Here is a 55,372-nt window from a genome sequence, read left to right on the forward strand (position 1 = left end):
GTTGGTGCCGAGCACAGGGCCGGGCACGACAGGATGATCTGAGTGTTCGGCGCGGGGACCAGCTGACGTGGGACCGGTCGGATGCGGCCGCTCGCGGGCGACCGCGTCGCACGGACCCCCACCGGATACGCCGAGACCGAGCACGGCCACGGCGGCGGCCACTCCGGGCCTTCCGGGCCTACGCCTGATCGCGACCTGGCACGTGCGGCCGGCCGACCGGCACGAAGACCGGCCGCGGACCCACGGGCCGCCCCACCGCCAGGTCCTGATCACGAACCAGAACCTGTCGCCGTGAGCTGGGCCTACGGCCACCGACCATCGACCGCGGTATCAGTCATCTAGGGCCAGAGCCGTTCGCTGGCCAGCCGCGCGCCCTCCGACAGGGCCCGGAACTTCTCCCACACCACCGTCGGGTGCACCTCGGGATGGAACGAGGCGCGCGAGGAGAAACCGCAGTCGGCGCCCGCGATCACGTTCTCCCGGCCGACGATCCCGGCGTAGAGCTCGATGGTGTCGGCGATCAGCTCCGGGTGCTCCACGTAGTTGCTCGCGTGGCCGAGCAGCCCGGGAATGAGGATCTTGCCCTCGGGCAGGCGCACGTCACGCCAGATCTTCCACTCGTGCTGGTGGCGGGGGTTGGCCACCTCGAACGAGTACGCGCCTGCGTTGATCTTCAGCATGTAGGGGGCGATGTCGCGGAACTCGAGGTCGTGGATACGCGGCCCGTGGTTGAGGCCGTAGCAGGTGTGCAGCCGGATCCGCTCGGCCGGGATGCCGCGCAGGGCGTGGTTGAGGATCTCGATGTGCTGCTCGGCGTCGGCGACGCGCTGCTCCGGGGTGGTGGCCGGGTTCTCCGAGAGGTACTCGATCAGCCACGGGTCGTCGATCTGCAGCAGGAACCCGGCCTCGACGATCGCCAGGTACTCCTCACGCAGCGCCTCGGCCGTCGCGGCGAGGTAGTCGTGGTAGTTCGCGTAGTACTCGTTGCGGCCGAACCCGCTCGGGCTGGTGGAGGGCAGGAACGCCTCGGTGACGCGGTCCTGGCCGGCCAGCGCCGCGCGCAGGTTGTCGATGTCGATCTGCAGCTGCGCCTGGCCGACGTAGCTGATCGGACCGGTGCACACCATCGTCATCATGGGGCTGACCTGGTCCTTGTACTTGCCCAGGTAGCCCGCGTAGTAGTCGGGGAACGCGTCGATCTCCACCTGCCACGACGGGGGCATGAGCTTCTCGCCCTGCGTCGCGTCGAAGCCGGCGAGGCGGTCCTTCACGTAGGTCAGGAAGCTGACCTTGCTCATCTCACCGTCGGTCACCACGTCGAGGCCGCAGCGCACCTGCTCGGACACGACGTCGGCGACGGCGGTGGTCACGCGCTTGGCGTAGCCGTCGGCGTCGTAGGGGCGGCCGTGCTCCTTCTCGCGGATCACCTCCAGCAGGTCGTGGGGCCGTCCGAGGCTGCCGACGTGGGTGGTGAGGATCCGCTCCGAGCTGCGCTGCATGGTTCCGGGACGCTAGGAGCGGGGTGGCCGGCGCGATACCCCCACGTTCGGCTGGGGCGAACGCGGGTGCAGTAACGGTGATCGGGAGCCGTCGTTTGATCACATGTGATCCGCTCCCGGGCCCTCGCGCTCGTCCTCCCGGCCGCCGCCCTCCTCGTCACCGTCCTCCCGGCCACCGCCTCCGCCGACACCCCGTACACGAGCTACGTGGCCCTGGGCGACTCCTACGCCGCCGGGCCGCTGATCCCGACGCAGATCGGCCTGCCGCCGGGCTGCCTGCGCTCGGACCACGACTACCCGGCGCTGGTCGCGCGCACGCTGGACATCACCGACTTCCGCGATGTCACCTGCAGCGGCGCCACCACCGACGACCTGACCGCACCGCAGAGCGTCGCGCTCGGCGTCAACCCGCCCCAGCTCGACGCGCTGGGCCCGGACACCGAGCTGGTGTCGATGACCATGGGCGGCAACGACATCGGCTTCGCCTCGATCATCGGGGAGTGCGCCACGCGGTCGCCGCTGGCGCCGCTGGGCGCCGCGTGCAAGGACTACTTCACCGCGGGCGGCACCGACCAGCTCGCGGCGCGGATCGGCGAGACCGCGCCGAAGATCGAGGCCGCCCTGGAGGCGATCGGGAAGCGGTCGCCCGACGCGAAGATCGTGCTGGTCGGCTACCCGGCGATCCTGCCCGACAAGGGCCCCGGCTGTTTCCCGGTCGTGCCGTTCAGCGCCGGCGACGTGGCGTACCTGCGCGGGGTGGAGAAGGAGCTCGACGCGATGCTCGCCGAGCAGGCGGAGAAGGCGGGCGCGGAGTACGTCGACACCTACACCCCGACGATCGGGCACGACATCTGCCGACTGCCCGGCACGAAGTGGATCGAGGGACTGGTCCCCACGGCCCCGGCGGCCCCGGTGCACCCCAACGCGCTGGGCGAGGCGGCGATGGCGAAGGCGACGGTCGCAGCCCTGTACTGACTCCCCCCACCCCGCGAGTTCGCCACCTCGCCCGGGCCGATCGGCGAACTCGCGGATCAGTGTTCGTCGTAGCCGTCGACGATGCGGGGCTGCATCGGGAAGCTCACCGGGGTGGGACCGAACAGGCGGCGGCCCGCCGTCGACGCCGCGGTCAGGACCGCCGCCGCCGTGTCCGCCGCGGCGTCGACGGGGACGTGCAGCACCACCTCGTCGTGCTGGAAGAACACCAGGCGGGCCGGGTTGCCGGTGGTGCGCAGGGACGAGCGCAGCTCCGCCAGCAGGATCAGGGCCCACTCGGCCGCCGTGGCCTGGACGACGAAGTTGCGGGTGAAGCGCCCGCGGGCCCGCGCCGCGGCCGGTTCCTCCTGGCCCGGGCGCGCGGGAGGGCAGGTGCGGCCCAGGTGCGAGCGCACCAGCCGGCCCTCCTCGCCGGCGCGGGCCGCGTCGTCGACGTAGGCCATCGCCGCGGGGAAGCGCTTCCGCAGCCGGCCCATCAGCTGCGCGGCCCGCCCGGCCCCGGCCCCGTACATGGCCGAGAGGAGGGCGAGCTTCGCGGTGGCGCGGTCGCCGTCGAACTCGCGGGCCGCCAGCGCGGCGTAGAGGTCGTCGTCGCCCGGGGCCAGGGCGTGGTCACCCGAGAGCGCGGCGAGCACCCGTGGCTCGAGCTGTGACGCGTCGGCCACCACGAGCTTCCAGCCCGGGTCCGCGCGTACCGCCGCCCGCACGGGCTTCGGGATCTGCAGCGCCCCACCGCCGCGGGTGGCCCAGCGCCCCGACACGACGCCGCCCACGACGTACTCCGGATGGAAGCGGCCGTCCCGCACCCAGGTGCGCAGCCAGGCCCAGCCGTGGGCGGTGTGCAGCCGGGCCAGCTCCTTGTAGGCGAGCAGCGGGGCGACCGCGGGATGGTCGACGTTCTTCAGCTCCCACGAGCGCGTGGTCTCCAGCTCGACGCCGACGCGGCCGAAGGCGCGCAGCACCTCCGCCGGGGAGTCGACGTTGACGTGCCGCCCGAACGCCGCGTCGACCTCCGCGGCCAGCGCGGCGAGCGTCGGCGGGCGGCCACCGAGCACCGGGCGGGCGCCGAGCGCCTCGGTGAGCAGCGCGTCGTGGACGTCGGTGCGCCAGGGCAGGCCGTCGGCCCGCATCTCCTCCGCCACGAGCCCGCCGGCCGACTCGGCGGCGACGAGCAGCCGCATCCGCGGGTCGGTGGTCCGGCGCAGCTGCGCGGCGTGGACCCGGACGACGTCGGCGAGCTCGTCACCCACCCGCCCGCTCGGGAACAGCGTCGGCGGCCCGTCGTCGTCGAGGGGCGGGTCGGGCTCCGGGACCCGGCCCTCGAGCCTCGCCACGGCGGCGGCGAGGCCGTGGGGCTCCCCGAAGTGCCCGTCCGCGCCCACCAGCAGTCCCTCGGTGAGCTCGACGTCGTGCGCGCGGGCGACCGACACCCCGGCGTCGATCAGGCGGCGGTAGGCGCGGGGCCGGGCGAGCACCCACCGCGGAGAGCCGTCCCGCTCCAGGTCCGCGACGTGGCCCAGGGACGGCAGGACCTCGGGTGGCACGACGACGGAGCCGTCGTCCCGCAGCCGCTGCACCCGCGGCGGGCGGTCGGCGGAGCCGGGATCGAGCGCGATGCGCACCACGCCCCCTCCTGACGAGCGGCACTCCCGTCGGAACCTAGGCGACGAGAGTGCCGCTCGTCGCAGGGGGATCAGGTCCGGCGGGGGAGCAGGCCCGCGAGCAGGCCCCGCTGCGGGACCCCGTCGATCCTCTCCGGCGCCGACCCCACCTCCGCCAGCACGTCGTTCGCCGCCAGCACCCCCGTCATCGACGCGCGCTCCATCAGGCCGGACAGGAACGGCGGGTCCACGTGGTCGCCCGCGATCCGGACGCCGCGGGCGTCGCCGGTGACCGAGGGGCGGGTGCCGGCGCTGCCCGGCGGGAACGTCGGAGCGGTGGCCTCCATGCGCTGCTGCAGGTGGACGACCTGTGCGGCGGCCGTCTCGGGCCACAGCGCGGCGAGCTCGGCGCGCATCCGGGCCGTGGCCTCGTCGACGTCGGAGGCCGTGCAGGCGTAGGAGTGCAGCTCCACGACCGAGCCGCCGGTGCGCGCCGCCCACTCCGCCGACGGGCGCTCCAGCCGCGAGTACACCGTGATCGAGTCGAGGGTGGGCTCGCGGCTCACCGCGTTGAACGTCGGGCGGTCCGGTGCGACGTCGCGGTCGAACCACAGCCGCGTGACCGCGAACGGCGGCGCCACCTGCACGGCGGCGGCCTTGCGGGCCAGCCGCGGCGCGACGGCGGCCAGGTCCGGGGAGGCGGCCACCAGCGAGCGCAGGGCCCCGGGCTCGGTCGCGAGCACGAGGTGCCGGGTGGAGAGCGGGGGGCCCGCGGGGACCGTCACGCGCCACCCGTGGCTCTCCGGTGCGAGCGCCAATGCCGGGGTGGACGTGCGCACCTGCGCCCCGTGCTTCTCCAGGTACGCCTGGAACGGCGCCCAGATGCACGTCAGGTAGTCGGTGTCGGGGGCGTCGAAGCCGATGCCCTCGGGGTTGCCCAGGAAGTAGTAGTGGAACATCGCGACGAGCTCGCCGGCCGACAGCGACCCGGGAGAGGCGAAGAACGAGCGGGCGAACGCCTCGAACAGCATCGCCTGCGCACGGTCGGACATGCCCAGCTGCTTCAGGAAGTCGGCCGCCGGCATCGCGTCGAAGGCCGCCGTCGTGGTGTCGCGGTCGTAGGCCAGCAGCTGGGCGGCGAGCGCCTGGTCGGAGGTCAGCAGGTCGCGGATCCCGAGGCTGGGGGAGCGCGCGAACAGCGCCAGCAGGTTGAGCGGCGGCGCGCCGGGCAGGCCCGTCAGGTCCTCCGGCGGCCAGTCGCGGGAGATCACCGGGTACCCGCCGACGGGGCGCAGGAACGACAGCTCCGGATCGATGCGGCGCAGGACCGACCGCCACGTGTAGTAGTGCCGGAAGAACGCGTGGAAACCGTGCTCGACCACCTGCTCGGTGCCGTCGGGCAGCGTGTGCGGCCACGCGCCGAGCCGGCCGCCGAGCGTCGGCGCGGCCTCCAGCAGCGTGACGGCGACGCCCCGCTCGGCCAGCACCACCGCGGCGCTGACGCCGGCGATGCCCCCGCCCACCACGACGGCCTCGGTGCCGGCGGGCACGTCGCGGGGCAGGCGCGGATCGGCGGGCACCAGCACCCGGGGCCGCATCCGCCCCGGGGCGGCACGGCTGGTCAGTTCACGGCTCACCCCTCCGACACTAGGGAATGCGCCGCGGGGCCGCCTGGTTGCCTCGATCATGACTGTCGAACTCGGCAAGTACGGCATCTGGCGGCACGAGACCGGGCTCTCGCCGGAGCTCGCTCAGCAGATCGAGGCGCTCGGCTACGGCACGGTCTGGATAGGCGGGTCACCCGCCGGGCACCTCCAGCTGGCCGAGTCGCTGCTCGCCGCCACCGACCACATCGCCGTCGGCACGAGCATCGTGAACATGTGGAGCACCCCCGCCGAGGAGGTCGCCCCCTCCTACCACCGCCTCGAGAAGGCCTACCCGGGCCGGTTCCTGCTCGGCGTCGGCATCGGGCACCCCGAGGCGACCAAGGAGTACAAGACCCCGCTGGCCACGATCGTCGACTACTTCGACGCGCTCGACGCCGCGGGCGTGCCGAAGGACGGCATGATCCTGGCCGCCCTGGGCCCCAAGGCGCTGGCGCTCTCGGCCGAGCGCAGCGCCGGCACCATCCCCTACCTGACCACGCCGGAGCACACCCGCCAGGCGCGCGAGCTCGTCGGTCCGGGCGTGCTGGTCGTGCCGGAGCAGAAGGTGGTGCTGGAGAGCGACCCCGAGAAGGCGCGCGCCATCGGCCGCCCGCCGGTGGACCGGCCCTACCTGCACCTGCGCAACTACGTGTCCAACCTCAAGCGCCTGGGCTACACCGACGAGGACGTCGCCGACGGCGGCAGCGACCGTCTGATCGACGCCCTGGCCGTGCACGGCACCCCGGAGGCGGTGGCGGCCGGCGTCACGGCGCACCTGGACGCGGGCGCCGACCACGTCTGCGCGCAGATCCTGACGGAGAAGGGCGGCGACCCGCTGCCCGCGATGCGCGCGCTCGCCGGGGCGCTGAAGCTCTCCTGACCCGCGGGTCAGTGGGGGTGGACCTGCGGGGCCGTCACGCCGCAGTGGGGGCACTCCTCCACCTTGATCCGGTTCTCGTGCACCTGCACGGGACGCCGGACGAACACGAACGACACCAGTGCGGCCGCCACCAGCAGGCCCGCGCTGGTGACCATCGCGAGATGGAAGCCCGCGGCGAACGTCGCGGGCTGCGTGTAGTCGGCGCCGCCGATCCCGGCGATGCCCGGGATGACCGCCACGGACAGCAGTCCCGCGGCCCGGGCCACGGCGTTGTTGACGCCCGACGCGGAGCCGGCGAACCGGTCGGGGGCGGCGTCGAGCACGGTGGCCGTGAGCGGGGAGACGGTCAGCGTGAGGCCGGAGCCGAACACCAGCACGGCCGGCAGGACGTCGGTGACCCAGGTGGCGTCCGCCCCGATCCGCAGCATCAGCAGCAGCCCGCACGCGCTGACCAGCGGGCCGACCGTCATCGGCAGCCGCGGGCCGATCCGTCCGGCCAGCGCGCCGGCCCGGGCGGAGAACAGCAGCATGATCGCGGTCAGCGGCAGCAGCGAGGTGCCGGCGGCGAGCGGGCTGAACCCGGACACGGTCTGTAGCTGCAGGACCAGCAGGAAGAACACCACCCCGAGCGCACCGTAGATGAGCAGCGTGGCCCCGTTGGCGGCGCCGAACACCGCATTGCGGAACAGGGCGGGCGGCACGAGCGGGTGCGGTGAACGCCGCTCCACCGCCACGAAGGCGACGAGCGCCAGCACTCCGACGGCGAGTGTCACCAGCAGTGCCGGGTCGGCGCCGCGCGAGCCCAGGCCCGTCAGGGAGTAGGTCAGCGCGCCGAGGCCCAGCGCGGCCAGGACCGTCCCGGTGACGTCGAGGCCGGGCGCGGACCCGGTGTCGCGGCTCTCCGGCACGTGCTCGAGCGCGACGACGATGACGAGCGCGGCGATCGGGAGGTTGATGAGGAACACCGCCCGCCACGTCCATTCCACGAGGAACCCGCCCAGGAACGGCCCGATCGCCCCGGCGATCCCGCCCAGCCCCGACCAGGCCCCGACGGCGGCGCCGCGGTCGGCCCCGTGGAACGACGCCGAGATCAGCGCGAGGCTGCCCGGGGTGAGCAGCGCCCCACCGACACCCTGGAGGGCCCGGGCGGCGATGAGCGTCCCGATGTCCGGCGCGAGCCCGCACGCGAGCGACGCCACGGCGAACCACACGACGCCGACCAGGAAGATCCGGCGGCGGCCCAGGCGGTCGCCCAGCGACCCGCCCAGCAGGATCAGCGACGCGAGGGCGAGCGTGTAGGCGTTGACGGTCCACTGCAGGCCGCCGAACCCGGCGTGGAAGTCGTCGCCGATGCGTTCCAGGGCGACGTTCACCACCGTGCCGTCGATCATGACCATGCCGGACCCCAGCACCGTGGTGAGCAGGACCCACCGCCCGGCCGGGGTGCCCGTGCGCAGCCCACCGGCCTGCGACACGGCCCCACCTCCTCGCTGCCCGAACGGGCGTGACGAGCGCACCGTACGCGGGCAGAATCACCGCGGTGCGGAGGTGGGCGGCGAGGACGCGGGCGGGCGCGGCGGCCCTGCTCGTCGCGGTCGGCGGCTGCGCCGCGGCGCCCGCTGCTGGTCCCGCCACTCCCGCCTTCCCGCCGCTGCCCGATCCCGTCACCGCGTGCACCAGCCAGCTCGTCCACTGGGCGGGGGAGGAGCTGCGCGACGCCGACCGCGGCTACGACTACCAGGAGATGGGCCTGGACTCGCAGCAGAACGACGCCCTGGCGGCCATCGTCGCCGCGGCGCGGAAGCAGGGACCGTCCGTGGTCGACGGGATGGCCCGCGACGCGTGCGCGCGTCTCGCCGCCCAGCCGCCGTCCTCCCCGTGGGGCTACTGACCGGGCCCGTAACCTCGGTGCCCATGGACGAGCAGTTGATCAACGTGTCGGTCGCCGACGGCGTCGGGGTGCTGGAACTCAACCGGCCCGAGCGGCGCAACGCGCTGAACGTGGCCCTGTGCCGCGCGATCGTCGACGCGGTCGGGTCGGTGCTCGCCGACGGCGCCCGGGCGATCGTGGTCACGGGTGCGGGCAGCAGCTTCTGCGCCGGGGCCGACTTCGGCGAGGTCTACACCGACGGCTTCCGCGACGCCCTGTACGCGGCCCTGCACGTCGTGACGGACGCGCCGGTACCTGTCGTCGCGGCCGTCAACGGGCCGGCGATCGGCGGGGGCACCCAGCTCGCCATCGCCTGCGACCTGCGGGTGGCGGCACCGGAGGCGGTGTTCGGGGTGCCCACCGCCCGCATCGGGCTGGCCGTCGACCCGTGGACGGTGCACCGCCTCGCCCAGCTCGCCGGTGGCGGCACCGCGCGGTCGCTGCTGATCGCGTGCGCGCAGATGGACGCCGGGCTGGCCCACGCGCGCGGCCTCGTCGACCGGCTGGGTGGCACCGCCGACGCGCTCGCGCTGGCCGCCGAGCTCGCCACCCTGGCCCCGATGACGCTGGCCTACAACAAGCTCACCGCCGACCGCACCGACCTCCCGGTGGACGACCCGATGCTTCTCCGCGCGTTCGAGGCCTGCTGGAGCAGCGCCGACCTCGTCGAGGGACAGCGGGCGCGCACGGAGCGACGCAGCCCACAGTTCCACGGACGGTGATGGATCACTGACCCGTCGTCACCTCGGCCGGGGCTGCTCGTTGGCGCACGCGGGGGCTCGCAGAAGGAGAGACGAACGTGGGAGTACACGCCCGGGCCGGGGCACGACGCCGGCCGCGTGCAGCTCTGGCCGGTGCCGCGCTGGCCGTCGTGGCCACGACGCTGATCGTCGGCGTCGGGAACGCGGCTCAACCCGCCTCGCCCGCGGCTCCCGCCGCCGCGGTGGGGGACAAGCCCGCCGCCACGCTCGTCGCGGGCACTCCCTGCACCACCACGGCGAAGGCCTGCGTCGACCTCGCCCGGCAGGTGGCCTGGCTGATCGACAACGGCGCGGTGACGCGCGGGCCGGTCGGCGTCTCCACCGGCGACCCGGACGACCCCACGCCCCGCGGGACCTTCACGGTCCAGTGGAAGGCCGAGCAGTACACGAGCCGCGAGTACCTCACGCAGATGCCGTACTCGGTGTTCTTCGCTCCCGGCGGCATCGCCTTCCACGAGGGCCGGCAGGACACCTACTCCGGTGGCTGCGTGAAGCTCGTGCACGACGACGCCGTGGCCTGGTTCGGCTACCTCCAGGTCGGCGACCAGGTGCAGGTCCATTGATTGACCAGAGTGGTGGCCATCACCGTTCTACTCCATGTAGAATCGCCATGTGCCAACCCTGGGTGAGCTCGAGCGTGCCGTCATGGAAACCCTGTGGTCGGCCACCGCGCCGGTCACGGCCCGAGACGTCCAGGACGCCCTCGCCGGCCGGGACCTGGCCACCACCACCGTGCTCACCGTGCTCGGTCGCCTGGAGCGCAAGGGACTGGTCAGCCGCGAGCGGGAGGGCCGGGCGCACCGCTACCGCCCCACCGCCAGCCGCGAGGACCACGTCGCCGAGCTGATGCGCGACGCCCTCGACGCCGCTCCCGACCGGGGGGCCGCGCTCGCGCGTTTCCTGGGCTCCATCCCCCCTGACGAGCGGGAGTCCCTGCGCGACATGCTCGACTGAGACACTCTGGCGTCATGGAACTGACGGCGCTGGGCCTGCTCGTGCTCGGCGTCGCCCTCGCCGAGCCGATCAGCCGCATGCTCGCACGCGCCCGCTGGCCCGCCCGCGACCCCGTCGGCGGGCTGCTGGTCTGGCAGGCCGTCGGCCTCTCCGGCGGGCTCGCCCTGCTGGGGGCCGGGGTGGTCTACGGGGTGGCGCCGCTCGGGTCGTCGCTCACCGAGGCGGTACCGGTGCTGGTGCGGGCGCTCGCCGCCGGCCGGCTGCCCGCCGGGCTCGGGGTGGCCCACGTCATCGCGCTCCTGCTCGCCCTCGCCCTGGCCCTGCGCCTGGTGGGGGTGCTCGTGGCCGTGTCGCTGCGGACGGTGAGGATGCGGGCCCGCCACCGCGACCTGCTCGACCTGCTCGGCACGCCCTGGCCCGCCGTCCCCGGCGCCCACGTGCTCGACCATCCCGTGCCCGTCGCCTACTGCCTGCCCGGGCTGCGGTCGCGGCTCGTGCTCTCGGCGGGGGTGCTCGACCAGCTCGACGCCGACGGTGTGTGGGCGGTGCTCGCCCACGAGCGCGCCCACCTGCGGGAGCGCCACGACCTGGTGGTGCTGCCGTTCGTCGCGTGGGGTGCGACGGCGCCGTTCGTGCGCGGGATGGTGTGCGCCCAGGTGGCCGTGGCGGCGCTGATCGAGATGCGCGCCGACGACGTCGCGGCCTGCCGGGTGGCTCCCGCCCAGCTCACGGGGGCGCTGCGCTCGATGGGCAGCGCGGCGCCGGCCGCGGCCCTGAGCTCGTTCACCGCGGCGCTCGACCACCGCCTCGAGCGCATCAGCACGCCACCGACGCCGCTGCCGCTCGCGCTCACCGTGCTCGTCCGGCTCGTCGCGTTCGGGCTGGTGGCGCTGCCCACGGCGCTGCTGGTCATCGTCTGACGCCGAGCGCGTCGAGGTGTCGCGGCGCCTCCGCCCAGGACCGCACCAGCCTCGTCCCGTGGTACGCCGTGCCGGCCGTCGAGGCACCGACGGGGGCGAAGCGGACCGCGTAGCAGCCCGGTCGGCGGTCCGTCTGCCCGGCTGCGGCGATCCGCCGGGACAGGCCGGCGACGTCGCCGGGTGGGGCCGGCCCGTCCTCAGCGCAGCCACGGGATGCCCAGGATGTTTCAGCGTCGTCACAGCGAGCGCGACGCATCCTCGGTACCGGAACCTCCACGACCGTCTGCGAGGCACTGCCGATGACGACACCACTGCTGCACACGGGACCCCGGGCCGCCACCGTCGGCCTCGACTGGACGGCGTGGGGCATCTGCGGCCGGCTCGTCGTCACCGACCCGGCGGCGGAGCAGCTCGCCCGGGCCGTGCTGGGCCAGGAGCTCGCCGCGCTCGGCCGCAACTTCCGCACCCAGCGGGCCACGCGCCGGGCCCTGCGCGACGGCGGATGGACGCCCCGCATGCCCGACGGCCAGGCGATCGGCCCGTTCCCGTACGGGATCACCGGGGGCTCCCCGGACGGGCCGGTGCACCTGTCGCTGCCGGCGCAGCGCGAACGGCACGACGCGATGCCGGTGCGGGTCCAGCGCGGCAGCCGGCTGCGGATCGGTCTGGGGCCGTCCCTGCGGGCCTGGACGGCCCAGCGCTGCGCCGAGGCCGTCGCCGAGGCCACGTCGTGCGGCGTGCTCGTCTGCATCGGCGGTGACGTGGCGACGTCCGGGCTGGCCCCGGCCGGCGGCTGGCGGGTGGAGCTGCCCGGCGCCCGGCACGCGGCGCCCGCGGTGGTCGCGATGGACGGCGGCGCGGTGTCCTGGACCGACCTGACCCGGCCGGGTCGCGGCGCGCGCACGCTCGTGGTGGCCGGGGGAGACCGCACGGTGCGCACCCACTGGACGGGCGTGGTGGTGGTCGCGGCCAACACCCCCGCCGCCAACGCCGCCTGCGCCGGGGCGCTGCTCTCGGGCCCGTCGGCGGGTCGGCGCCTCGCCGACCAGGGACTGCTCGGCCGGCTCACCGACGTCAACGGCCGGGTCCGGGAGGTCGGGTGGTGGCCGGGCACCGAGCGGTAGCGCTCCCGTCCGCTGACGGATCGGCCCCGGTTCCGGGCGTGTCGACGCACGGTGGTTACCTCCGAGGGCGCGCCCACCGGCGTCTCCGGGCGTAGCGTGGAAGGCGTGCCTCATGATCTTCCTGTTGATCTTCCCAGCACCCTGGGCGCCCTGCGCGCGTCCGGCCACGAGCTCCGCGGCGTCAAGGCCGAGATCCGCGACAACCTGATCGCCGCCCTCCGCGAGGGGCGTGACCCCTGGCCCGGCATCGTCGGGTTCGAGTCCACCGTGCTCCCGCAGTTCGAGCGTGCGCTCATCGCCGGCCACGACATCGTGCTGCTCGGCGAGCGCGGGCAGGGCAAGACGCGCCTGCTGCGCTCCATCACCAACCTGCTCGACGAGTGGACGCCCGTGATCGAGGGCTCCGAGCTCGGCGAGCACCCCTACGACCCGATCGCCCCGGCCACCATCCGCCGGGCCGCCGAGCTCGGCGACGACCTGCCCGTGACCTGGAAGCACCGCGACGAGCGCTACACCGAGAAGCTCGCCACCCCGGACACGGCCGTCGCCGACCTCATCGGCGACATCGACCCCGTCAAGGTCTCCGAGGGCCGCTCGCTGGGCGACCCCGAGACCATCCACTTCGGCCTCGTGCCGCGCAGCCACCGCGGCGTCGTCGCCATCAACGAGCTGCCCGACCTCGCCGAGCGCATCCAGGTCTCGCTGCTCAACGTGATGGAGGAGCGCGACATCCAGGTCCGCGGCTACACGCTGCGCCTGCCCCTGGACATCCTGCTCGTCGCGTCGGCGAACCCCGAGGACTACACCAACCGCGGGCGCATCATCACCCCGCTCAAGGACCGCTTCGGCGCCGAGGTCCGCACGCACTACCCCCTCGAGCTCCGCGACGAGATCGCCCTCGTCCGGCAGGAGGCCGACCTCGTCGCCGACGTGCCCAGCCACCTGCTGGAGGTCATCGCCCGGTTCACGCGGGCGCTGCGCGAGTCGTCGGCGATCGACCAGGGCTCCGGCGTCTCGGCGCGGTTCGCCGTGGCCGCCGCCGAGACCGTGGCCGCCGCGGCCCTGCGCCGCGCCGCCATCACGGGCGAGGAGCACGCGTTCGCCCGGCCCGTCGACCTCGAGTCGGTGCCCGCCGTGCTGCGCGGCAAGCTGGAGTTCGCCTCCGGCGAGGAGGGCCGCGAGACCGAGCACCTGGAGCACCTGCTGCGCCGGGCCACGGCCGACACGGCCCGCGCACGCCTGCGCGGCATCGACCTCAACCCGCTGGCCGAGGCCGTCTCCGGCTCCCCGGTCCGCACCGGCGAGCGCATCCCGGCCGTCGAGGTGGTGAAGGCCCTGCCCAAGGTCGCCGCCCTGACGGCGATCGCGAAGAAGCTCGACGCCGGCGGCACCGAGGACCCGGGCCCCATGGCGAGCGCGGCCGAGCTGGCGCTGGAGCTCCTCTTCCTGACGAGGCGCCTGGCCAAGGACGAGTCCGACGACGGTGACACGGTGTCCTATGGCTAGACGCAACCGGCGTTACGCCTACGGGCCCTACACCGACGGGCCCGATCCGCTCGCTCCGCCGTTCGACCTCCGTGCCGCCATGGACGAGATCGGACGCGACGTCATGGAGGGGGCCTCCCCGCGCACGGCGCTGCAGGAGCTGCTGCGCCGCGGCATGGAGAATCGCCGGGGGCTCGACGAGCTCACGCGCGAGGTCTACCAGCGACGCAGCAAGCTCCAGCGGGAGAACCGGCTCGACGGCACGTTGCAGGAGGTCCGTGAGCTCCTGCGACGCGCCCTGGACGCCGAGCGCGACTCACTGGGCCGCCAGGACACCGACGACGCCCGCTTCCGCGAGATGCAGCTCGACGCCCTGCCGTCCGACACGGGCGGCGCGGTCCGCGAGCTGAACGACTACGACTGGCAGTCCTCCGACGCGCGCGAGGCGTACGAGGAGATCCGCGACCTGCTCGGTCGGGAGATGCTCGACCAGCGCTTCCAGGGCATGAAGCAGGCCATGGAGAACGCCACTCCCGAGGACGTCGAGCGCATCCGCGAGATGCTCGACGACCTCAACGGCCTGCTGGCGAACCACGCCGCCGGGCAGGACACCACCGAGCAGTTCCAGCAGTTCATGGAGAAGCACGGGCAGTTCTTCCCGGAGAACCCCCAGAACACCGAGGAGCTGATCGACACGCTCGCGCAGCGGGCGGCGGCGGCCCAGCGGATGCTCAACTCGATGACGCCGGAACAGCAGCAGCAGCTGATGGAGCTGTCGCAGCAGGCGTTCGGCGACCCGCGGCTGGCCCAGGCCATGGCCCAGCTCGACGCCCAGCTGCAGGGCCTGCGGCCGGGTGAGGACTGGGACGGGCAGGGGCGGTTCCGGGGGGAGAACCCCATGGGCATGGGCGAGGCCACCCGGGCGATGGAGGAGCTGGGACAGCTCGACGCCCTGGCCGAGCAGCTGTCGCAGAGCTATCCCGGCGCGCGGCTGGAGGACATCGACCTCGACTCGGTCGGCAAGCACCTGGGCGACCGGGCCCGCGTCGACGCCCGAGCCCTGGCCGAGCTGCAGCGCGAGCTGGAACGCCAGGGCCTGTTCGACCGCGCCCCCGACGGCTCGCTGCAGCTCTCGCCCAAGGCGCTGCGGCGGCTGGGGGAGTCGGCGCTGCGCGACGTCGTCGACAAGATCGGGTCGCGGCGCGGCGAGCGCGACACCCACCGCTCCGGCGCGGCGGGGGAGGCCACCGGTGCCACCCGGCCGTGGGCGTTCGGCGACACCGAGGCGTGGAACGTGTCGCGCACGCTGCTCAACGCGCAGCTGCGGCAGGCCGGCGGCGACGACAGACGGCTCGACGTCACCGACGTGGAGATCGTCGAGACCGAGCAGAAGACCCGCGCGGTGGTGGCACTGTGCGTCGACACGTCGTGGTCGATGGTGCAGGACGGGCGCTGGGTGCCGATGAAGCGCACGGCGCTGGCCCTGCACCAGCTGATCTCCACACGGTTCCGCGGCGACGACCTCAAGCTGATCACCTTCGGCCGGCACGCCCGGTCGGTGGAGCTCGGCGAGCTGGTGGGCCTGGACGGCGCGTACGAGCAGGGCACCAACCTGCACCACGCGATGCTCCTGGCCGGCCAGCACCTGCGCCGCAACACCGACGCGCAGCCGGTGGTCCTGGTGGTCACCGACGGGGAGCCGACGGCGCACCTGCAGCCCGACGGTCACGCGCTGTTCGACTACCCCACCAGCCCGGAGACCCTGCGGGCCACGGTGGCGGAGATCGACAAGCTGACGGGGCTCAAGGCGGCGTTCACGTTCTTCGTGCTCGGCGACGACCCCCGGCTGGCGGTGTTCATGGACGGCATCGCCCGCCGATGCGGCGGGCGGGTGGTGGCCCCGACGCTGGACGGCCTGGGCGCCGAGGTCGTGGCGGACTACCTCAAGACCCGCCGCTGACGCGGCCCGTGCGCGGATATCAGGGTCGGGGCCCTGATATCCGCTCACGAGCTGCCAGGAGCAGTTCGATGGCGACGGCGAGTCGTTCGAGGTAGGCAGCCCGGTCGTCCACCTGGTGCTTGATGCCGATGGACGTGCTGATGAGGGTCTGCGCCACGCGTCGTGCCGTCTGCTCGTCCTCCGACGCCGGGATCGCCGTCGTGATCAACTGGGCGAACCGTTGCGGTGCCGTCGTCGCTGTCGGACCGAGCACGTCGGGATTGTCGGCCACGACTGCGGCGATGTCGCGCGTCAACGGGCCGATGTAGCGACCCGTCCAGTGATCGAAGGCCTCCAGCAACCGGTGCTGGAGGGGGTCGGACGTATCAGCGAGGGCCTGCTCGGCCGCGGCCAGGTCCTCGCCCAGCGACCGCTCCACGGCCTCCCGGAACAGGGCCTGCTTCGAGGAGAACAGGAAGTAGAGGCCGGGGCGGGAGATGCCCGCGTCCTGGGCCACCTGGTCCATCGTCGTCTTGCGGTACCCGAACCGGGCGAAGGTCACGAGTGCGGTCTGCAGGACCGCCGTTCTCCGGTCGGTGTGCACACGAGAACTGTACTCACTAGACAGATTGTGAAAATCTGTACAGTAGGGCCGTGGCAACCGACCTGATCACCACCGGATTCACGGAGCACAGCACGGCGGCCGAGGTGGTCCACGGCCTCGACCTCCACGGGCTCAGGGCCGTGGTCACCGGCGCGTCGTCCGGGATCGGGGTCGAGACCGCACGCGCACTCGCCTCGGTCGGTGCGGAGGTGACACTCGCCGTCCGGAACGTCGCCGCGGGCGACGCCACCGCGGAGGCCATCCGTGCCTCCACCGGCAGCAGCGCCGTCCGCGTCCGCCGGCTCGACCTCGCCGACCGGAGGTCGGTGGCGGGCTTCGTCGCCCAGTGGGAGGGCGCGCTGCACCTGCTGGTGAACAACGCGGGGCTCGTGACCGGGGGTCTCGATCGGACCCCGGAGGGATGGGAGCTGCAGCTGGCCACCAACCACCTCGGCCACTTCGCGCTGGCCGACGGGCTCCACGGTGCCCTGGCCCTCGGGGCGTCGCAGCGCGACGGGGCACGGGTCGTGTCGGTCAGCTCGACCGCCCACATGCGAGCGGGTGTCGACTTCGACGATCTCCACTTCGCACACCGGGACTACGACCCCCAGATCGCCTACGCCCAGTCGAAGACGGCCAACAGCCTGTTCGCCGTGGAAGCCACCCGACGATGGGCCGGCGAGGGCATCGTCGCGAACGCCGTCAATCCCGGCGGCGTCGCCACCGGGCTGCAACGTCATTTCACTCCCCGGCAGCGGGCGTCCCTCGACGCGGCCGAAGCAGCCGGCGTCTTCACCTACAAGGCCGTTCCCCAGGGCGCCGCCACCACCCTGGTGGCCGCCGTCGACCCTGCTTTCGCCCACTCGGGCGGCCACTACCTCGACGACGGTCAGGAGGCCTACACCGTGCCCGACGACGCCGAGATGGCCGACCATCCCCACGGTGTCAAGGCGTGGGCGCTCGACCCGGGCTTCGCGATCCGGCTGTGGACCGTCTCCGCCGAACTCGTGCGCGCGACCGGGCCGTAGGCGCTACTTTTCCGGCCGTGGACGGTGACATCACCTGGCGGCCGGTGACCGAGGCCGACTTCCCGCTGCTCGGCGCCTGGCTCGCCCAGCCCCACGTCGCGCGCTGGTGGAACCACGAGACCTCACCCGAGGCGGTCGAGCGGGACTTCGGTCCGACGCTCCGCGGCGAGGAGCCCAACGAGGACCTCATCGCCCTGCTCGACGGCCGCCCGTTCGGGCTGGTGCAGCGCAGCCGGATCGCCGCCTACCCCGAGTACGTCGAGCCGCTCGCGGCGATCGTCGACGTCCCCGACGACGCGATGTCCATCGACTACCTGATCGGCGATCCGGACCTGGTGGGCCGCGGGATGGGTGCGCGCATGATCGCGTCGATCGTGGCCGACACGTGGACCGCGCACCCCGCAGCGAGCTGCATCATCGTGCCGGTCTCGGCCGCGAACGCCGCGTCCTGGCGGGCGCTGGAGGGCGCCGGGCTCACCCGCGTGGCCGAGGGCGAGATGGAGCCCGACAACCCGGTCGACGACCGGCGCCACGTGGTGCACCGCATCAACCGGCCTTCGGGTGCGCGCTGAAGAACGCCCAGATCACGGCGGTCGCGTCCAGGGCCGTCGACGGCGGGTCGAGGCCGAGCACGCCACCGAGCTTCCTCGGCGCGCTGCCCGGCCACTGGTGCCCGGCCCCGGCGATCGTGACGAGCTCGACGGCCCGGCCGCCCGGGCAGGTCGCGACGGCGGTGGTCACGGCGCCGGCCGTCGTCGCGGTCGGGGCCGGGCAGCCGTCCACCGCGCGCCAGGACGCCACCACGTCCGGGACCGGCGGGCCGTCGATGCGGGCGACGCCCTGCCCGGGGCCGCCGTCGTAGGGGATGTTGTGGTCGGCCGTGCCGTGGATGTGGATCACCGAGACGGGGGCGGGGGAGGGGCAGGGGCCCAGTTGCGTCGCCGAGTCGGGCCCGATCGCGGCGAACAGCGTGGTGTCACAGGCCAGCCGGTAGGCGAGCATGCCGCCGTTGGAGATCCCGGTGGCGTAGACCCTCGCCGGGTCGACGTCCGGGATGTCGGCGACCACCTCCGCGACGAACCCGACGTCGTCCGCCCCGGTGGCCCCCGGTCGCCCGCAGCAGCCCCCGCCGACGTTCCACGCGCGGTCCAGCCCGTCGGGGTACGCGACGGTGAACCCGTGCTCGTCGGCGAGGGCGTCCCAGCCGTAGTCGGACTCGGCCTGGCCACCCGTGCCGAACCCGCCGTGCAGCACCACGACCAGCGGGGACGGTCCGGTCAACCCGGCGGGGCGGTAGAGGTGGTAGGTGCGTGCCGTGCCGCCGACGGGGATCGTGTGCGTCGACGAGAGGGACGGTTCGCAGCCGTTCAGCAGGACGACGGCCGCGGCGAGCACCAGCATCCTGCGCACGTCAGCCCCGCTCGTGCAGGGTCACCGGCAGCCCACCGCCGGGCCGCATCGTCACGCGGTACTCCGGGCGCACGACGTGCGCCGGGTCCGGGGTGGCCGACCAGCGGTCGACGAGCGTCCCCAGGATCGTCGTGGCCTCCGCCCACGCGAACTGCTCCCCGATGCACGCGCGGGGCCCGGTGCCGAACGGCAGGTAGGCGAAGCGCGGCACGGCGTCCTTGCGCGCGTCGAGCCAGCGGTCGGGGTCGAACCGCTCGGGGTCGGGGAACCAGCGGGCGTCGTGGTGCAGGAGCAGTGGGCTCGCGGCCACGGTCGATCCCGCCGGCACGTCCCACCGGCCCAGCGTCATGTCCACCGACGGCGTCCGGGTCATGATCCACGCCGGCGGGTAGAGGCGCATGGCCTCGGCGACGACGGCACGGGTGTAGGGCTCGCCGTCGGAGCGGATCCGGTCCACGACGTCGGGCCGGTCGCCGAGCAGGTGGAACGTCCAGCTCAGGGAGTTGGCCGTGGTCTCGTGCCCGGCCATCATCAGGGTGATCACGTTGTCGTGGACCTCCTGCGGCGTGAGGCCGTCCGGCTCGTCGGCCGCGTCGAGCAGCGCCGAGACGACGTCACCGCGGTCGCTGCTGCGGTGCTCCCGACGCCCGTCGATGATCTCGTCGACGACGCGGTGGATCTCGGCGGTGGCGGCGGGGTCCCGTTGCGGCACCTGGCGGCCGAACATCCGCGGCCCCGTCCCCGACCCGAACGTGGTGAGCGCCCCTTCCAGCGTGGCGCGCATGCCCCGCGCATCGGCCAGGTCCACACCGAGCAGGGTGCGTCCGACGATGTCGAGGGTCAGCCCCGCCATCTCCGCGTGCAGGTCGACCTGCTGGCCGTCCTCCCAGTCCACCGCGGCCGCGGAGGAGGCGAACTGCTCCACGTAGCCGGCCAGCCGTCGCGGGGAGAACGCCGGGGCCACCAGCCGCCGGGCGCGGCGGTGCACCTCACCCTCGGTGGTGAGCAGCCCGTCGCCGAGCAGGGGGCGCGTGACCCGCACGCCGGGGCCTTTCGTGACGTCACCGGCCCGCTCGCGGAGCAGCTCCCCGACCAGTGCCGGGTCGAGCAGGAGCAGCATCCGCCGGCCCTTCCCGAGCCGGACGCCGACGCCGGTGTCGGCGCCGGCCGCGAGGTCCCGCAGCACGCGGCCCATGTCGCCGGCGCGGCGCCCGGCCCGGGAACGCAGCAGCAGCCGGGGGCGTCCGATCCAGCGGTCGGTGAGTCTCATGGGATCGACGATCCTCAGCGCCCCACGATGTGTCAACCGTGCCAGATGGCACGAGTGACATATTTACCGGACGCTGACACACTGGCCGCATGGAGGGCCGCCGCGACCGCAAGAAGACCGAGACCCGGACGGCCCTGCGCGAGGCCGCCCAGCGGCTGTTCGCCGAGCGGGGCTTCGACGCCACCACCGTCGAGGAGATCACCGACGCCGTCGACGTCTCCCGGCGCACGTTCTTCCGCTACTTCGGCAGCAAGGAGGACCTGCTCCGCCTCGATGCCGCCGACCTGCTCCCCGAGATGCTGGAGACCCTGCGCGCCCGGCCCGCCGCGGAGCCGCCGCTGCGGTCGATCCTGGCCACGCTGCGCACCGTGATCGATCGGCTGGAGCCGCCCAGCACGGGTGTCGGGCTGTTGCGCCTGTTCGCCGGCTGGGAGCAGGGCATCACCGACACCCTCGTCCAACGCTGGGGCGACGACGCACCCGCCCTGCGCCTGCGCGCCACCGTCATCGCGTGCGCGGCCACGTCGGCGCTGCGCAGCTCGGTGCAGGTGCACCGGACCCGCCACGACGGCCCGGCGCTGGGCTCGCCCCACCTGCTGCCGCTCGTCGAGGAGGCGTTCGCGGTGCTCGGGGACGGGTGCTCGGCGCCGTGAGGACCTGTCTCCGCTGCGCCGCGGTCGACGACACCGACGACCCGGCCTGGGCCCTGGACCGCGAGGGCGGTGAGAACCGCTGGCTGTGCCCGGACTGCGCCCGGGCCCACGCGCGCGACATCGAGGCCCGCCTGCCGCCGGAGTGGTGGAGCTGACCGGGCATCCGGTGGTCATCACCGCGTAAGTTGTGGGTCATGCACACCTGGGCACCCGTCGACGTCCCGCGGATCCCGGGCGAGGGCCCGCCCCTGCGCCTCTACGACCGCTCCACCGAGCGGGTGCGGCCTACGGCGCCCGGCCCCACCGCGCTGATGTACGTCTGCGGCATCACGCCCTACGACGCCACCCACCTCGGCCACGCGGCCACCTACCTGGCGTTCGACATCGTCAACCGGGTGTGGCGCGATCTCGGCCACGACGTGCACTACGTCCAGAACGTCACCGACATCGACGACCCACTGCTGGAGCGCGCCGCCCGCGACCACGACGACTGGGTCGTGCTCGGCATGCGCGAGATCGCCCTGTTCCGCGAGGACATGGAGGCGCTGCGGGTGATCCCGCCGCAGCACTACATCGGTGCCGTCGAGGCGATGGGGGAGATCGCCGAGCTGGTCGGGAAGCTGCTCGCGCAGGGCGCGGCCTACCGCGTGGACGACGCCGAGTACCCCGACGTCTACTTCGACTCCAGCGTGACGGGGCACTTCGGCTACGAGTCGAACTACGACGAGGAGACGATGCTGAAGTTCGCCGCCGAGCGCGGCGGCGACCCCGAGCGGCCCGGCAAGCGCCACGCGCTCGACCCCCTGCTGTGGCGCATGGCCCGCGAGGGCGAGCCGTCGTGGGAGTCGGACCTGGGCGCCGGGCGTCCGGGCTGGCACGTGGAGTGCGCCGCGATCGCGCTCAACCGCCTCGGCAGCCAGATCGACCTCAACGGCGGCGGCTCGGACCTGATCTTCCCCCACCACGAGTGCGGCGCCGCGCACGCGGAGGCGTTCACCGGCGTCCACCCGTTCGCCAAGCACTACACGCACGCCGGGATGATCGGGCTCGACGGCGAGAAGATGTCGAAGTCCCGCGGCAACCTGGTCTTCGTCTCGAAGCTGCGCGCGGAGCAGGTGGACCCCAACGCCATCCGCGTCGCGCTGCTGTCGGGCCACTACCGCACCGACCGGGCCTGGACCGACGCGTTGCTCGTCGAGGCCCAGAGCCGGTTGGCGCGCTGGCGGGAGGCCGTGGCCCTGGGTGCGGCGCCGGCCGCCGACGACCTGGTGGCCCGGCTGCGCACCCACCTGGCCGACGACCTCGACACGCCCGCCGCGATCGCCGCCGTCGACGCCTGGGCCGCGGAGGCCCTGGAGCGGCGCGGCACCGACACCGCGGCGCCCGCGGTCGTCCGCGACGCGCTCGACGCCCTGCTCGGCGTGGCCCTGTGACCGTGGCACTGTAGGCGTCATGGCCCGCAACGTGCTCGGCGGTGAGCTGCAGAGCTGCAGCACCGACCCGATGACCGGCTTCACCCGCAACGGCTGCTGCGAGACGAACGCGCAGGACGCCGGGGTGCACACGGTGTGCGCGCGGGTCACGGCCGACTTCCTCGCGTTCAGCGCGGGGGCGGGCAACGACCTGTCCACCCCGCGCCCCGAGTACGGGTTCGCCGGCCTGCAGCCCGGCGACCAGTGGTGCCTGTGCGCCGACCGCTGGGCCGAGGCCCACGCCGCCGGTGCGGCCCCGCCGGTCGTCCTGGAGGCCACCCACGCCCGCACGCTGGAGTGGGTGGACCTGGCCGACCTGCAGAAACACGCCGTTGATCTCGGTTGAGCTGGCGCTGCGCCTGCGCGCGGCCGGGCTGCCCTGGACGCCGGCGCCCGGCGACCGGTTCGTCGTCGCGCACCGCGACATGGACGCCGAGGTGTTCGTCGTCAGCGAGCTGACGGTCGAGGTGCGCGGCAGCGCGTTCCACTTCAACGGCACCACCGAGTGGGCGCTGGACAGCATCGAGCAGGACGACGTCGTCTGGCTGCCGCACGAGGGGCAGCTCCGGTCGTCGCTGGGCGCGGCGTTCCGCCGCCTGGAGCCGGTCGGGGACGGCTGGGCCGTCACCACGGCCGACGGCGGGCGGCACGTCGACGTCGACGCGGAACGGGCCTACGCGCGGGCGGTGCTGGCCACCCTGTGATGTATAGATGACCTCCATGGACATCACAGGTGCATCGGCCATCGTCACGGGTGGCGCGTCGGGGCTCGGCGAGGCCACGGCCCGGCTGCTGGCGGAGCGCGGCGCGCACGTCGTCGTGCTCGACGTGGCGGAGGAGCTCGGGCGAGGCGTCGCCGCCGAGATCGGCGGTGTCTTCGTCAAGGCCGACGTCGCCGACGAGGCGCAGGTCCAGGCGGCCGTGGACGCCGCGTCGGAGCAGGGACCGCTGCGGATCCTGGTGAACAGCGCCGGCCTGGGCCGCGCGGGTCGGATCATCGGTCGTGACCTCACCCCGATCCCGCTCGAGCAGTTCGAGTTCGTGCTGCGCGTGAACCTGGTGGGCACCTACAACTGCGCCCGTCTCGCCGCGTCCGCCATGGCGAAGACCGATCCGCTGGCCGACGGCACCTCCCGCGGCGCGATCCTCAACACCGCCTCCGCCGCCGCGTTCGACGGCCAGATCGGCCAGACGCCCTACTCGGCGTCCAAGGGGGGCGTGGTGGGCATGACGCTGCCGATGGCCCGCGACCTCGCGCGGCATGGCATCCGCGTCAACACCATCGCCCCCGGCCTGATCGACACCCCGATCTACGGCACCGGCGAGCAGGCCGAGGCGTTCAAGGCGAAGCTCGGCGAGAGCGTGGTCTACCCCAACCGCCTGGGTCAGGCGAGCGAGTTCGCGAGCATGGCGGTGGAGGTCCTGACCAACGACTACATGAACGGCGAGACCATCCGCCTCGACGGCGCGATCCGCATGCCCCCGAAGTAGCCGTCCTCGCAGGCCGCGTGTCCTCCGCGCAGGGTCGGCAACCTCTGCGCGGAGGACGCTGGTCCTGCGCAGACGCTCAGGCGCCGAGTCGGATCTCGTAGTACTCGAGGTCCGCCTCCGCGCCGATCCGGGTGAACCCCGCGCGGACGAGCGTGCGCTGGGAGGCGACGTTGTCGTCGGCGGTGTCGGCGACGACGGTCTCCACGCCGTGCTCGGCCGCGACGGTGAGCCGCGCCCTCAGTGCCTCGGCGGCGTAGCCGTGTCCCCGGGCGGACGGGGCCAGGCCGTAGCCGACCTCGACCCGTCCGCCGTCGGGTCGGCCCTTGAACCCCACGCCGCCCACCACCACGCCGTCTGCCGCGGTGCTGATCCGGTAGTGGCCGAACGGCCGCTGATCGCCCGACTGCTCGGTGGCACGCAGGAAGGAGCCGATCGCGGCGAGGTCGCCGCCGAAGGGGTAGTCGGTGGCCCACCGGTCGTCCGGACCCGCGGCCTGCGCGGTGACCCGCCGGGCCTCCGCTTCGTCGACGGGGTGCAGGACCAGCCGCGCCGTCTCGATATCCGTCACCTAGGAGCCGGCACCGCCGCTGCCCCGCCTGCGGAGGTAGCGCTCGAAGTCCGCGGCGATGGCGTCGCCGTCGGCCTCCTCCAGCGGGACCTCCTCGTCCTCGGCCTCGGCCTGCTCCTCCAGCTGCCGGACGTAGTCGCGCACCTCGTCGTCGGCCTCGGCCATCTCCGAGACGGTGCGCTCCCACTCCTCGGCGCGCTCGGGCAGCCCGCCCAGGGGCACCTCGACGTCGAGCACCTCCTCGACGCGGTGCAGCAGCGCCACAGCCGCCTTCGGCACCGGGGCCTGGGAGACGTAGTGCGGCACCGACGCCCAGAACGACACGGCCGGCAGGCCGGCCTCGATGCACATCTGCTGGAACACCCCGACGATGCCGGTGGGGCCCTGGTAGGTGGACGGTTCGACGTCCATGGCGCTGGCCGACGCCTTGTCGTAGGACGTGCCGCTGACCGGCGTGGGCCGGGTGTGCGGGGTGTCGGTGAGCAACGCGCCGAGGGTGATGACCTTGGTCACTCCCAGGGTGTCCATGTAGCCCAGCAGCTCGCGGCAGAACGTCTTCCAGCGCAGGTTCGGCTCGATGCCGTTGAGCAGCACGACGTGCCGGTCGGTGCCCGGGAGCGTGGCCACCGAGAGCCGGGTGGTCTGCCACTCGATGCGGCGCGTGACGCCGTCGGCCTGACGCACGTGCGGGCGCGTGACCTGGAAGTCGTAGTACTCCTCCGGGTCGATCGAGACGAGCGGCTCGGCGTCCCACATGAGCTCGAGATGCTCCAGTGCGGAGCTGGCGGCCTCGCCCGCGTCGTTCCATCCCTCGAAGGCGGCGATCAACACCGGGTCGACGAGGCGGGGGAGTTCGGGCTCCGCTCCGGGTTCCGGCCCACGATCGGTCATCGGCCCAGCCTACGGCCGAACCCGCTCGTGCAACGGCCGCCACCCCGGGAACGACTATCGTAGGGGCCGATTGGCAGGCCACCCGAGAGGAACACCGTGCAGCCGCACACGTTCGACACCACGTTCATGGACACTCTCGCCGAGCGGGTGGTGATCGCCGACGGGGCCATGGGCACCATGCTCCAGGGCGTCGACCTCACCCTCGACGACTTCGCCGGCCTCGAGGGCTGCAACGAGATCCTCAACGAGACGCGCCCCGACGTGGTCCGGCACATCCACCGGGCCTACTTCGAAGCGGGCGCGGACGCCGTCGAGACGAACACGTTCGGGGCCAACCTGCCCAACCTCGCCGACTACGGCATCGCCGACCGCATCTTCGACCTGTCGCTGAAGGCCACGCAGCTCGCGCGCGAGGTGGCCGACGACATGTCGACCGCGCAGAAGCCGCGTTACGTGCTGGGCTCGGTCGGCCCCGGCACCAAGCTGCCGACCCTCGGCCACGCCACGTTCGCGAGCCTCCGCGACGCCTACGTCGAGACCGGCCGCGGCATGCTCGACGGTGGGGCCGACGCGATCGTCATCGAGACGTGCCAGGACCTGTTGCAGGTCAAGGCGGCGGTGCTGGGTGTGCAGCGGGCGATGGTCGCGGAGGGGCGACGCATCCCGATCATCGTCCAGGTCGCCATGGAGACCACCGGCACCATGCTGCTCGGCTCCGAGATCGGTGCCGCGCTCACCGCGCTCGAGCCGCTGGGCATCGACCTCATCGGCCTCAACTGCTCCACCGGCCCCGCCGAGATGAGCGAGCACCTGCGCACGCTGTCGAAGCACGCGCGCATCCCGCTGTCGGTGATGCCCAACGCCGGGCTGCCGATCCTCGGTCCGAACGGCGCCGAGTACCCCCTGGACGCCGACGGCCTCGCCGAGGCGGTGGCCACGTTCGTGCGCGACTACGGCCTGCGGCTCGTCGGCGGCTGTTGCGGCACCACTCCGGCCCACGTCACGGCCGTGGCGAACGCCGTCTCCTCGATCACGCCGCCGGAGCGGCACCCGCGGCCGGAGCCGGGCCTGAGCTCGCTCTACGCCTCGGTGCCGTTCCGCCAGGACACCTCGGTGCTCATGATCGGCGAGCGCACCAACGCCAACGGCTCCAAGAAGTTCCGCGACGCCATGCTCGCCGAGGACTGGGAGGCCTGCGTCGGCATCGCCCGCGACCAGACCCGCGAGGGCGCGCACCTCATCGACCTCTGCATCGACTACGTCGGCCGCGACGGCGTCGCCGACATGGCCGAGCTGGCCGGCCGGCTGGCCACGGCGTCCACGCTGCCGGTGATGCTCGACTCCACCGAGCCCGAGGTGCTGCGGGCCGGCCTGGAGCGCCTCGGCGGCCGCTCGATCATCAACTCCGTCAACTACGAGGACGGCGACGGCCCCGAGTCGCGCTTCCAGAAGGCCATGGCGCTCGTCCGCGAGCACGGGGCCGCGGTCGTGGCGCTGTGCATCGACGAGGAGGGCCAGGCCCGCACCGCGGAGTGGAAGGTCCGGGTGGCCGACCGGCTCATCCGCGACCTGACCACCAACCACGGCATGCACGTGGAGGACATCGCGGTCGACACCCTCACCTTCCCGATCACCACCGGGCAGGAGGAGGTGCGCCGCGACGGGCTGGAGACCATCGAGGCCATCCGCGAGCTCAAGCGCCGCTGGCCCGACGTGCAGACCACGCTGGGTGTCTCCAACATCTCCTTCGGCCTCAACCCCGCCGCCCGCCAGGTGCTCAACTCGGTGTTCCTGCACGAGTGCGTCAACGCCGGGCTGGACACGGCGATCGTCTCCGCGGCGAAGATCCTGCCGATGGCCAAGATCGCCGACGAGCAGCGCTCGGTGGCGCTCGACCTGGTCTACGACCGCCGCCGCGAGGGCTACGACCCCCTCAACCGGTTCATGGAGCTGTTCGAGGGCGTCTCGGCGAGCTCGGCCCGGGCCACCCGCGCCGAGGAGCTGGCCGGGCTGCCGCTGTTCGAGCGCCTGGAGCGCCGCATCGTCGACGGCGAGCGCGACGGCCTGGAGGCCGACCTCGCCGAGGCGCTGGAGGACCGGCCCGCCCTGGAGATCATCAACGACACGCTGTTGTCGGGCATGAAGACCGTGGGTGAGCTGTTCGGCTCCGGCCAGATGCAGCTGCCGTTCGTGCTCGCCTCCGCCGAGGTCATGAAGACCGCCGTCGCGTTCCTCGAGCCGTTCATGGAGAAGGCCGAGGACGACACCGGCAAGGGCACGATCGTGCTGGCCACGGTCAAGGGCGACGTGCACGACATCGGCAAGAACCTCGTGGACATCATCCTCACCAACAACGGCTACACCGTGGTCAACCTGGGCATCAAGCAGCCCATCTCCACCATCCTGAGCGCCGTCGAGGAGCACAACGCCGACGCCGTCGGGATGTCGGGGCTGCTGGTGAAGTCCACGGTGGTGATGAAGGAGAACCTCCAGGAGATGAACGCCCGCGGCGTCGCGGCGAAGATCCCGGTGCTGCTCGGCGGCGCGGCGCTCACGCGCTCCTACGTGGAGAACGACCTGCAGGAGGTCTACGAGGGCCGCGTCTCCTACGCCCGCGACGCGTTCGAGGGCCTGCGCGAGATGGACGCCACGATGGCGCGCCGCCGCGGCGAGGTCCCCGAGACCACGCCCGAGGAGGAGGCCGCGAAGGCCGAGCGCAAGGCGCGGCACGAGAAGTCGCAGCGCGTCGCGGCCAAGCGGAAGGCCGCCGAGGCCGCCGTCGCCGGGCCGATCCCGGAGCGGTCGGACGTCACCGTCGACAACCCGCTGCCCACGCCGCCGTTCTGGGGCACCCGCGTGGTCAAGGGCATCGCGCTGGCCGAGTACTCCGGCATGATCGACGAGCGTGCGCTGTTCCTGGGCCAGTGGGGCCTGCGCGGAGCCAAGAAGGGCGACGGGCCCACCTACGAGGAGCTCGTCGAGACCGAGGGCCGGCCGCGGCTGCGCTACTGGCTCGACCGGATGTCCACCGAGGGCGTGCTGGCCGGCGCGTCGCTCGTCTACGGGTACTTCCCGGCCGTCTCGGAGCGCGACGAGCTGATCGTCCTCACCGAGCCGCGGCCCGACGCCCCTGAGCGGTTCCGGTTCGCGTTCCCGCGCCAGCGCCGCGACCGCAACCTGTGCCTGGCCGACTTCTGGCGCCCGCGGGAGCTGGCGATCGAGCGCGGCGAGGTCGACGTCATCCCGATGCACCTGGTCACGATGGGCCAGCCCATCGCCGACTACGCCAACGAGCTGTTCGCCAAGGACGCCTACCGCGACTACCTCGAGGTCCACGGCCTGGGGGTGCAGCTCACCGAGGCCCTGGCCGAGTACTGGCACCGGCGCGTCCGCGAGGAGCTGACGTTCCCCTCGGGCGACGCGGTGGCGGCGGAGGACCCCGAGAACATCGAGGAGTTCTTCAAGCTCGGCTTCCGCGGCGCCCGCTACTCGCTGGGCTACGGCGCCTGCCCCAACCTCGAGGACCGGACGAAGATCGTCGCGTTGCTGGAGCCGGGCCGCATCGGCGTGGAGCTGTCGGAGGAGCTGCAGCTGCACCCGGAGCAGTCCACGGACGCGATGGTGGCCCACCACCCGGAGGCGAAGTACTTCAATGCGAACTGACGGCCCGCCCCCGGGTCAGGAAAGCCACCTTCCGGACGCCACCCGACAGCAAAGTGGCTTTGCTGTCATCGGGGACGGGCCTGCCGCGGTCCTCTGGGACATGGACGGCACGCTGCTCGACTCGGAGAAGATCTGGACGGTCTCCCTCGCCGACACCGCGCGGTGGCTCGGGGGAGAGCTGAGCCAGGCCGCCCGCGACGACGTGGTCGGGTCGAACATGGCCCGCACCCTGACGATCATGTTCGACGACCTGGGCCTCGAGCAGGACGCCGGCCGGAAGGCCGAGACCGCCGCGTTCCTCACCATCCGCACGGGCGAGCTGTTCGCCGAGGGGCTCATCTGGCGGCCCGGGGCGCAGGAGGCGCTGGGCACCGTCCGTGACGCGGGGTGGCCGATGGCGCTGGTCACCAACACCGAGCGGGCGCTCACCGAGATGGCGCTCGACGCCATCGGGCGCGAGCGGTTCGTCGTCACGGTGTGCGGCGACGAGGTGCCGCACGGCAAGCCGGCCCCCGATCCCTACCTGCGGGCGGCCGATCTGCTGGGCGTCGACGCGGAGGACTGCCTGGCCGTCGAGGACTCGCCGACGGGCACGCTCGCGGCCGCCCGCGCGGGGGCGTCGGTGCTCGTGGTGCCGTGCGACGTGCCGGTGCCGACCGGTCCGGGGCGCGTCCATCGGGAGTCCCTGGTCGGCCTCTCCCCGTCGGACGTGCGGGGCGCCCATTCCCTGGCCAGGGCGGATCGCGCCGCCTGACGGCGCCCGTGAGACCGTTTGTCCTCGCCGGGGGGCCGCTCGGCGTGCCTCGTCACCTGCCGACGAACGGTTCGACCCGCCATCGGGCGCATCGCGCAGACCGCGCGGAGCACTACTCCTGCTGCGATTCGCCTGGCCGCACACAACATATGACACTGAGCTAGTGATAGGAGACACGCGGTGAAGACCTTCGACGAGCTGTTCGCCGAGCTCACGGACAAGGCCGCCACCCGCCCGGCCGGGTCGGGCACGGTCGCGGCCCTCGACGCCGGGGTGCACGCCCAGGGCAAGAAGGTGCTCGAGGAGGCCGGCGAGGTGTGGCTGGCCGCCGAGCACGAGGCCGACGACGCGCTCGCCGAGGAGATCTCCCAGCTCCTCTACCGCCTGCAGGTCCTCATGATCGGGCGCAAGATCACTCTCGAGGACGTCTACAAGTTCCTCTAGTCACGCCGCTCGTCGTTGTACCGTCACACACAGGTGAACAGCACTACCGAGGAGAGCTGATGCTCCGCATCGCACTGCCCAACAAGGGCACCCTGGCCGAGCCGGCCGCCACGATGATGCGTGAAGCCGGTTACCGCCAGCGCTCCGACGCTCGTGACCTGTCGATGTTCGACGAGGAGAACGAGATCGAGTTCTTCTACCTGCGGCCCAAGGACATCGCCACCTACGTCGGCTCCGGCGACCTGCACCTGGGCATCACCGGTGCCGACCTGATGGACGAGTCCGGCAGCCAGGTCAAGACGGTCATCCCGCTGGGCTTCGGCGCGTCGAAGTTCCGGTTCGCCGCGCCCCTCGCGGGGCCGGACGGCCGCGACTGGAAGCTCGAGGACCTCGAGGGCAAGAAGATCGCCACCTCCTACCCGCGCCTCGTGCGCGCCCACCTCGCGCGCAGCCGGGTCCGCGCCGACATCATCAAGCTCGACGGCGCGGTGGAGATCTCGGTGCAGCTGGGCCTGGCCGACGCCATCGCCGACGTCGTGTCGTCGGGGCGCACGCTGCGCCAGCACGGGCTCGTCGCGTTCGGCGACCCCATCGCGGAGTCGGAGGCCACGCTCATCGAGCGCGAGCCGCGGCCCGACCGCGAGGAGACGGTCGAGACCAAGGCCGAGAAGGTCGTGTTCACCGAGCGCCTGCGCGGCGTGGTCTACGCCCGCCAGTACCTGATGGTCGACTACGACTGCCCGGCCGACGTGCTGGAGCAGGCCAAGAAGATCGCGCCCGGCATGCAGTCGCCGACGGTGTCGAAGCTGACCGACGAGGGCTGGTTCGGCGTCCGGACGATGGTCCGCAAGTCCTGCGCCAACAAGATCATGGACGATCTGGCCACGCTGGGGGCCCGCGCGATCCTGACCTCGGAGATCCGCTCGTGCCGGGCGGTGGACGGCCGGTAGCTACCGGGGCCGCACCACCAGGCCCTGGGCACTGCGGCCCACGTGGCCGTGCTCGTCGAACAGCAGGCCCGAGACCGTGCCCAGGCCGGTGGGACCCACCACGGTGTGGGCGTCCACGCCCATCCACTCACCGGCGGGTGCGCGGTGCAGGTGCAGCGTGATCTCCGTGTTGACGAAGAGCCAGTGGCGGATGTCGAGCGGGGACGCGACACCGTTGCCGGAGTCGGCCACCACCGCGAGCCGCTGCAGCGGGCTGGGCGTCTCGCCCGCCACCAGCTGCACCTTCTGGCGGGCCCACGCGCTGCCCGGCCCCACGTCGCCGAACCAGTTGTGCACGAAGAGCCAGTCCAGGGTGTCCATGAAGCCCGGCAGCCAGCCCGGCGGCCGTTCGTTCCGCTCGACCCCGTGCTCCCGGCCCGGCATGGCCGGCTCCTCGCCGACGGCCACGGCCGCGGTGTCGCCCTCCGCAAGCCGCCACGCCCGGGCCCGCAGCACGGCCCGGCCCCCCGCCGTCATCTCGGCGGCGAGCAGGGCGATGGCCCGCCCCGGCCGCTCCACGGCCGCGGTGACGGCGACCTCGCCGGCCGGCACCGGCCCGAGCACCTCGACGGTGACGCGCGAGAGCAGGGTGCCCGGTCGCGCGTCGCACCGCTCCAGGGCCCGGACCAGCAACGCCGTGGGCGGCCCGACGTGCTGGGCGTCGGCGAACCAGGGGCCGGTGGTGGAGAAGGTGGCGAAGAAGCGCTCCCCTCCCGCACCGTCCAGGGGCAGGAAGTACGGCTCGAGATCGGTCACGCCCCGATCATGCCCGGCGACGTGCGCGGCGGACCGCGGTGGGCAGCAGCCCCGCACGGGCGGCGAGCCCGACCGCCGCGACGAGCAGGGCGGTGCTGCGCCACGGCCAGGCCGGCCCGGCCAGGTCGAGGTGGTCGGACGGGTACTCGGAGTACTTCACCCCCACCAGCGCCGTGGTTCGGTCGCCGGTGCGCGCCAGGTCGCTACGCCGCGCAGGCCGAGCAGCCCGCCAGCCGCACCACGACGTGGCCGGCGCCCGTCCCGACCGCCGCGGCGAGGCGGCCCGGGCGTAGCCGGCGACGGCCAGCACCGCGTACCCGGTGCCGAGCGCGACGACCGGCACCGGGTCGTCGGTGCCGGTGACCTCGACCGTGAGCAACGCCACGAGGGTCAGCAGCGCGAGGGCCCGGTTCACGCGAACACCGTCCGGCGCCACCGGTGGCGGTCAACGGTGCTCAGTCGGGATGGACGGCGAGGGCGTCGGCGGTCTCGTCGGTGACGGCCGCGTCGGCGGGCCAGCCCGGGTACTCCGGTGGCGTGCCGTCCCAGGCCGGGCACAGCGCCTTGTGGCTGCACCACTCGCACATCCGGCTCGGGTTGGGCCGGAAGTCGCCGGAGGCGCCCGCGGTGAGGATGGCGGCCCAGATCGCGTCGAGGGTGCGCTCGAACGCGCGCAGCTCCTGCTCCTCGGGCGCGTAGGTGAGCGCCTCGGAGTCGGCCAGGTAGAGCAGCCGCAACTGGGCGGGGACCACGCCGCGCAGGTGCAGCAGCGCCAGCGCGTAGAACTTCATCTGGAACAGGGCCCGGGCCTCCGCGACCGGCCGCGGCGACGCGCCGGTCTTGTAGTCGACCACGCGCAGCTGCCCGCCCGTGCCGACGTCGAGCCGGTCGACGTAACCGCGCAACAGCAGCCCGGAACCCAGCTCGGTCTCCACCAGCAGCTCCCGGGCCTCGGGTTCGAGGCGGCGGGGGTCCTCCAGCTCGAAGTAGGTCTCCAGCAGCACCCCGACCGACTCCAGCCACGGTGCGAGCTCCGGATCGCCGGGGCCGGTGAACAGCTCGGTGACCAGGTCGGGCGCCTCGTCGCAGAGCGCCGCCCACGCGGGCGCCACCAGGGCCCGCGCCGCCGCCGGGACGCGCTCGGCCGCCGGAAGCCCGTAGAGCTGCTCCAGGACGGCGTGCACGAGCGTGCCGCGGATCTGGGCGCGGGTGTGGCGCTCGGGCAACCGGTCGATGGCCCGGAACCGGTAGAGCAGCGGGCACTGCTTGAAATCCCCGGCCCGCGACGGCGACAGCGCGGGCCGGCGCCGTGGCGTGGCGGCGACCTCCGGGTGGCTGACGTCCTGACTCACACCCGGGAGGCTAGGCGAGGCCACCGACAGTTCCGGGACCGCGGCCACCCGCGGCATCGGCGCGGACGCGTGCCGTTAGCGTTACCCCCCGTGTCCGAACCGTCAGCAGCCGCGCTCCACGACCTCCCCGCCGACCCCGACTACACCGGGACGGCGCTGCGGGCGCGCGGCGGGCCGTTCCGGGCGGGGGACCGGGTGCAGCTGACCGACCCCAAGGGCCGCCACTACACCGTCACGCTGGAGGCGGGGGCGGAGTACCACACCCACCGCGGGGGCCTGCGCCACGACGACCTCATCGGCAAGCCCGAGGGCAGCCTCGTCGTCTCGCCGTCGGGCACGCCGTACCTGGCGCTGCGGCCGCGACTGGCCGACTACGTGCTCTCGATGCCGCGCGGCGCGCAGGTCATCTACCCGAAGGACGCGGCGCAGATCCTCATGTGGGGCGACATCTTCCCCGGGGCCCGCGTCATGGAGGCCGGGGCCGGGTCCGGTGCGCTGACGTGTTCGCTGCTGCAGGCCGTCGGGCCCACCGGCAGCGTCCTGTCCTACGAGATCCGCGACGACCACGCCCAACACGCCGAGAAGAACGTGCGGGGTTTCTTCGGCGACACCCCACCCAACTGGACCTTGCGGATCGCTGATCTTCATACTCACGACGGTGCCGCCGAACCGGTCGATCGGGTCGTACTGGACATGCTGGCGCCCTGGGAACAGCTCGACGTCGTGGCGAAGTCGCTCATCCCGGGCGGGGTCCTGGTGGGGTACGTGGCCACCACCACGCAGCTGTCCCGCGTGGTCGAGGACCTCCGCGAGATGCAGTGCTGGACGGAGCCGCAGGCGTGGGAATGCCTGGTCAGACCGTGGCACGTGGTGGGTCTCGCCGTGCGGCCCGACCACCGCATGCAGGGTCACACTGCGTTCCTGGTGACGGCCCGCAGGCTGGCCGAGGGCGTCGTCCCGCCCCGCCCCCAGCGCAGACCGACCAGCCGCTAGGGCCGTCCGGCGCAACCGCCTCGCGGCGGTCGTCACCGTTCGGGTCGATCGCTCTGCGTCAAGGTGCCGTCCGGTTGAGTGGTGGATCACCGGATCGCCGCACGCTTGTTCAGCCGGATGACAGGTACCGTATGGAAACGGAACACGGAGGGAGGCTGCCGTGAACCCCTACGACGGTCCCGGCGCTCGTGATTCAGGTGGTCAGCTCGATCCGGCTGAAGCCGCTGCCCAGATCCGCTTCCTCGAAGAAGAGGTCGCGCTACTTCGTCGCAAGCTCACCGAGTCCCCCCGGCATGCCCGGGTGCTCGAGCAGCGGCTGGCCGAGTCGGCCAGTCGCCTCGCGCAGCTCTCGGCACGGAACGAGAAGCTGACCGAGACGCTCAAGGAGGCGCGCGGGCAGCTCATCGCCCTGCGCGAGGAGGTCGACCGCCTGGCCCAGCCGCCGAGCGGATACGGGGTCTTCCTGGCCCGCTTCCCCGACGAGACCGTCGACGTGTTCACCTCGGGGCGCCGCATGCGCGTCGCGGTGTCGCCGGCGGTCGAGACGGAGACGCTGCAGAGCGGCCAGACGGTGCGCCTCAACGAGGCGCTCACCGTGGTCGAGGCGCTCGACTTCGAGCGCATCGGCGAGGTCTGCGGCCTGCGCGAGGTGCTCGCCGAACCCACCGCGGACGGCCTCGCCGGCCGCGCGCTGGTGGTCGGGCACGCCGACGAGGAGCGGGTGGTGTGGCTCGCCGCGCCGCTGTTCGACACGTCGAACCCCGATCTCGTGGCGCTCAAGCCCGGTGACTCGCTGCTCGTCGACACCAAGGCCGGCTACGCCTACGAGCGGGTGCCCAAGGCCGAGGTGGAGGACCTCGTGCTGGAGGAGGTGCCCGACGTCGACTACTCCGACATCGGTGGCCTGTTCCGGCAGATCGAGCAGATCCGCGACGCCGTGGAGCTGCCGTTCCTGCACGCCGAGCTGTTCAAGGAGTACGAGCTGCGGCCGCCGAAGGGCGTGCTGCTCTACGGCCCTCCCGGCTGCGGCAAGACGCTCATCGCGAAGGCGGTGGCCAACTCACTGGCCAAGAAGATAGCCGCCGTTCGGGGCGACGACCCGAGCGAGGGACGCGCGTTCTTCCTCAACATCAAGGGCCCGGAGCTGCTCAACAAGTTCGTCGGTGAGACCGAGCGGCACATCCGCCTGATCTTCCAGCGGGCCCGCGAGAAGGCGTCGGCCGGCACGCCGGTCATCGTGTTCTTCGACGAGATGGACTCGATCTTCCGGACCCGCGGCTCGGGCGTCAGCTCCGACGTCGAGACCACGATCGTGCCCCAGCTCCTCGCCGAGATCGACGGCGTCGAGGGCCTGGAGAACGTCATCGTGATCGGCGCGTCCAACCGCGAGGACATGATCGACCCGGCGATCCTGCGGCCGGGCCGGCTCGACGTCAAGATCAAGATCGAGCGTCCGGACGCCGAGGCGGCCCAGGACATCTTCTCCAAGTACCTCACCCAGACCCTCCCGGTCCACGCCGACGACATCGCGGAGTTCGGCGGCAACCGCGACGCGTGCATCACGGCGATGATCGAGCGGATCGTCGAGCGCATGTACGACGAGACGGAGGAGAACCGGTTCCTGGAGGTCACCTACGCCAACGGTGACAAGGAGACCCTGTACTTCAAGGACTTCAACTCCGGCGCCATGATCCAGAACATCGTCGACCGCGCCAAGAAGTCGGCCATCAAGTCGGTGCTCGAGTCGGGCCAGCCGGGCCTGCGGGTACAGCATCTGCTCGACGCCATCGTCGACGAGTTCGCCGAGAACGAGGATCTGCCGAACACCACCAACCCCGACGACTGGGCGCGCATCTCCGGCAAGAAGGGCGAGCGGATCGTCTACATCCGCACGCTCGTCACCGGGAAGAACGCCGAGACCGGACGGGCGATCGACACGGCCAGCAACACCGGCCAGTACCTGTAGCCGCGCTCCGACGGGGCCGGTCGCGCGCGCTGCGCGGCCGGCCCCGTTCGCGTGTCCGGGCCGATGATCGACGCCCTGGGACGCGGGGCCGCGCGTGGTGCGGCGGCCGGTCCCCACACGACGATCATGATGGGCCCGGCCGGGCGACACGCCGGCACTCCGTTCGTGCCGCCGGCGGCCCGTGATCGGTGTTTCGGGACGCGGAGCCGTGCGTGGTGCCGCCCCCGGTCCCACGACAGCGATCATGACCAGGCCGCCGGGCCAGCGCCCAGCGCCCCGCCCCCGGTCCGTGAGCTGCGCGGCGCCGGAGCCTGTCCGATCCGTTCACGACGAGACCGGGACGCCGGCCCTAACCTCCCGCCCATGGGAATCACGGCACGGCTGGACGTCATCGGGATCGTGGTCGCCGACATGGGGAAGGCGCTGGCCTTCTACCGCCTGCTGGGGGTGGACGCGCCCGCGTCGGCCGACGGCGAGCCCCACGTGGAGGTGGCGCTGCCCGGCGGGATGCGCCTCGCGTTCGACACCCAGGACACCATCCGCTCGTTCCACCCCGGCTGGACGCCGGGCACCGGCGGCGTGGGGCTGTCCTTCGCGGTGGACGACGCCGCTGCGGTGGACGCCCTCCACGACGAGCTGACCGCCGCGGGGTACCGCTCCGAGCTCGCGCCGTTCGACGCGTTCTGGGGCCAGCGCTACGCGGTGGTGCTCGACCCCGACGGCAACGGCGTGGACCTGTTCGCCCCGCTCGCGAGCTGACGCGGCGCGACGCCGGCCAGAGCACGAACCTCGCGGGAGAGGTGGGGCTGGTCGGCGTACCCGGCCACCGCCGCCACCTCCGCCGGTGCGACCCCGGCGTGCAGCAGCTCCGAGGCCCGGCGGAAGCGCAGCACCCGCCGCAGCACCGAGGGCCCGTAGCCGAACTCGGTGAGGCAGCGCCGGTGCAGGGTGCGGGAGGTGCAGCCCAGGGCGTCGGCGGTGGCCTCCACCCCGTCCCCGGCGCCGATCCGGGCGGCCAGCTCCCGGGTCGACGGGTCGGGCGGCTTCCCGGCGATCGTCAGCAGGGTGAGCGCGACGTCGGTGACGCCGTCGAGCAGCGCCGCCGCGGGATCGCACCCACGCCGCGACTCGGACGCACGCAGACCCCGACTCGCGCGCACGGAGGGCCCGACCCGCGGGTGCAGGTCGGAGAGGGGGACGCGCTGGTCGCGCAGCGCCGCCGCGGGGACGCCCAGCAGATCGGGGAGCATCCCCGGGGCGAAGCGCAGGCCCACCGTCGGGGCGCCCGGGTCCAGGCGCGCCGGGTGCGGTGCGGTGTCGGGGCCGGCCACCAGGAGCCGGCCGCCGGTCCATACGAGGTCCATGCAGCCGTCGGGCAGGACGTCGGTGACCAGCGGGGCCGGACCGGGCGTGGACACCCAGCCGCACTCCGCCAGCCCGCGCAGGGCGGGCGGCGGGGCGAGCTCCCGGTAGGCCACGTCGTCGACGGTAGCGTCAGACCCCGACGAGCGGGATCTCCAGCTCGACGTCGACCCACCGCCCGATCGGTCCACTCCGCGGCCCCACCGGGAACGCGCGGCGGTCGACGCGCGCCCGGGCCCGGACCGTCGTCGCGTTCCCCTCGGTGAGCACGTCGAGCACCGCGATCTCCACCACCGCGATCTCCACCGGCGCCGCGACGCCCCTGACCGTGAGCTCGCCGTGCACCGGCGTGCCGGGGCCGTCCCACCGTCCGGTGACGACGATGTCCGGGTGCTCCCCGGCGTCGAGGAACCGGGGGCCGCGGACGTCGCGGTCCCGTCGCGCGCTGCGGGTCCGGAAACTGGCGGCGTCGAGCACGGCGGCGACGGTGGCGCCGGTGCCGTCGACGACGACCTCGCCCGACCGCACGCTCATCGCTCCGGGGACGGCCAGCCCCAGGCTGCGGGCGGTGAAGCCGACCGTGCAGCGCTGCGCGACCAGCATGTAGCGGCCGGTGGCCAGGACCGGGGGCGCGTTCACCGCGTCACCGACGGGTCGAGGCGGCACTGCTCCACCCGGAACATCTCGACTTGGTCGGGCCCCGGCAGCAGAGCCTCGTCCTCGTCGGGCAGCAGCGCCAGCGAGCTGATCATCCGCCCGCTCTCCTCGAGCGACGCGAGCGAGGTGGCGAGGGTGAGCAGGACCTGGCGGCGCAGCTCGGGCTGCCAGAGCTCGATCATCCGCACGCGGCCGGGATGGCCCTCCAGCGCGGGGCCGATGCGCTCGCGGCGATCCCGCTCGGTGGCGCGCAGCACGGCGTCGCTGACGGGGCCGGTGAAGGTCAGGACCGAGGCGGCGACGGGGTCGGCGGTGGGCTCGGTGAGGTCGCGGTCCTGCACGACCTCGAACGCCGACGGGTCGGCGGGCGGCTCGGGCCAGAAGCGGACCGTGAGGCCGACGGGCCCGCCGATCTGAACCAGGCGGAGCACGAAGCCGTCGTCGGGGGCCGGGTCGGGGAAGGGGCCGTTGGTGCGGTGCAGGGTGGCGTGCATCGGGTCCTCCGGAGTCGGCGGGGTGGCGATGCCGACGACGGTGCCGCGCCCCGGCGGCCGCGCGGGATCCGGGGAACCACGCGATGCCGGTACGGAGATCGGGCCCCGGGACCTACGTGTTGCGGGCGGCCCACACGGCCGCCTCGGCCCGGTTGGCGACACCGAGCTTGCCGAGCACGTGCGCCACGTGGGTCTCGACGGTGCGCTCGGAGAGCACCAGCTCGGCCGCGATCTGCCGGTTGGTGCGGCCCTCGGCCATCCGCGCCAGGACGTCGCGCTCGCGGGCCGTGAGCGCGACGGCGGGCCGCTCGCGCATCCCCGCCAGCACCGCCTCGGCGTCGGTCAGCGCCGTGGCCATGCCGATCCGGCGGGCGGTGTCGGCCGCGCGCCGGGCCAGACCCGTGGCCCGCTCCCGGTCCCGGGCGGCGAGCAGCCGGGCCAGCCCGATCTCCGACAGGACCCGGTAGGGGAGCGCACCGATGCGGTCGTCCATCGTCACGGCGTCGGTGAACCGCCGCTCGGCCTCGTCGGTCCTACCGAGCGCGGCGGCGAGCACGCCCAGGACGCGCGACACCGACCCGTCGCAGCGCACGGCGCCGGACCCACCCGCGATGTAGTGCGTGGCGTACGGGGTGGCCTCCACCAGACAGAACCCGGTCAGGGCGTCGTCACCCGCCGCGGCGGCGATCTCCCCGGAATGCAGCACCGTGGGCAGCCAGAGCCCGTCGCGGGGGAGGTCCCGCACCACGGGCCGCAGCAGCTCGTAGTAGCGGTGGCCCTCGTCGGCCTCACCGGCCCGGATGAGGTTCAGGCCCGCGTTGGCCCAGAAGATCGGCATCCCGCGGCCGACGACGACACCCGACCCGCCCGCCTTCCGGAGCAACTCGACCGCCACGTCGACGCGGCCGCGCAACCGCAGCGACTCGCTGCGGAACGCGCTGTCGACGCCGATGGCCGTGTGGTCCTCGGTGAGCCGGGCGGCGGCCAGCGCCAGGTCCGCGCAGGCCTCGGCCTCGTCGAAGCGGCCGCTGAGCAGCAGCCGGGCCGCGCGCATGCGGTGCCGGTGCCAGTGGGCGATCGGCCACCCCAGCCGGGCGGACAGGCCGTCGAGGCGGCCCAGCTCGACGTCGACGACGTCGACCGCGCCGAGCTGGAACGACGCGTCGATCCGCCACAGCCGCCCCCACAGCTCGGCGTCGGGCGGGCCGCCCCGCTGTGAGATCTCCACCATGCGGCGGGCCAGTGCGAGCCGCTCGGTCACACCGTCCGGTCCGCTGACGGCGTGCTGGCGGGCCCGCAACGCGTCCGCGAGCGCGGCCGGGTCACCGCTGCGCTCGGCCGTGGCGAGGGCCTCGGCGCTGGCGTGGGCGAGCCCCACCCAGCCCCCGGTCTCCGCCGCCGCCTGCGCCCGCTGGGCGAGCACCCGGGCCCGGCCGGCGTCGTCGCCGGCCGGGAGGGCCTGCAGCGCGGTGTCGCAGAGCCGCACGATGTCGGTGTTGTGCGGCCCGCCGATCCCGCGCACCGCCAGCGCCGCCCGGACGAGCACGGCGGGATCGGTGGTGTCGCGGGCTACGGCCAGGGCCCGCGCCACGGCGGCCCGGGTGCGTCCCGCCGCGAACTCCGCCTCCGCGGCCTCGATCCCCAGTGCGGTGCGGATCTCCGGGGACGAGCCGGGCAGCGCGAGCGCGGTGTCGAGGAGCTCGATCGCCCGGTCGAACGCGAGCGACCCGGCGGCCGTCGCGGCGGCCGTACGGCAGGCCCGCACCGCGGCCGCCCGCCCGGAAGGGTCGGCGGCGGCCCGGAGCCGGTGCGTCACCGGGTCGCCGGGTAGGGCGCCGGCCTCGACCGCGTCGGCGAGACGGGCGTGCCAGCGCAGTCGCCGGACGGCCGGGAGACCCGCGTGGACGGCCTCCCGGAGCAGGGCGTGCGCGGGGCCGAAGGACAGCGGCCCGGTCCCCACGAGCAGCCCGCCCGCCACCGCGGCCTCGCAGGCCGCGAGCGCGGCGGCGGTGTCCCACGGCCCCTCGGCGAGCAGCAGCAGGTGGTCGGGAGTGCACCCCGGTCCGGTCAGGGCCGCCACCTCCACCGCGAACCGGGCCGCGGGGTCGAGGCGGGCGAGCCGGTCCGCGGCGGCGTCGGCGAGGTCGTCGGGCACCCCCAGCGGCCACGAGCCGTCCGGAGGTGCGGGCTGCCCGGAACGGCCCGCGTCGAGCAACGACGTCAGCAGGGTCGTCACGTGCAGCGGCACACCGCCCCCGGCGCGCAGCAGCACGGGGGCCCAGGAGGGGTCGGTGCCAGGGGGCAGCAGCGCGGTCACGTCCTCGTGTACCCACGGGCGCAGCGTGACCGAGGTCGTGCCCTCCCGCCGCCGGAGTCCGGTGAGGGCACCGCGCAGTGCCGGGCCCTGCTCCGTGGAGCGGTAGGTGCCGACCAGGACGAGCCCCGGACGCCCGGCGGCGAGGCCGAGCAGCGCCAGGGTGGCCTCGTCGGCCCAGTGCAGGTCCTCCAGCACGACGACGAGCCCGGTGCCGGCGGCCGAGGCCGTCAGCCCGTCGAGCACGGCGTCGAAGGCCAGGGTGCGGGTCGCCCGGGCCAGCAGGGCCGCGGTGGCCGGGTCGGCGGTGCGGGGCGGGTCCGCGGCGCCGATCGTGCCCAGGGCGTCGCGTTCGGGACGGCCGGCGAGCGCCTGGAGCCACGGCCAGAGCGGGGGAGCACCCGGCTCGGGATCGGCGTGGCCGGTCAGCACGGGGCACGGCGCGATCGCGGTCAGCTCGGCGACGAGCCGCGTCTTGCCGATCCCGGGTTCCCCGCTTACCAGCAGGACGGCGCCCGTGGCCGAGACCGCGCCGGCGGTGAGTGCGGCCTGCAGCGTCGCGAGCGGGGCTGTCCGGCCGACGAGACGGGCCATGCCGACGAGGCGGGGCATCCGGGCAGTGTGGAGCACCGGCGGACATCCGTCACGTGGCCGGCCGCGGACATGAGCCGGCCCCCGACCGGGGGGTGGTCGGGGGCCGGCCGCGGCGCGCGCTCGGGGGTCGCGGCCACGTTCTCGGTGTGATCCCGGGAAATCAGGCGGTGCGGAGCACGCCCTCGATCTCCAGGGAGATCTGCACCTTCTCGCTGACGACGACGCCGCCGCCGTCGAGCGGCATGGCGATGTCGACGCCGAAGTCGCTGCGGTTGATCTGCGCGAGGCCGGAGAAGCCGACGCGCGTGCCGCCGAAGGCGTCCGGGCCGAAACCGTTGACCTCGAGGGTGAGCGGGATGTTCTTCGTGACGCCCTTGATGGTCAGGTCGCCGTCGACGATGATGTCGTCCCCGTCGACGCGGACGCCGGTGGAGGAGAAGGTCCAGGTCGGGTGGTTCGTGACGTCGAAGAAGTCGGCGGACTTGATGTGGCCGTCACGCTGCTCGTTGTTCGTGTCGATCGAGCTCGCATCGATCGTCGCGGTGACCGTCGACGCGGTGATGTCCTCGCCGGTGGTGATCTCGCCGCTGAACGACCCGAAGCGGCCGCGTACCTTGCTCACCATCATGTGGCGGACGGTGAAGGAGACATCGGAGTGAACCGGGTCGATGTCCCAGGTGCCGGCGATGTAACCGGGGATCTGCGTCGCCGTGGTCATGTGAACCTCCGTGAAATTCTTGAACTCTCAGGTGTTGAGAGCAACAGTACCCTAATCGTGTTGAGAGCTCAACTATTCCCGGGGGGCAGCGGTGAGTGACACCCGATGGCTGAACGCCGAGGAGCAGCAGACCTGGCGCAGCTTCCTCACGGCCACGCGGCTGTTCTTCGACCGGATCGACCGCCAGCTGCAGAACGGGGCGGGGCTGCCGCACGCCTACTACGAGATCCTGACCCGCCTGTCGGAGGCCCCGGACCGCACGCTGCGGATGAGCCAGCTCGCCACCACGTCCCTGTCGTCGCGGAGCAGGCTCAGCCACGCCGTCGCACGCCTGGAGGAGTCGGGCTGGGTGCGGCGCCGGCCGTGCCCCACCGACAAGCGGGGCCAGCTGGCCGAGCTCACCGCCGAGGGCTTCGCCCGGCTGGAGGCGGCGGCGCCCGGGCACGTCGAGGAGGTGCGCTCGTCGCTGTTCGACGTGCTGACCCCCGAGCAGCAACGGTCGCTGCGGGAGATCAGCGACGCGCTGGCGGCCCACCTGTCGGACTCCCCGGTGTGGCCCGCCGTCGCGGACCGCGATCCCGGCTGACCGGGTTCATCCCCGCGCCGCGGCCCGCTCGATCTCCTCGAGGGTGAACCGGGGCGTGATGTGCTGCGGGCAGTTCCAGGCGTAGCCCTCGACGTCCACGAGGACGGAACGTTCGACCCTCCCGCGCTCGCCGTCCACGGTCAGTCGCGCCGCCAGCTCCGGATCGTCGGCGGCGTCGATCACGCGGGCGGTGCCCAGCAGCTTGATGCGGCTCGGCCGGGCGTGGTCCATGAAGATCATCGCCACCCGGGCGCCGCCGGAGGGGTCGAGGTTGCCCGTGCTGATGTACTGCCGGTTGCCCCGCAGGTCGGCCCAGCCGATCGTCGTCTCGTCCAGGACGTGGACGAATCCGGCCGGGCCGCCCCGGAACTGGACGTAGGGCCACCCGTCGGAGCCGACGGTGGCCAGGTGGAAGTGGTCGCGCGCGGTGAGGAACGAGGTCTCGTGGGGGCCGAGCCGGTCCTGCGCGTCGGGCGAGGCCAGCATGCGGGCCCCGACGCCGCTGCTGCCGTAGTGCTGCTGGGCCGCCCGGACCTCCGGAGTGAACGCGAGCTCCGCGAATCGGTGTGCCACGACGCATCCTCACCACTCATAGTTGATTAGACAGTGAGAACGCTACCTGACCTGTCAAGGGATGGACAGTGGTTAGATGGCGGGGTGCAGCAACGCCCGCTCGTCGGAGAGCCCCTCGCGCTCGACCTCGTCGACACCCTCTGGGACGGCGGCGACCAGCTCGCCGTCGCCGACGGCGTCGCCGCGTGGCTCGCCGAGCACGGCTACCGGACCGGTTCGGCCGAGGCGCTGGTCGAGACCCGGACGGCGCTGCGGGCGGCGCTGGAGCGCGGCGAGCGCGACGGGCTCAACGCCGTGCTGGCCCGCGGCACCCGCACGCCGGTCCTGCGGGCCGACGGGCCCGGCGAGGACGTGGCCGTCGACCCGGCGTGGCGGCCGGCCTGGGACGCCGCGGTCGACTACCTGCGACTGCTCACCGACCGGCCCGACCGCATCCGGAAGTGCGCCCGCCCGACGTGCGTCCTGTGGTTCCACGACGTCTCCCGCAACGGCACGCGCCGCTGGTGCGCGATGGAGGTCTGCGGGAACCGGGCCAAGTCGGGCCGTTACTACGAGCGCTCGCGCCGGTCCTGAGACGCGGCGAACCACCGCTCGATGCCCATCCGGCCGTCGGGCACGAACGGCCAGTGCCGCGGGTCGGCAAGCCGTGCGCGCAGCTCGTCGAGGGTGATGCGCCCGGCCCACGCCACCTCCGCGGGCTGCGGATGCAGCGGCCCGTCGTAGCGCACCTCGTAGGTGAAGACGTGGTAGCGCAGCCGTCCGTCGTCGAAGGGAAACCTCTCGATCGGCACGAGCGGCACCCCGGTGACGCCCAGCTCCTCGGCCAGCTCGCGGGCGGCGGCGTCGGCCGGGTCCTCGCCGGGGTCGATGACGCCACCGGCCCAGCAGTCCCACAGGGACGGGAAGACCAGCTTGTCGGCGGTGCGACGGTGCACCACCACCCGTCCGCCGTCGAGGCTGCGGACCAGCACCCCGGTGGCGCCGTGCCAGATCCCGTCGCGGTAGACCACCCCGCGCGTCTCCGTGCCCGTCACCCGTCCGGCGGAGTCGTACACCGCGACCCGTTCGTCCTCCGCACCCACGACGCCCATCATCCACTCGGCGTGGCGGTTAGGCTCCGGAACATGACCGCACGCCGCATCATGGGAACCGAGATCGAGTACGGCATCTCGGTCCCGGGCGACCCCAGCGCCAACCCGGTGATCACCTCCACCCAGGTGGTGCTGGCCTACGCCGCGTCCCAGGACATCCCGCGCTCGCGGCGCGCCCGCTGGGACTACGAGGTGGAGTCCCCGCTGCGCGACGCCCGCGGCTTCGATCTCTCCGCGCCCACCATGCACGTCCCGAACGACTCCGAGCTCGACGACCTCGGCGCGGCCAACGTCATCCTCACCAACGGTGCCCGGCTCTACGTCGACCACGCCCACCCGGAGTTCTCCAGCCCCGAGGTCACCACCCCGCGCGACGCCGTGATCTGGGACAAGGCGGGGGAGCGGGTGATGGAGGAGGCCGCGATGCGCGCCGCCACCGTGCCCGGCGCGCCGCGCATCCAGCTCTACAAGAACAACGTCGACGGCAAGGGCGCCAGCTACGGCTCCCACGAGAACTACCTGATGGCGCGGCAGACCACGTTCCCGTCGATCGTCGCCGGGCTCACCCCGTTCTTCGTCACCCGCCAGGTGGTGTGCGGCGCGGGCCGGGTCGGCATCGGCGCGTCCGGCGACGAGACGGGCTACCAGCTCTCGCAGCGCTCGGACTACATCGAGGTCGAGGTCGGGCTGGAGACCACGCTCAAGCGCGGCATCATCAACACCCGCGACGAGCCGCATGCCGACGCCGACAAGTACCGCCGCCTGCACGTCATCATCGGCGACGCGAACATGAGCGAGTACTCCACGCTGCTCAAGGTCGGCACGGCCGCGCTCGTCCTGGACATGATCGAGAAGGGCGTCCGGTTCGACGAGCTGCGCATCGCCGAGCCCGTCCGCTCGGTGCACCGGATCAGCCACGACCCGTCGCTCAAGCTCACCGTCGACCTCGCCGACGGCCGCAAGATGACCGGGCTGGACATCCAGCAGGCCTACTTCGAGAAGGCCAGCAAGCACGTCGAGAACACGATGGGCGCCGACGTCGACGACGCCACCGCCGAGGTCCTGCAGATCTGGGGCGAGGTGCTCGACGACCTGGCCCGCGACCCGATGAGCACCGCCGACCGGCTCGACTGGACGGCCAAGCTGCGCCTGCTGGAGGGCTACCGCGAGCGCGACGGCCTCGCCTGGGATGCACCGCGCCTGCACCTGGTGGACCTGCAGTACACCGACGTCCGGATGGCGAAGGGCCTCTACAACCGCCTCGCCACCCGCGGCTCGATCAAGCGCCTGGTCACCGAGGAGGAGGTCACCGCCGCGATGCGCACGCCCCCGGAGGACACCCGCGCCTACTTCCGCGGCCGCTGCCTGGAGCGCTACCCGACGGAGGTGGCGGCGGCCTCGTGGGATTCGGTGATCTTCGACCTGGGCCGCGAGTCCCTGGTGCGGATCCCGACGCTGGAGCCGCTGCGCGGCACCCGCAAGCACGTGGGCGAGCTGATCGACAACTCCCGCACCGCGGAGGAGCTGGTGGAGGCGCTCACCCGGGGCTGAGCACACGACGCGCCCACCGGAAAGGTCCGGACAGCGGGCGTGTCGGCATTTCGCTGGGTAGTGTTGAGCTACCGGACACCGGAAGGCCGCGCGGGCGCCGCGCGGACGTCGGGGCCCAGAACCCGGAAGATCGGGCGCGAGGAGGAGACACCCATGTCGCAGGAGCAGACCAAGCGTCAGGGCGGCGGAGGCGGCGACGACGACGAGGGCGGCGACGCCGCGGCGGCCGGCCAGGAGCGTCGCGAGAAGCTCGGCGAGGACGTCGACACGATCCTCGACGAGATCGACGACGTGCTCGAGGAGAACGCCGAGGACTTCGTCCGGGCGTACGTCCAGAAGGGCGGCGAGTAGCCTCTCCCCGCCGGCGTCGGCCGGCATCCTCTGCAGCCGGCCCCCGCCGGCTCCGGATCCTCGCTGGACCCGCACCACCGCACCCGCACGTGGAGAGGCACGCCCTGACCATGCCGTTCTCGGAGTCCCGCCCGCCCACAGGTCTGGACGCGTACCTCGCTCCCGGCCCGTCCTCGTTCACCGACTTCGTCACGGCGAACGCGCCGCACCTGCTCCCGGGCCGCGTACCCGAGGGGCTCGCTCCGCGTTCGGGCGACGATCTGGGGGTGCCGCACGGCACCACGATCGTCGCGCTCGTGTTCAACGAGGGCGTCGTCATCGCCGGTGACCGCCGTGCCACCTCGGGCAACGTCATCGCCCAGCGCGACATCGAGAAGATCTTCATCACCGACGGGTACTCGGCGGTGGGCATCGCCGGCTCGGCGGGCATCGCCATCCAGATGGTGCGGCTGTTCACCGTCGACCTCGAGCACTACGAGAAGACCGAGGGCGTGCCGCTGTCGCTGGACGGCAAGTCGAACAAACTCGCCGGGATGGTCGCGCAGAACCTGGGCGCCGCCATGCAGGGCTTCGTGGTGGTGCCGCTGTTCGTCGGCTACGACACCGAGGCCGAGCCGGCCAAGGCCGGTCGCATCGTCACCTACGACGCCACGGGCGGCCGCTACGACGAGTGGCTCGGCTACCACTCCGTCGGGTCGGGCTCGGTGTTCGCGAAGTCGTCGCTCAAGAAGATCCACAAGACGGACGCCGACCTCGCCACCACCGTGCGCAACGCCATCGAGGCGCTCTACGACGCCGCCGACGACGACTCCGCCACCGGCGGGCCGGACCTCACCCGGCGGATCTACCCGGTGGTGGTGTCCATCACCGGGGCCGAGGGCGCCGTGCGCCGCTCCGAGGAGGAGATCGAGGCCGTCGTCCGCGACGTCGTGGCCCGCCGCACCGAGCACCCCGACGGCGGCTGATCCGCATGCTCCCCGTAGCCCTGACAGTTGAGGAGCTCCTCCCGTGACGATGCCGTTCTACTCGTCGGTCGACCAGCTGCTGCGCGACCGCTCCGAGCTCGCCCGCAAGGGCATCTCCCGCGGTCGCAGCGTCGTGGTGCTGACCTACACCGGCGGGGTGCTGTTCGTCGCCGAGAACCGCTCCAAGGCGCTGCACAAGGTCTCGGAGATCTACGACCGCATCGGCTTCGCCGCCGTCGGCCGCTACAACGAGTTCGACAACCTGCGTACCGGCGGCATCCGCATGGCCGACGTGCGCGGCTACTCCTACGACCGGCGTGACGTCAGCGGGCAGATGCTCGCGAAGGCCTACGCGCAGGCCCTGGGCACGGCGTTCGTCGAGCAGCAGAAGCCCTACGAGGTGGAGCTGTGCGTGGCCGAGGTGGGCACCACCGCCGAGGGCGACCAGCTCTACCGCATCACCTACGACGGCTCCATCACCGACGAGCCGCAGTTCGTGGTCATGGGCGGCACCACCGAACCGATCAGCACGAAGCTCAAGGACACCTACCAGCCCGGCCTGGAGCTGGCCGAGGCGCTCGCGGTGGCCGTCGAGGGCCTGGAGGCGGCCGCCACGCCGGGCGGCAACGCCACCAACGGCGCCACCGCGTCGCGGGTCCTGGGCGTCAGCGCGCTGGAGGTGGCGGTGCTCGACCGCGCCCGTCCCCGCCGCACCTTCCGCCGCATCACCGGCCCGGTCCTGCGCGACCTGCTCCCGGAGGAGAACCGCGCGGTGGACGATCCGCCCCCGTCGGCCGAACCGGTGGGCGGCGACGACACCGCCGCGGGCAGCGCCGCCACCGAGAGCTGACGGCACCGCGCGACGGCCCCGCAGGCACGTCCTGCGGGGCCGTCGCGCGTCGTCCGTATCCTGTGATGCGGGTCACCGTCGTGGATGTCGAGGAGCGGCGACCGGCTCCGTACTGCTCACGAACGGAGCCCGGCCGGGCTCCGCGTCGCGAAGGAGGAGTCGTGAAGTACCTGTTGATCATCCAGATGAACCCGGTGACCTGGGAGTCGCTGTCCGAGGCCGAACGGGATGAGATCGCCGGGGGCCAGGAGGCGTTCATGGAGACGATCACCGCGTCGGGGGAGATGGTCGCCACCCACGCCCTGGCCGACCCGTCGCAGAGCGCGGTGGTCCGCGGTCGCCCGGGCGCGTCCACGGTGACCGACGGCCCGTTCCTGGAGGCCAAGGAGTACATGGGCGGCTTCTACCTGGTCGACTGCGAGAGCGTCGAACGCGCCCACGAGCTCGCCGCCATGATCCCGGGCACCCAGCACCTCCCGGTCGAGGTGCGGCCGGTCATCTACTCGGCATGAGCGGGGACGGGGTGGTCGAGGACCTGCTGCGCCGCAGCGCGCCGCTGGTCCTCGGCGCCCTGGTCCGCAGGCACGGCCGGTTCGACCTGTGCGAGGACGCGGTCCAGGAGGCGCTGCTCGCCGCCGCGGGCGCGTGGCCGCGGCACGGGCTCCCGGCCGAACCGGTCGCGTGGTTGATCGCCGTGGCGGGCCGGAGGCTGATCGACATGCTGCGCAGCGACCACGCCCGCCGCCTGCGCGAGGACACCGTCGCCGGGGACCCCTCGGCGCATCGGCTCGCCCCCGCCGCCGACGACGAGCTGCTGCACCCCGCGGTCGACGACACGCTCGAACTGCTGCTCCTGTGCACCCACCCCGCCCTGTCGGAGCCCAGCCGGATCGCGCTGACGCTCCGGGCGGTCGGTGGGCTCACCACCGCCGAGATCGCCCGGGCGTTCCTCGTGCCCGAGCCGACGATGGCCCAGCGCATCAGCCGGGCCAAGGCCACGATCGGTGCGGCGGGCGCGTCGTTCACCCGGTCCGACGACGACCGCGACGAGCGGCTCACCGCCGCCCTGCACGTCCTGTACGTGGTCTTCACCGAGGGGCACACCGCCACCGCCGGTCCGGCCCTGACCCGGCTCGACCTCACCGCGGAGGCCCTCCGCCTGACGCGGGAGCTGCACCGGCTCCTCCCGGACGACGGCGAGATCGCCGGTCTGCTCGCGCTGATGCTGCTCGTCGACGCCCGCCGGGAGGCGCGCACCGGGCCCGACGGGCGGCTGGTGCCGCTGGCCGAGCAGGACCGGCGCCGCTGGGCCCACGACGCGATCGCGGAGGCCGTGGACCTGCTCGAACGCACGCTGTCCACGGCCGCGCTCGGGCCCTACCAGCTCCAGGCCGCCATCGCCGCCGTGCACGCGGAGGCCGCCGGCGACGCCGACACCGACTGGCGGCAGATCGCCCTCCTCTACGGCATGCTCGAGCGGCGGTCGGACAACCCGGTGGTCACGCTCAACCGGGCGGTGGCGGTCGGGATGGCCGACGGGCCGGCCCGGGGTCTCGCCGTCCTCGACTCGGTGGCCGACGACCCCCGCCTGCGCCGTTCCCACCGTCCGGACGCCGTGCGGGCCCACCTGCTCGAACGCCTCGGCGACCACGCCGGGGCGCGCGAGCACTACCAGCGGGCGGCCCGGGCGGCCCTCAACCAGCCCGAGAAGCGCTACCTGGAGGAGCGCGCGGCCGGCGCGGCCGGGTTCACGGGAGCTCCCCGAGGGTGAACCGGGTGAACGCCCCGCCGACCAGCGGTTCCGGATCGCCGCCGACCTCGCCCGCGAACGTCTCGGCGTCGTCGAGCGGGTGGTAGCCGAGCGCCTCGCCGACGGCGTCGACGTTGACGTCGAGGATCTCCTCCCACGGCGCCTCCGCCGAGATGCCCCCGAGGTGCACGACGGCGTCGACGCCGGTGCCGGTGATCGCCGGGTTAGGCTCGGCCGGTGGTCGAGCGCCTGTCCCTCAACGCCTCCGACGGGGTGGTGCTCGACGCCGAGCTGGCCGTCCCCGACCACCCCGCCACCTCGGGGTTCGTGGTGTGCCACCCGCACCCGCAGTACGGCGGCTCGATGCACACCACCGTCGTCGGGGCGTTGTTCGCCGCCCTGCCCGGCCACGGCGCCACCTGCCTGCGGTTCAACTTCCGCGGGGTCGGCAAGAGCTCCGGGGAGCACACCGGGGGCGACGCCGAGCGCCTCGACGTGGAGGCCGCGGTCGCCGCCCTGGCCGAGCGCCTCGACCCCGGTGTGCCGCTGGTGCTGGCCGGCTGGTCGTTCGGCGGTGACATGGCGCTGTCGGTGGCCCCGCCGCGGGTGACGTCGTGGTTCGGCATCGCCCCGCCGCTGCGCTTCGCCCACGATCTCGACGTGGTGGGCGCCGATCCCCGCCCCGTGCTGCTCGCGCTGGCCGAACGCGACGAGGTCCGGCCCCCGGCGGAGGTGGTCGCCGCGACGGCGGGCTGGACGAACACCCGGGTCGAGGTGCTGCCCGGTGCGTCGCACTTCTTCACCGGCGGCACCGCGCGCCTGGTGGAGCTGGCCGCCGGACTCGTTCAGGCGTAGGTGCGCAGTTCCACCCCGTTGCCGTCGGGGTCGGCCAGGTAGATGCCCCGGCCCTGGCCGCGCGCGCCGGACAGGCTCGTCGGCGCGGGCACCCCGTGCTCGACGGCGACCGCGTCCAGGTCCGCGTCGACGACGAGCGCGAAGTGCGCCAGGTTCTCCCCGGTGCGCTCGCCGGCCACCACGTCGATGATCGTCTCCGGGCCGACCCGCAGCGACGCGAACGGGACCTCCCCGCGCCGCCAGAGCTCCAGCCGCTCCACGCCCAGCCCGAGTACGTCGGCGTACCAGGCGATCAGGCGCTCCGCGTCGGGGGAGACGAGCACGATGTGGTCCAGCCCGGTGACACGCATGCTCCCAAGGAAACAGCGCCCGCCCGTGCTGTCAACCGATCGCGCTCAGCGCCGTGCGGACCACGAGGAAGCACCCCAGCGCCAGCAGCAGCACCTGCCACCGCGCCCACGCCCGGTGCCGCACGATCAGCCACACCGGCAGGGCCGCGAGCAGGGCGTGGACCGTCAGCGAACCCGCGACCAGCCCGAACGCCCCCGCCGACGGCGGCGGACCGAGCAGCGCGAGGATCAGCGCCAGGCTGGTGGCGGCCCAGACCAGGCACGCGAGAGCGGCGCGGCCGTAGCCGCTGTGCACGACCGGGGGCGGGTACGTCATCGGCCCAGGTTAGGAACCGCCGGGCCCGCTGTGGGCCGAACGGGGAAACCCCGCAGGACCCGGCGCGAGAGGTGATCGGCTCATGCGGGCCCGCGACGAGCTGCGGCGTCAGACCCGCAGGTAGGGACGGCCGCGACCGGTCCAGCGGTCCTCGTCGCGGCGGTAGACCGGGATCGGCTCCTTCGCCACGTGGAACGTGTAGCGGCCCGCGGTCTCGACGACCTCGCCGTCGGTGGCGAGCATCCCGGGCACCGCCAGCTCCACGTCGAGCTCGGCCACCTCCCGCTGCCCGTAGACCCGGCTGTGCCCGAGCGCCCCGAGCAGCAGGGCCGCGACGGCGCGCAGTCGCGAGTACCGGATGTCGGCGCGCAGCCAGCGCACGTCGAGCAGCCCGGAGTCCAGCGTCGGGCGCCACGCCGGCACCATCCCGCGCGGGTGGTAGGGCCCGTTGCCGACGAACAGGAACCAGACCTTCGTCCAGCGGCCGTCGATCTTCACGTCCACGGCCTCGGCGCGGTGCAGCACCACCACCAGCGCGGCGGCGAACGCCGGCCACTTGCCCCACTTCGGCTCCCACTGCTCGCGCAGCCGGACGAGATCGGGGTAGGAGCCGAGGCTCGCGGTGTTGAGGAAGCAGCGCGTGCGCATCACGTCGGCGCTCTCGGGGTCGGCGCCGTGACCGGGGTGCACGTCCACCAGCGCGAGGTCGACGGCCACGGCCTGGCCCGCCCCGGACGCGTCGACGGCCTCCTGAAGGTCGTAGACGCCCACGTCGCGGGCGAAGTGGTTGAGCGTGCCCGTGGGCACCACCACCATGGGCAGCCGGCGCCGTCCGGCCACGGCGGCCGCCGCGGCGACGGTGCCGTCACCGCCGGCCACCCCGATCGCCAGCGCCGCGTCGCCCGCCGCCTCGACCGCCTCGTCGAGCTGCTCGTCGAGGTCGCGGTCGGGCTCGGCCCGGATCACCACGGCCTCGGGCAGCGCGGCCTCCAGCTCGTCGGCGGGGTTGTAGTCGGCGTCGCCGGAGCGCTGGTTGGACACCAGCACCAGGCCCCTGCCCCGCGGCAGGTCCGGCACCGTGTCGAGCGGCCGGGCGCGGGCCTCGTCGACCTCGCGGACGGGCCACCAACGCTGTGTGACCCACGCGATGCCGCTGCCCAGCGCGGCGCCGGCCACGACGTCGGACGTCCAGTGGACCCCGACGTGCACCCGCGAGTACGCGACGGCCGCCGCGAGCGGCGCCACGACCAGACCCGACCGCGGGCTCTCCATCGCGACGGCCGTGGCGAACGCGGCGGCCGACGCCGCGTGCCCCGAGGGGAACGACGAGGAACTCGGTGGGTTCGCGATCTTCTGGTAGGCCGGGAGCTCCGACGCGGCCGGGCGCCGCCGCGGCAGCAGCGGCTTGAGCCCGGCGTTCGCGGCGGCGCTGGCCAGCCCGATCGACAGCAGCCCGCGCATCGCGGCCTTGCGGGTCGTGCCCCGCCGGGCGGCGAGCAGCGTCGCGACGCCGAACCACAGCAGGCTGTGGTTCGCCGAGTTCGACAGGCTCTTCATGGCCGTGTCGACGTGCGAGGGATGCCACCGGGAGATCGCCCGGGAGATGGCGCGGTCGGTGTTCCCGACGCGGTCCGTGCTGTTGGCCAACCACCTGATCACCCCTGGACCCTACGGGTGAGCGAACCGGACAACAGCGCCAGTGTCGCGACCCACTGCCCGAGACATGCCCCACGAGAGCCACTCTCCGCCTACGCTGTGTAGATGCAGCGGCGGATCTTTGGTGTCGAGACCGAGTTCGGGGTCACCTGCACCTTCCACGGCCAGCGTCGACTCTCCCCGGACGAGGTGGCGCGCTACCTGTTCCGTCGCGTCGTCTCGTGGGGCCGGTCGTCGAACGTGTTCCTGCGCAACGGGGCGCGGCTCTACCTGGACGTCGGCAGCCATCCCGAGTACGCCACGGCCGAGTGCGACAACCTCGCGCAGCTCGTGGCCCACGACAAGGCGGGGGAGCGGATCCTCGAGGACCTGCTGGTCGACGCCGAACGCCGGCTCGTCGACGAGGGCATCGGCGGCGACATCTACCTGTTCAAGAACAACACCGACTCGGCGGGCAACTCCTACGGCTGCCACGAGAACTACCTCGTCGCGAGGGCGGGGGAGTTCTCCCGGATCGCCGACGTGCTGCTGCCGTTCCTGGTCACCCGCCAGCTGATCTGCGGCGCCGGCAAGGTCCTGCAGACCCCCCGCGGTGCCGTGTTCTGCCTCTCGCAGCGCGCCGAGCACATCTGGGAGGGCGTCTCCAGCGCCACCACCCGCTCGCGCCCCATCATCAACACCCGCGACGAGCCGCACGCCGACGCCGAGCGCTACCGCCGCCTGCACGTCATCGTGGGCGACTCCAACATGTCCGAGGTCACCACGCTGCTCAAGGTGGGCTCGGCCAGCCTCGTGCTGGAGATGATCGAGGCCGGCGTCCAGTTCCGGGATTTCACCCTCGACAACCCGATCCGCGCCATCCGCGAGATCAGCCACGACCTCACCGGGCGGCGCACCGTCCGGCTGGCGGGCGGCCGCGAGGCCAGCGCCCTGGACATCCAGCGCGAGTACTACGAGCGCGCCGTCGAGCACGTCGCCGCGCGCGGCAGCGAGGACCCCACCACCGCCCGCGTGCTCGACCTGTGGGGCCGCGTCCTGCAGGCCGTCGAGACCCAGAACCTGTCGCTGATCGACCGCGAGATCGACTGGGCCATCAAGAACCGGCTCATCGAGCGCTACCGCAACCGCGACGGCATGGACCTGGCCAACCCGCGCATCGCCCAGCTCGACCTGGCCTACCACGACATCCGGCGCGGCCGCGGCGTCTTCGACCTGCTGCAGCGCAAGGGCCTGGTCGACCGCGTCACCGACGACGGCGAGATCGAGCTGGCCAAGGACACCCCGCCGCAGACCACACGGGCCAAGCTGCGCGGCGACTTCATCGCCGCCGCACAGGCCGCGGGCCGCGACTTCACCGTCGACTGGGTGCACCTCAAGCTCAACGACCAGGCGCAGCGCACCGTGCTGTGCAAGGACCCGTTCCGCTCGGTCGACGAGCGGGTGGACCGGTTGATCGCCTCGTTGTAGCGTTCGCCTCCTGATCTTGGGAGGCACCGTGCAGATCGCCGCCGATGTCGTCATCGCGCTGGTCGCGCTGCTGCACGTCTACATCCTGGCGCTGGAGATGTTCCTGTGGCGCACGCCGCGGGCCCGCGCGGCGTTCGGCACGTCGCCCGCGCTCGCCGAGGACACGGTCGCGATGGCCGGCAACCAGGGGCTCTACAACGGGTTCCTGGCGGCCGGGCTCGCCGTGTCGCTGGTGGCGGGCACGGACACCGACGTCGGCTTCGCGTTCGCGCTGTTCTTCCTGCTGTGCGTGTTCGTCGCCGGCCTCTACGGCGCGGCGACGGTCAGCAGCAGGCGCATCCTGCTGGTGCAGAGCGTGCCGGCGGTCCTGGGCATCGCCCTGCTCCTGCTCGCGCGCTGACTCCCGGGCCCGTCAGGACGGCGGCGCGCCCAGCATCCGCTCGCGGATCTCGGCCAGCGAGTCCTGCACGCTCGCCGAGGACACCGTCTCGTCGTTGCGCCCGGGCTCGATCCCGAACGACCGCAGCAGCTCCGACGCGGGGCCGGCCGGATCGCCGGCCTCACCCAGCACCGGGTGGAGGCCGTGCTCAGCCAGGTGGTGGAACACGAGGTTCACCACGGTCCAGGGATTGAAGGTCTCGGGTGCGCCCATGGTCGTCAGGGTCGTGTGAGTGGGGATACAGGTCAAGGGGTGGAGGTGTAGCAGAGTGAGACGCTGCTTCGGCCGGTCGGCCACGGGACGACCAGGTGCGGGCCTACGATGCCGACGTGTCCTCCGCACGGGCCGAACGTCTGGTGAACCTCGTGCTCTGCCTGCTGTCCACCCGGCAGTTCCT

The 55,372-nt window shown here is 73.3% G+C and carries 61 protein-coding genes (1 of these 61 cut by a window edge); 37 read left to right on the forward strand and 24 right to left on the reverse strand.

Translation table 11 applies throughout. The annotated features are described in order from the left end of the window. Positions 1-338: 338 nt before the first annotated feature. Positions 339-1,499 carry a cobalamin-independent methionine synthase II family protein gene (locus BGP03_RS25795; RefSeq protein ID WP_298797815.1) on the reverse strand — a complete coding sequence of 387 codons (1,161 nt, stop codon included), beginning with the start codon at positions 1,497-1,499 and terminating at the stop codon, positions 339-341. Positions 1,500-1,604: 105 nt separating this feature from the next. On the opposite strand from BGP03_RS25795, the gene BGP03_RS25800 reads away from it, so the two are divergent. After that, on the forward strand, positions 1,605-2,474 hold the full coding sequence (locus BGP03_RS25800) for an SGNH/GDSL hydrolase family protein (protein ID WP_298797813.1): 870 nt from the start codon (positions 1,605-1,607) through the stop codon (positions 2,472-2,474). Between the two features lie 56 nt (positions 2,475-2,530). Here the strand turns inward: BGP03_RS25800 and BGP03_RS25805 are convergent, their stop codons facing one another. Further along, the gene (locus BGP03_RS25805) at positions 2,531-4,117 is read right to left on the reverse strand and encodes a bifunctional 3'-5' exonuclease/DNA polymerase (RefSeq protein ID WP_298797809.1); all 1,587 of its coding nucleotides are present in this window, start codon (positions 4,115-4,117) and stop codon (positions 2,531-2,533) included. A 68-nt stretch (positions 4,118-4,185) separates the two neighbouring features. Continuing rightward, positions 4,186-5,730, reverse strand: a complete 1,545-nt coding sequence (locus BGP03_RS25810) for an FAD-dependent oxidoreductase (RefSeq protein WP_296375576.1) — start codon at positions 5,728-5,730, stop codon at positions 4,186-4,188. 49 nt (positions 5,731-5,779) lie between these two features. Here BGP03_RS25810 and BGP03_RS25815 point away from each other — a divergent pair, with 49 nt between their 5' ends. After that, positions 5,780-6,619, forward strand: coding sequence for an LLM class F420-dependent oxidoreductase (locus tag BGP03_RS25815; RefSeq protein ID WP_296375574.1), 840 nt, complete (start codon positions 5,780-5,782; stop codon positions 6,617-6,619). A gap of 8 nt (positions 6,620-6,627) precedes the next feature. Here the strand turns inward: BGP03_RS25815 and BGP03_RS25820 are convergent, their stop codons facing one another. Beyond that, positions 6,628-8,094, reverse strand: a complete 1,467-nt coding sequence (locus BGP03_RS25820; protein WP_296375572.1) for an MFS transporter — start codon at positions 8,092-8,094, stop codon at positions 6,628-6,630. 65 nt (positions 8,095-8,159) lie between these two features. Here BGP03_RS25820 and BGP03_RS25825 point away from each other — a divergent pair, with 65 nt between their 5' ends. The 8 genes from BGP03_RS25825 (at position 8,160) to BGP03_RS25860 (ending at position 15,753) form a co-directional block, all read left to right on the forward strand. After that, complete coding sequence (locus tag BGP03_RS25825) at positions 8,160-8,510, forward strand: hypothetical protein (RefSeq protein ID WP_296375571.1); 351 nt, start codon at positions 8,160-8,162, stop codon at positions 8,508-8,510. Between the two features lie 23 nt (positions 8,511-8,533). Further along, on the forward strand, positions 8,534-9,271 hold the full coding sequence (locus BGP03_RS25830; protein ID WP_298797805.1) for an enoyl-CoA hydratase: 738 nt from the start codon (positions 8,534-8,536) through the stop codon (positions 9,269-9,271). A 77-nt stretch (positions 9,272-9,348) separates the two neighbouring features. Next, complete coding sequence (locus BGP03_RS25835; protein ID WP_296375566.1) at positions 9,349-9,873, forward strand: L,D-transpeptidase; 525 nt, start codon at positions 9,349-9,351, stop codon at positions 9,871-9,873. Between the two features lie 49 nt (positions 9,874-9,922). Continuing rightward, entirely contained in the window at positions 9,923-10,264 is a 342-nt protein-coding gene (locus BGP03_RS25840; RefSeq protein WP_296375564.1) for a BlaI/MecI/CopY family transcriptional regulator, read from the forward strand. A 14-nt stretch (positions 10,265-10,278) separates the two neighbouring features. Continuing rightward, a complete protein-coding gene (locus tag BGP03_RS25845; protein WP_296375561.1) occupies positions 10,279-11,184 on the forward strand; it encodes a M56 family metallopeptidase in 906 nt (301 codons plus the stop codon). A 299-nt stretch (positions 11,185-11,483) separates the two neighbouring features. After that, positions 11,484-12,308 carry an FAD:protein FMN transferase gene (locus BGP03_RS25850; protein WP_296375559.1) on the forward strand — a complete coding sequence of 275 codons (825 nt, stop codon included), beginning with the start codon at positions 11,484-11,486 and terminating at the stop codon, positions 12,306-12,308. Positions 12,309-12,413: 105 nt separating this feature from the next. Then, a complete protein-coding gene (locus BGP03_RS25855; protein WP_296375557.1) occupies positions 12,414-13,814 on the forward strand; it encodes a sigma 54-interacting transcriptional regulator in 1,401 nt (466 codons plus the stop codon). Further along, the gene (locus BGP03_RS25860) at positions 13,807-15,753 is read left to right on the forward strand and encodes a VWA domain-containing protein (protein WP_298797802.1); all 1,947 of its coding nucleotides are present in this window, start codon (positions 13,807-13,809) and stop codon (positions 15,751-15,753) included. Before BGP03_RS25855 ends, BGP03_RS25860 begins: the two co-directional genes overlap by 8 nt. Before the next feature lie 19 nt (positions 15,754-15,772). Here BGP03_RS25860 and BGP03_RS25865 read toward each other — a convergent pair whose 3' ends face one another. Beyond that, the gene (locus tag BGP03_RS25865) at positions 15,773-16,336 is read right to left on the reverse strand and encodes a TetR/AcrR family transcriptional regulator (protein WP_296375553.1); all 564 of its coding nucleotides are present in this window, start codon (positions 16,334-16,336) and stop codon (positions 15,773-15,775) included. A gap of 50 nt (positions 16,337-16,386) precedes the next feature. Here BGP03_RS25865 and BGP03_RS25870 point away from each other — a divergent pair, with 50 nt between their 5' ends. Both BGP03_RS25870 and BGP03_RS25875 read left to right on the forward strand, forming a co-directional pair. Next, the gene (locus BGP03_RS25870; RefSeq protein ID WP_298797799.1) at positions 16,387-17,364 is read left to right on the forward strand and encodes an SDR family NAD(P)-dependent oxidoreductase; all 978 of its coding nucleotides are present in this window, start codon (positions 16,387-16,389) and stop codon (positions 17,362-17,364) included. Positions 17,365-17,381: 17 nt separating this feature from the next. Then, on the forward strand, positions 17,382-17,936 hold the full coding sequence (locus BGP03_RS25875; protein WP_296375549.1) for a GNAT family N-acetyltransferase: 555 nt from the start codon (positions 17,382-17,384) through the stop codon (positions 17,934-17,936). Here the strand turns inward: BGP03_RS25875 and BGP03_RS25880 are convergent. Together BGP03_RS25880 and BGP03_RS25885 are read right to left on the reverse strand one after the other, a co-directional pair. Beyond that, a complete protein-coding gene (locus BGP03_RS25880) occupies positions 17,911-18,765 on the reverse strand; it encodes a PHB depolymerase family esterase (protein ID WP_298797830.1) in 855 nt (284 codons plus the stop codon). The genes BGP03_RS25875 and BGP03_RS25880 overlap by 26 nt on opposite strands. 10 nt (positions 18,766-18,775) lie before the next feature. Continuing rightward, entirely contained in the window at positions 18,776-20,044 is a 1,269-nt protein-coding gene (locus tag BGP03_RS25885) for a cytochrome P450 (protein WP_298797797.1), read from the reverse strand. An 89-nt stretch (positions 20,045-20,133) separates the two neighbouring features. Here BGP03_RS25885 and BGP03_RS25890 point away from each other — a divergent pair, with 89 nt between their 5' ends. The 6 genes from BGP03_RS25890 to BGP03_RS25915 are packed head-to-tail and all read left to right on the forward strand — an operon-like array spanning position 20,134 to position 23,660. After that, a complete protein-coding gene (locus BGP03_RS25890; protein ID WP_296375546.1) occupies positions 20,134-20,697 on the forward strand; it encodes a TetR/AcrR family transcriptional regulator in 564 nt (187 codons plus the stop codon). Further along, positions 20,694-20,852, forward strand: coding sequence for a hypothetical protein (locus tag BGP03_RS25895; protein WP_296375544.1), 159 nt, complete (start codon positions 20,694-20,696; stop codon positions 20,850-20,852). Before BGP03_RS25890 ends, BGP03_RS25895 begins: the two co-directional genes overlap by 4 nt. A 39-nt stretch (positions 20,853-20,891) precedes the next feature. Then, complete coding sequence (mshC, locus tag BGP03_RS25900) at positions 20,892-22,130, forward strand: cysteine--1-D-myo-inosityl 2-amino-2-deoxy-alpha-D-glucopyranoside ligase (protein ID WP_296375542.1); 1,239 nt, start codon at positions 20,892-20,894, stop codon at positions 22,128-22,130. A gap of 19 nt (positions 22,131-22,149) precedes the next feature. Then, positions 22,150-22,515 carry a DUF2237 domain-containing protein gene (locus BGP03_RS25905; protein WP_296375540.1) on the forward strand — a complete coding sequence of 122 codons (366 nt, stop codon included), beginning with the start codon at positions 22,150-22,152 and terminating at the stop codon, positions 22,513-22,515. Beyond that, positions 22,502-22,873 (forward strand): hypothetical protein, encoded by a 372-nt coding sequence (locus BGP03_RS25910; RefSeq protein WP_298797793.1) that lies wholly within the window; start codon positions 22,502-22,504, stop codon positions 22,871-22,873. Before BGP03_RS25905 ends, BGP03_RS25910 begins: the two co-directional genes overlap by 14 nt. 16 nt (positions 22,874-22,889) lie before the next feature. Beyond that, positions 22,890-23,660 carry an SDR family NAD(P)-dependent oxidoreductase gene (locus BGP03_RS25915; protein ID WP_296375593.1) on the forward strand — a complete coding sequence of 257 codons (771 nt, stop codon included), beginning with the start codon at positions 22,890-22,892 and terminating at the stop codon, positions 23,658-23,660. Between the two features lie 76 nt (positions 23,661-23,736). On the opposite strand, the gene BGP03_RS25920 is transcribed toward BGP03_RS25915, so the two are convergent. Both BGP03_RS25920 and BGP03_RS25925 read right to left on the reverse strand, forming a co-directional pair. Next, positions 23,737-24,228: a GNAT family N-acetyltransferase gene (locus BGP03_RS25920; protein ID WP_298797791.1), complete on the reverse strand. Its 492-nt coding sequence runs from the start codon at positions 24,226-24,228 to the stop codon at positions 23,737-23,739. Continuing rightward, the gene (locus BGP03_RS25925) at positions 24,229-25,119 is read right to left on the reverse strand and encodes a PAC2 family protein (protein ID WP_296375534.1); all 891 of its coding nucleotides are present in this window, start codon (positions 25,117-25,119) and stop codon (positions 24,229-24,231) included. It lies immediately after the preceding gene. Between the two features lie 126 nt (positions 25,120-25,245). Between BGP03_RS25925 and metH the strand changes: the two genes are divergently transcribed. The 4 genes from metH to hisG all read left to right on the forward strand — a co-directional run bounded on the left by metH (position 25,246) and on the right by hisG (position 30,930). After that, positions 25,246-28,782: a methionine synthase gene (gene metH / locus BGP03_RS25930; RefSeq protein WP_298797828.1), complete on the forward strand. Its 3,537-nt coding sequence runs from the start codon at positions 25,246-25,248 to the stop codon at positions 28,780-28,782. A 67-nt stretch (positions 28,783-28,849) separates the two neighbouring features. Continuing rightward, positions 28,850-29,536: an HAD family phosphatase gene (locus tag BGP03_RS25935; protein WP_296375590.1), complete on the forward strand. Its 687-nt coding sequence runs from the start codon at positions 28,850-28,852 to the stop codon at positions 29,534-29,536. Between the two features lie 180 nt (positions 29,537-29,716). Continuing rightward, positions 29,717-29,980, forward strand: coding sequence for a phosphoribosyl-ATP diphosphatase (locus tag BGP03_RS25940; RefSeq protein WP_296375532.1), 264 nt, complete (start codon positions 29,717-29,719; stop codon positions 29,978-29,980). 59 nt (positions 29,981-30,039) lie between these two features. Continuing rightward, a complete protein-coding gene (hisG, locus tag BGP03_RS25945; RefSeq protein ID WP_296375530.1) occupies positions 30,040-30,930 on the forward strand; it encodes an ATP phosphoribosyltransferase in 891 nt (296 codons plus the stop codon). Here hisG and BGP03_RS25950 read toward each other — a convergent pair whose 3' ends face one another. From BGP03_RS25950 to BGP03_RS25960, 3 genes are read right to left on the reverse strand one after another with little or no spacing between them, the layout of a single operon-like run. After that, entirely contained in the window at positions 30,931-31,725 is a 795-nt protein-coding gene (locus BGP03_RS25950; protein WP_296375528.1) for a thioesterase family protein, read from the reverse strand. It lies immediately after the preceding gene. A 7-nt stretch (positions 31,726-31,732) separates the two neighbouring features. Then, the gene (locus BGP03_RS25955) at positions 31,733-32,140 is read right to left on the reverse strand and encodes a hypothetical protein (RefSeq protein WP_298797788.1); all 408 of its coding nucleotides are present in this window, start codon (positions 32,138-32,140) and stop codon (positions 31,733-31,735) included. Positions 32,141-32,180: 40 nt separating this feature from the next. After that, complete coding sequence (locus tag BGP03_RS25960) at positions 32,181-33,077, reverse strand: RecB family exonuclease (RefSeq protein ID WP_296375524.1); 897 nt, start codon at positions 33,075-33,077, stop codon at positions 32,181-32,183. A gap of 156 nt (positions 33,078-33,233) precedes the next feature. On the opposite strand from BGP03_RS25960, the gene BGP03_RS25965 reads away from it, so the two are divergent. The 3 genes from BGP03_RS25965 to BGP03_RS25975 all read left to right on the forward strand — a co-directional run bounded on the left by BGP03_RS25965 (position 33,234) and on the right by BGP03_RS25975 (position 36,795). After that, positions 33,234-34,070 carry a tRNA (adenine-N1)-methyltransferase gene (locus BGP03_RS25965; RefSeq protein ID WP_296375589.1) on the forward strand — a complete coding sequence of 279 codons (837 nt, stop codon included), beginning with the start codon at positions 33,234-33,236 and terminating at the stop codon, positions 34,068-34,070. A gap of 160 nt (positions 34,071-34,230) precedes the next feature. Then, entirely contained in the window at positions 34,231-36,036 is a 1,806-nt protein-coding gene (gene arc / locus BGP03_RS25970; RefSeq protein WP_296375521.1) for a proteasome ATPase, read from the forward strand. A gap of 363 nt (positions 36,037-36,399) precedes the next feature. After that, complete coding sequence (locus tag BGP03_RS25975; RefSeq protein ID WP_298797785.1) at positions 36,400-36,795, forward strand: VOC family protein; 396 nt, start codon at positions 36,400-36,402, stop codon at positions 36,793-36,795. Here BGP03_RS25975 and BGP03_RS25980 read toward each other — a convergent pair. From BGP03_RS25980 to BGP03_RS26000, 5 genes are all read right to left on the reverse strand, one after another. After that, a complete protein-coding gene (locus BGP03_RS25980; RefSeq protein WP_296375516.1) occupies positions 36,732-37,514 on the reverse strand; it encodes a DUF6597 domain-containing transcriptional factor in 783 nt (260 codons plus the stop codon). The two genes, BGP03_RS25975 and BGP03_RS25980, sit on opposite strands and share 64 nt — an antisense overlap. Before the next feature lie 16 nt (positions 37,515-37,530). Continuing rightward, positions 37,531-38,037 carry a YceI family protein gene (locus tag BGP03_RS25985; protein WP_298797783.1) on the reverse strand — a complete coding sequence of 169 codons (507 nt, stop codon included), beginning with the start codon at positions 38,035-38,037 and terminating at the stop codon, positions 37,531-37,533. Continuing rightward, entirely contained in the window at positions 38,034-38,549 is a 516-nt protein-coding gene (locus tag BGP03_RS25990; protein ID WP_298797780.1) for a hypothetical protein, read from the reverse strand. The genes BGP03_RS25985 and BGP03_RS25990 overlap by 4 nt, the downstream gene beginning before the upstream one ends. 112 nt (positions 38,550-38,661) lie before the next feature. Continuing rightward, a complete protein-coding gene (locus tag BGP03_RS25995; RefSeq protein WP_298797778.1) occupies positions 38,662-41,475 on the reverse strand; it encodes a LuxR family transcriptional regulator in 2,814 nt (937 codons plus the stop codon). A gap of 142 nt (positions 41,476-41,617) precedes the next feature. Continuing rightward, the gene (locus BGP03_RS26000; RefSeq protein WP_296375509.1) at positions 41,618-42,175 is read right to left on the reverse strand and encodes a YceI family protein; all 558 of its coding nucleotides are present in this window, start codon (positions 42,173-42,175) and stop codon (positions 41,618-41,620) included. Positions 42,176-42,266: 91 nt separating this feature from the next. Here BGP03_RS26000 and BGP03_RS26005 point away from each other — a divergent pair, with 91 nt between their 5' ends. Then, the gene (locus BGP03_RS26005; RefSeq protein WP_296375508.1) at positions 42,267-42,761 is read left to right on the forward strand and encodes a MarR family transcriptional regulator; all 495 of its coding nucleotides are present in this window, start codon (positions 42,267-42,269) and stop codon (positions 42,759-42,761) included. A 6-nt stretch (positions 42,762-42,767) separates the two neighbouring features. Here the strand turns inward: BGP03_RS26005 and BGP03_RS26010 are convergent, their stop codons facing one another. Continuing rightward, positions 42,768-43,334 carry a pyridoxamine 5'-phosphate oxidase family protein gene (locus BGP03_RS26010; protein WP_296375506.1) on the reverse strand — a complete coding sequence of 189 codons (567 nt, stop codon included), beginning with the start codon at positions 43,332-43,334 and terminating at the stop codon, positions 42,768-42,770. A gap of 84 nt (positions 43,335-43,418) precedes the next feature. Here BGP03_RS26010 and BGP03_RS26015 point away from each other — a divergent pair, with 84 nt between their 5' ends. Continuing rightward, positions 43,419-43,907, forward strand: a complete 489-nt coding sequence (locus BGP03_RS26015; protein WP_296375503.1) for a CGNR zinc finger domain-containing protein — start codon at positions 43,419-43,421, stop codon at positions 43,905-43,907. Here the strand turns inward: BGP03_RS26015 and BGP03_RS26020 are convergent. Then, the gene (locus BGP03_RS26020; RefSeq protein WP_363094559.1) at positions 43,883-44,425 is read right to left on the reverse strand and encodes an NUDIX domain-containing protein; all 543 of its coding nucleotides are present in this window, start codon (positions 44,423-44,425) and stop codon (positions 43,883-43,885) included. The two genes, BGP03_RS26015 and BGP03_RS26020, sit on opposite strands and share 25 nt — an antisense overlap. Positions 44,426-44,458: 33 nt before the next feature. Between BGP03_RS26020 and dop the strand changes: the two genes are divergently transcribed. The 6 genes from dop (at position 44,459) to BGP03_RS26050 (ending at position 49,913) form a co-directional block, all read left to right on the forward strand. Then, on the forward strand, positions 44,459-45,976 hold the full coding sequence (gene dop, locus BGP03_RS26025) for a depupylase/deamidase Dop (protein WP_296375500.1): 1,518 nt from the start codon (positions 44,459-44,461) through the stop codon (positions 45,974-45,976). A gap of 153 nt (positions 45,977-46,129) precedes the next feature. After that, the gene (locus BGP03_RS26030; protein ID WP_296375497.1) at positions 46,130-46,327 is read left to right on the forward strand and encodes a ubiquitin-like protein Pup; all 198 of its coding nucleotides are present in this window, start codon (positions 46,130-46,132) and stop codon (positions 46,325-46,327) included. A gap of 110 nt (positions 46,328-46,437) precedes the next feature. After that, positions 46,438-47,292 carry a proteasome subunit beta gene (gene prcB, locus BGP03_RS26035; protein ID WP_296375587.1) on the forward strand — a complete coding sequence of 285 codons (855 nt, stop codon included), beginning with the start codon at positions 46,438-46,440 and terminating at the stop codon, positions 47,290-47,292. Between the two features lie 43 nt (positions 47,293-47,335). Continuing rightward, entirely contained in the window at positions 47,336-48,142 is an 807-nt protein-coding gene (gene prcA / locus BGP03_RS26040; protein ID WP_296375495.1) for a proteasome subunit alpha, read from the forward strand. Between the two features lie 161 nt (positions 48,143-48,303). Then, positions 48,304-48,654, forward strand: coding sequence for a YciI family protein (locus BGP03_RS26045; protein WP_296375493.1), 351 nt, complete (start codon positions 48,304-48,306; stop codon positions 48,652-48,654). Beyond that, positions 48,651-49,913 carry a DUF6596 domain-containing protein gene (locus tag BGP03_RS26050; protein WP_298797774.1) on the forward strand — a complete coding sequence of 421 codons (1,263 nt, stop codon included), beginning with the start codon at positions 48,651-48,653 and terminating at the stop codon, positions 49,911-49,913. The genes BGP03_RS26045 and BGP03_RS26050 overlap by 4 nt, the downstream gene beginning before the upstream one ends. Here BGP03_RS26050 and BGP03_RS26055 read toward each other — a convergent pair. Continuing rightward, entirely contained in the window at positions 49,891-50,082 is a 192-nt protein-coding gene (locus tag BGP03_RS26055; protein WP_298797772.1) for a hypothetical protein, read from the reverse strand. The genes BGP03_RS26050 and BGP03_RS26055 overlap by 23 nt on opposite strands. A 47-nt stretch (positions 50,083-50,129) precedes the next feature. Here BGP03_RS26055 and BGP03_RS26060 point away from each other — a divergent pair, with 47 nt between their 5' ends. Continuing rightward, on the forward strand, positions 50,130-50,747 hold the full coding sequence (locus tag BGP03_RS26060) for an alpha/beta fold hydrolase (RefSeq protein ID WP_298797767.1): 618 nt from the start codon (positions 50,130-50,132) through the stop codon (positions 50,745-50,747). Here BGP03_RS26060 and BGP03_RS26065 read toward each other — a convergent pair. The 3 genes from BGP03_RS26065 to BGP03_RS26075 all read right to left on the reverse strand — a co-directional run bounded on the left by BGP03_RS26065 (position 50,738) and on the right by BGP03_RS26075 (position 53,072). Then, positions 50,738-51,097, reverse strand: a complete 360-nt coding sequence (locus BGP03_RS26065) for a VOC family protein (RefSeq protein WP_298797765.1) — start codon at positions 51,095-51,097, stop codon at positions 50,738-50,740. The genes BGP03_RS26060 and BGP03_RS26065 overlap by 10 nt on opposite strands. A 31-nt stretch (positions 51,098-51,128) precedes the next feature. Further along, the gene (locus BGP03_RS26070) at positions 51,129-51,413 is read right to left on the reverse strand and encodes a hypothetical protein (RefSeq protein ID WP_298797763.1); all 285 of its coding nucleotides are present in this window, start codon (positions 51,411-51,413) and stop codon (positions 51,129-51,131) included. 108 nt (positions 51,414-51,521) lie between these two features. Next, positions 51,522-53,072, reverse strand: a complete 1,551-nt coding sequence (locus BGP03_RS26075; RefSeq protein ID WP_296375483.1) for a phosphatase PAP2 family protein — start codon at positions 53,070-53,072, stop codon at positions 51,522-51,524. Between the two features lie 102 nt (positions 53,073-53,174). On the opposite strand from BGP03_RS26075, the gene pafA reads away from it, so the two are divergent. Together pafA and BGP03_RS26085 are read left to right on the forward strand one after the other, a co-directional pair. Beyond that, the gene (gene pafA / locus BGP03_RS26080) at positions 53,175-54,536 is read left to right on the forward strand and encodes a Pup--protein ligase (RefSeq protein WP_296375482.1); all 1,362 of its coding nucleotides are present in this window, start codon (positions 53,175-53,177) and stop codon (positions 54,534-54,536) included. Positions 54,537-54,564: 28 nt separating this feature from the next. Then, the gene (locus tag BGP03_RS26085) at positions 54,565-54,936 is read left to right on the forward strand and encodes a DUF1304 domain-containing protein (protein WP_298797825.1); all 372 of its coding nucleotides are present in this window, start codon (positions 54,565-54,567) and stop codon (positions 54,934-54,936) included. Positions 54,937-54,948: 12 nt separating this feature from the next. Here BGP03_RS26085 and BGP03_RS26090 read toward each other — a convergent pair whose 3' ends face one another. Beyond that, on the reverse strand, positions 54,949-55,188 hold the full coding sequence (locus tag BGP03_RS26090) for a hypothetical protein (RefSeq protein WP_296375478.1): 240 nt from the start codon (positions 55,186-55,188) through the stop codon (positions 54,949-54,951). A gap of 116 nt (positions 55,189-55,304) precedes the next feature. Here BGP03_RS26090 and BGP03_RS26095 point away from each other — a divergent pair, with 116 nt between their 5' ends. Then, positions 55,305-55,372, forward strand: partial view of a WYL domain-containing protein gene (locus BGP03_RS26095; RefSeq protein WP_296375476.1) — the 5' portion only. It continues 904 nt past the right edge of the window; the window shows 68 of its 972 coding nt (coding positions 1-68); it begins with the start codon at positions 55,305-55,307; its stop codon lies off the right edge, out of view.

The sequence above is a fragment of the Pseudonocardia sp. 73-21 genome (genome assembly GCF_001899645.1).
GTDB lineage: Bacteria > Actinomycetota > Actinomycetes > Mycobacteriales > Pseudonocardiaceae > Pseudonocardia.

Coding starts and splice junctions, on each gene's coding strand:
- BGP03_RS25795 (WP_298797815.1), bottom strand. CDS start 1,499: ATGCAGCGCAGCTCGGAGCGGATCCTCACCACCCACGTCGGCAGCCTC.
- BGP03_RS25815 (WP_296375574.1), top strand. CDS start 5,780: ATGACTGTCGAACTCGGCAAGTACGGCATCTGGCGGCACGAGACCGGG.
- BGP03_RS25830 (WP_298797805.1), top strand. CDS start 8,534: ATGGACGAGCAGTTGATCAACGTGTCGGTCGCCGACGGCGTCGGGGTG.
- BGP03_RS25845 (WP_296375561.1), top strand. CDS start 10,279: ATGGAACTGACGGCGCTGGGCCTGCTCGTGCTCGGCGTCGCCCTCGCC.
- BGP03_RS25850 (WP_296375559.1), top strand. CDS start 11,484: ATGACGACACCACTGCTGCACACGGGACCCCGGGCCGCCACCGTCGGC.
- BGP03_RS25860 (WP_298797802.1), top strand. CDS start 13,807: ATGGCTAGACGCAACCGGCGTTACGCCTACGGGCCCTACACCGACGGG.
- BGP03_RS25880 (WP_298797830.1), bottom strand. CDS start 18,765: ATGCTGGTGCTCGCCGCGGCCGTCGTCCTGCTGAACGGCTGCGAACCG.
- BGP03_RS25885 (WP_298797797.1), bottom strand. CDS start 20,044: ATGAGACTCACCGACCGCTGGATCGGACGCCCCCGGCTGCTGCTGCGT.
- BGP03_RS25890 (WP_296375546.1), top strand. CDS start 20,134: ATGGAGGGCCGCCGCGACCGCAAGAAGACCGAGACCCGGACGGCCCTG.
- mshC (WP_296375542.1), top strand. CDS start 20,892: ATGCACACCTGGGCACCCGTCGACGTCCCGCGGATCCCGGGCGAGGGC.
- BGP03_RS25905 (WP_296375540.1), top strand. CDS start 22,150: ATGGCCCGCAACGTGCTCGGCGGTGAGCTGCAGAGCTGCAGCACCGAC.
- BGP03_RS25915 (WP_296375593.1), top strand. CDS start 22,890: ATGGACATCACAGGTGCATCGGCCATCGTCACGGGTGGCGCGTCGGGG.
- BGP03_RS25925 (WP_296375534.1), bottom strand. CDS start 25,119: ATGACCGATCGTGGGCCGGAACCCGGAGCGGAGCCCGAACTCCCCCGC.
- metH (WP_298797828.1), top strand. CDS start 25,246: ATGGACACTCTCGCCGAGCGGGTGGTGATCGCCGACGGGGCCATGGGC.
- hisG (WP_296375530.1), top strand. CDS start 30,040: ATGCTCCGCATCGCACTGCCCAACAAGGGCACCCTGGCCGAGCCGGCC.
- BGP03_RS25975 (WP_298797785.1), top strand. CDS start 36,400: ATGGGAATCACGGCACGGCTGGACGTCATCGGGATCGTGGTCGCCGAC.
- BGP03_RS25990 (WP_298797780.1), bottom strand. CDS start 38,549: ATGCACGCCACCCTGCACCGCACCAACGGCCCCTTCCCCGACCCGGCC.
- BGP03_RS25995 (WP_298797778.1), bottom strand. CDS start 41,475: ATGCCCCGCCTCGTCGGCATGGCCCGTCTCGTCGGCCGGACAGCCCCG.
- BGP03_RS26000 (WP_296375509.1), bottom strand. CDS start 42,175: ATGACCACGGCGACGCAGATCCCCGGTTACATCGCCGGCACCTGGGAC.
- BGP03_RS26020 (WP_363094559.1), bottom strand. CDS start 44,425: ATGGGCGTCGTGGGTGCGGAGGACGAACGGGTCGCGGTGTACGACTCC.
- dop (WP_296375500.1), top strand. CDS start 44,459: ATGACCGCACGCCGCATCATGGGAACCGAGATCGAGTACGGCATCTCG.
- BGP03_RS26030 (WP_296375497.1), top strand. CDS start 46,130: ATGTCGCAGGAGCAGACCAAGCGTCAGGGCGGCGGAGGCGGCGACGAC.
- prcB (WP_296375587.1), top strand. CDS start 46,438: ATGCCGTTCTCGGAGTCCCGCCCGCCCACAGGTCTGGACGCGTACCTC.
- BGP03_RS26050 (WP_298797774.1), top strand. CDS start 48,651: ATGAGCGGGGACGGGGTGGTCGAGGACCTGCTGCGCCGCAGCGCGCCG.
- BGP03_RS26065 (WP_298797765.1), bottom strand. CDS start 51,097: ATGCGTGTCACCGGGCTGGACCACATCGTGCTCGTCTCCCCCGACGCG.
- BGP03_RS26070 (WP_298797763.1), bottom strand. CDS start 51,413: ATGACGTACCCGCCCCCGGTCGTGCACAGCGGCTACGGCCGCGCCGCT.
- pafA (WP_296375482.1), top strand. CDS start 53,175: ATGCAGCGGCGGATCTTTGGTGTCGAGACCGAGTTCGGGGTCACCTGC.
- BGP03_RS26090 (WP_296375478.1), bottom strand. CDS start 55,188: ATGGGCGCACCCGAGACCTTCAATCCCTGGACCGTGGTGAACCTCGTG.